Source organism: Enterobacter cloacae complex sp. P12RS (assembly GCF_014895875.1).
GTDB classification, from domain to species: domain Bacteria; phylum Pseudomonadota; class Gammaproteobacteria; order Enterobacterales; family Enterobacteriaceae; genus Enterobacter; species Enterobacter bugandensis.
The window spans coordinates 1-53,225 of sequence record NZ_JADBQO010000018.1 but is presented as its reverse complement, the minus strand read 5'-3'; the positions used below and the strand labels follow the sequence as shown (position 1 = coordinate 53,225).

Sequence of the window (53,225 nt, the reverse complement as noted above, 5' to 3'; positions counted from 1 at the left end):
AGTCCCCCCCCTCGCACCAATTATCTTATCTCCCTTCTGTAATACCTCTTATTTTCCCTGTTATTTCAAACTCATCATTATCACCAGAATTGCGCTGACTAATGCGACGCATGATGGCAGTAACACATAATGGCGTAGGTGCTTATGCCAGATCATGCCTGACGTCATCAGCAGCCCTGACACAATGATGGCCTTCCAGCTTTCGATGGAGAGATCGGCAAACATCAAACCGCCAAGGATTACGCCCGGCAGCAATACTCCCCATGCACTTCCCAGCGCCCTGTTCAACATACATCGCCCTTTCATAACGATAATGATAAACAATATCATATGATAAAAATTATCATTTGTCAGCGCGGTGAAGCAAAAAAAATCGCCCTTTCCCCTTATGTAGAATGACAGAAATTTCCTAAGGTGATAAATTGCTCACCTGTTAACTACACATAAAGTTTTTCTTATAATTACGCTTTGAGTTTTTTGCATAATTAAGTGCGAAACCACACCTATTCATCTGTTTTAATTAAGTTTTAATAAAAACGCACGACTATGACATCACAATCCTGGCGGTCTTTGGTTCAAAGAAAATATCAATTATCGTTACGTTTATTTTTATTTCTGAACGCAACGTCAGCCGTGTTCTCGGTAACAAACCCGCTCTATTCTGTACGCGTGTTTTCTGCCCCTCTGATTGCTATTTTCGCGATCAGTACTGGCCTGTTCATCTGGCACTGGAAAAAGCGCGCGCGGAAGATAAATATTCCTGCCGTTTCAGCAATCTTTGGTATTTTGTGGGCCTGGCAAATAGATTCGAAATTTTCGCTAATTACCCATGACCAGGCGATGTATTTGATAATAGCTTTACTCACGGTGCTTTTTATCGGAACGCTGGCCTTCGCCAGTAATATCAAAGCATTTACGCTGCACTCGCTCCCCGCCTTTATTGTCTGCCTGTGGTTAAGTGACCAGGATATATGGCTAAGAATGTCCTATTCTTTCGCACTTCCTGTGGTGGCTATTGCTATTCATAACATTTTGCAACGGCGCAACGATCGCTTCGCCCAGGAGCTGCTCTCTCGCCTGCTGGAAGAACGGGAAACTCTGACCGATCTCAGTATGATGGACCCGCTAACCGGGCTCTATAATCGTCGCGGCCTGCAGAGCCGTCTGGAGGACCTGCCGGCGGTAGAAAACGGCGAACATTTTGTTCTTTTGATGGATATCGACCACTTCAAAGCCTATAACGACCATTATGGCCACATGATGGGTGACCAGGCGCTGAAGCGCGTCTCTGCGGCAATTCGTGATGCCGTCCGCTCGCGCGATATTGTGGCGCGTTTCGGTGGGGAAGAGTTCATGGTGCTGCTGACGAATATTTCACTTGAACACGCCCGCCATACGGCAGAGCGGATCCGTCAGAAAGTCTATGATTTGAAAATCCCCCATCTGTTCAACGAAAGCGTCGCCACCAATGTCACCATCAGCATCGGTATTGCCATTTTCGAAAACGAGGACGTGGAAAGCGCTCTGGAGAGAGCGGACAGAGCCCTCTATGAAGCAAAGCATTTAGGTCGCAATAACATTCTGCTGAGTGAAGAGCTACAAACCGCTTAAGCGCGTCTTCGGTTAATCAGGACAAAAGTCTTGCCATTGGTATGAGCAATAGTTAGGATTGGCAATCATTATCATTTAGATTTCTATCTCAACTATGGCTACGCATACCGCACACATCGTTGAACCACTCCTCTGGCGAGCGCCCCTCACCAGCGGGAATGCGTCGCTTGCGGATGCCATACGGGACAAGATTGCTAAGACGCGCGCCCACCTGCTGGACTTTATCAGGCTTGATGAAGCGCCCCCGCACCACGCCATGACGCTCGCTGAGTGGCAGCAGCCCTCTACGCTGCAGTCGCTGCTTGCAACCTATTCCGACCATATCTATCGCAATCAGCCGACCCTAACGCGGGAAAATAAACCTCTGCTTTCCCTGTGGGCACAGTGGTATATCGGGCTGATGGTTCCCCCGCTCATGCTGGCGGTATTAACCCAAAAGAGCATGCTGGCGCTCTCCCCGGATCATTTTCACGTCGAGTTCCACGAAACTGGCCGAGCAGCCTGCTTCTGGATTGATCTGCACGAAGATCGCGGCGCAGAGCAGTTCTCTGCTCAGGAACGTCTGGAACAGCTTGTCATCCAGGCCCTGATCCCAGTGGTAGAGGCACTTGAAGCAACGGGCGAGATCAACGGGAAGCTTATCTGGAGTAACACCGGGTATTTAATTCACTGGTATTTAACAGAAATGAAGCCGCTGCTTGGCGATGAGAAAGTGGAGGCCCTGCGCCAGTCCTGCTTCTTTGCCAAACAGCTTTCCGATGGTCGCGATAATCCGTTATTCCGTACCGTTGTGCTCCGTGACGGGCTTCTGGTACGCCGTACCTGCTGCCAGCGCTATCGCCTGCCGGACGTTAAGCAGTGCGGGGATTGCACGCTAAAGTAGTGCAGTGAATTGCCCGGTGACGCTTCGCTTACCGGGCCTACAAAAACCTCGACTCGTAAGCCGGGTAACGCGCAGCCACCACCCGGCACAACGTCTTTAAGCCACCTGCTGATTGTCCTCTTCCCCATTACGCTGTGCTTCTTCCGCTTCCTGCTCCAGCAGTTGCTTCTCGTACACTTTGAAGAACGGGTAGTAGATGATTGCCGACACGCAGGCCAGAACCACAACCAGGATAGCCGCGCGGAAATCCCAGCCCAGGGCCCATGCTGCGCCTATCGGCGCCGGTGCCGTCCAGGGAACCACTGAAATAACACGACCAATCAGATCAAACGTCATCGCCGCCCAGGCCAGCACGGCGTTAACCATCGGGGCTAGCAGGAACGGAATAAAGAACACCGGGTTCATTACAATCGGCGTACCGAAGATAACGGGTTCGTTGATGTTGAAGAAGCTGGGCACCACGCTCAATCGGCCAATAGAGCGTAAATGCGCTGAACGGCTGCGCAGATAGCAAATCACCAGACCCATCGTTGCACCCGACCCGCCAATCACGATGAAGAACGTCCAGAAGGCTTCCATAAAAATATGTGGCAGAGGATGGCCGGCAGCCAGCGCGGTCTGGTTCGCTCCGAGGTTAGTCAGCCAGAACATCTGCAGCATCCCGGAGACAATAGCCGCCCCGTGGATCCCGGCGAACCACAGCAGGTGGCCAATCAACACCGCCAGCAGGATCGCGGGCAGTGAATCCGCCGCGGAAACCAGAGGCTTGAAGATGGACATAATTGCCTGCGGGATCAGCATGTCAAACTGAGACTGAATCACCAGGCTCAGCGGATAAAGCGTTAACACCACCACCAGCACCGGGATCAGCAGGTCAAAGGAGTTTTTGATCATCGGCGGCACCTGGTCCGGCAGGCGAATACCGATGTTATGCGCCTTCAGGAAACGCATCATTTCAACGCAGTAAATCGCCACCAGAATGGCGGTAAAAATACCCGTTCCACCCAGGCTGTCGACGGGAAGCGTGCCTTTGGTTTTCGGGGCGGCAACCAGCAGAAACGCCATCAGCGAAAGCATGGCGCACATGAACGGATCCAGCTGGTGCGTTTTGACATAATGTTTGCCAAGGTTATAGGCGATGGCCGCGCAGATATAAATGGACATAATGCCCATCGTCATATCAAACGGCGTCAGGATCTGGCCTTCAAACTGCTTCGCCATATCCAGCCAGGCGCGTGCGAAACCCCAGGTGGTATCAGGCGAAAACGGCGGGTAAGCAAACACTAATAAAAATGAACCCACAATCATGAACGGCATCGCGGAGATGAACCCATCACGGATAGCCATGACATGACGCTGGGACGAGATCCGCCCGGCAATCGGGCTCACGTAATTTTCAACGAAACGGAATATCAGATTAAACGCAGCATGGTTGGCAGACATGGTTGATCTCCTGTCAGACGTTTATTACAGGCGCGCTCGCGCCGCACGTTGTTCCATAAATCAGCTTCACAACCTTGCTGGCTTGCGTACCAGCGGTACTGCTCAGACGAAATGGTTTCATAATTGGCTCTTATTATTGGATACAGGGGACGTTACATACTCAGTATTAATCTACGCATCACGCTCTGCAACCGGTTACTGTAACCGGTTTCTGTGATTGTGAAGAGGATCCAGAAATCAGCCATCCTGGATATTTGTTACTTAAGAGATATTTACAGAGCATAAATTCTTATGACAGATTACGCAGGATATTTGTCAGGAGGAAACAATGAGTTTGCAGTCCGTACAGCAGTTTTTTGCCGACAACGCGCCGGAAATAGAGGTAATAGAACTTAGCCAGAGTACGGCTACCGTTGCGCTGGCTGCTGCCGCCCACCGTGTAGAGCCGGGACAAATCGCCAAAACCCTATCGTTGAAGGTTAAAAATGAGGTGATTCTGGTGGTGGCGAAGGGTGATGCGCGTCTGGATAACAAAAAACTGAAAGACACGTTTGGCGCGAAAGCACGCATGCTCAGCAGTGATGAAGTGGTTACCGTGACGGGTCATCCCGTTGGTGGCGTCTGCCCGTTTGGGCTTGAAAACCCACTTGCGGTTTACTGCGATATCTCTTTAAAACAATACGCTGAAGTGCTCCCCGCCGCTGGCGCTATCCATAGTGCCGTACGTATTTCTCCGGACAGAATGGCAGAGCTGACTTCAGCAAAGTGGGTTGATGTGTGCATCTGAATGACGCGCCAGAGCACATCTGGCGCGCAAAAGGCACAGGTTACAAAAATGTCGGTTTGCTTAGCCCCACAGTTCGCGGTTCTCTAACCGGAAGATGGGTAAGAATATCCGCTGCATCAAGCAATCCTACGTCAGAATTCACCCCTAGCTTCACCATCGCATTAAACTTATGCGCGCGAATAGTCTTGATATTGCGTTCAAGCTGCGCCGCTATTTCGGGAATGGAATATCCGCATGACATATAACGTAAAATCGCTCTTTCCGTTGGGCTTAACATCCGGTTCTGACTGCAGTACCAGTGGTTAAGCATATTGTCATTAATGCGCAGCGTTTCGCTCAACAATACCACTAACTCCTTCAGCAGGTGTTCAAGGGTCACCGATTTACTGACCACACCGTGAAGACGTGAAGGTGAAAGATGGCTAATCAACCTCGCCTCCATCTCATCCGAGACCAGGATAATGCGCTGAATATGGCTATGCGTAAACGCGAGATCCCGCAGATGCGCCAGGCAGTTACGTCGTTCTTCTCGCGCATCGGAAAGCGAATAGATCAGCGAGAAAAAATTCACGTGTTGCAGTGCTTTCTTAAAGCCATCAAAATCATTAAACAGGTGCAGTTGATATTGGCTGAGTTCAGGCTGCGTAAAAAGATGCTGCAGCCCGACCGCACTCATCGAGCAATTTTCGATGATGGCGATATGTCTTGTTGAATCGGTTTTTTCCATTCCTCGAACTCTCCATAGGCTGACATTAAACTCAGCTCTCTCATTCCCTGTGTACTGTTGATCCAGGCGTACATATCGGCATTACTCCGCAATGAGAGCCTTCGCATCGCACTGTTTTTCTGCGCACTGATCGTTTTATTGCTCTTTTTAAGCAACGTAGCGATTTGGTTAATCCCCCACCCTTTGCCTAACAGGCGAAGCACCTTACGTTCTGAGTGCGTGAGCGCAATAAAGTGTTCGTCGTCATCCTCACTTTCCTCAGGTTCTGGGGTTAATAACGTCTGGCTTATCCGTTCTGCGCGTTCACTCCCTGCCCGGATAGCGTTAACGACACCTTCGATAGGTTCCATATCAGAAAGCAGCGTACTTTCCGGCCGCATAAGCAGCTCAACGGCAATAGGGTAAAACGGCCGGGAGACCAAAAAGATCCAGTGGATTTCCCGGTACTGGTTCAGTAAGCGGTAATACTCTTCGAGCGTACCCCGTGGGTTCCTGTATTCGCCTGAAACGTCGGCGATAATCACATCTGCGCGGCGCAACTGAAGCAGGGTTAACTCCTGCAGTGAGCGGCAGTAGGTCAATTCAAAATCGGGGAAATGACGTGCCATCACGTCCCCTAACCCATTCTGCATGACGGGTATCCGGCTAATGACAACGCCATGCTTACCAGGCAACGACAACATAGACCCTCCGTGTCCATTTTCCTTCGGTGCGTCATGTAAAACGCACCAAAGTATAAATATTTTCTTCCCTGAGTATAAAAAGATTAATACAAGCAGAAGATGAGATATGTTCTTAGTTTAGGAAATGCCTAAAACAGCGCTAATATCTCACAAAGCGCAAATCAATTTAATTGTGCAGACATTAAAATAACAACAAAATAAAATTAGAATTTCTAAATAAAAATATTTTATTATTTCAAATTAATAATTCATCGTATTAATAAATTAATCCTGTAAGTCGTCGTGACGAGGGGGGTAACTGTTTGCATAAACCTTGATCTGACCCACAGCAAGAGCCACTGCACTTTGTGCTAAAAGTAGGCATTACGGGCCAACCGGCAACTATTCACCTTATCTTCGGGATAATACATGCAGGCAGATCGGTCAACGCAGCGTGCTATCACGCGGCTCTGTATTCAGTGCGGTCTTTTTCTGCTCCAGCACGGCGCGGAAAGCGCGCTGGTCGAGGAGCTCTCAACCCGGCTGGGGCTGGCGCTGGGGATGGACAGCGTTGAGAGCGCTATCTCATCCAACGCCATTGTGCTGACCACCATTAAAGACGGGCAGTGTCTTACGTCCACCCGTAAAAATCACGACCGCGGCATTAATATGCACGTTGTAACCGAGGTCCAGCACATCGTCATCCTGGCTGAGCATAAGCTTCTCGATCTCAAGGAGATTGAAAAACGTTTTAACCAAATCAAGCCATTACGTTATCCACGCTGGCTGGTCGTGCTCATGGTGGGGCTGTCATGCGCCTGTTTTTGTAAGCTCAATAAAGGTGGCTGGGACGGCGCGATCGTCACCTTTTTCGCCAGCAGCATCGCCATGTACGTGCGCCAACTGCTGACGCACCGGCAGCTGCACCCGCAAATTAACTTCTGCATTACCGCGTTTGTTGCCACTACGGTGTCTGGCCTGCTGCTGCGCCTGCCGCAGTTTGCCGCTACCCCGACGATTGCGATGGCCGCCAGCGTGCTTCTGCTGGTGCCGGGCTTCCCGCTGATTAACGCCGTTGCCGACATGTTTAAAGGGCACATCAATACCGGGCTGGCACGCTGGGCTATCGCCAGCCTGCTGACGCTGGCGACCTGCATCGGCGTGGTGATGGCGATGACGCTGTGGGGGTTACGAGGATGGGCGTGATAGATTTTCTGCTGGCGCTGGCACAGGACATGGCCCTGGCGGCCATTCCTGCCGTCGGCTTTGCGATGGTATTTAACGTTCCGCAACGCGCTCTGCCGTGGTGTGCGCTGCTGGGCGCAATTGGCCACGGCTCGCGAATGGTGATGATGACGGCGGGCTTTAACATCGAATGGTCGACGTTTATCGCCTCTATGCTGGTCGGCAGCATCGGTATTCAATGGTCGCGCTGGTATCTGGCGCATCCGAAAGTGTTCACCGTCGCCGCCGTTATCCCGATGTTCCCCGGCATATCTGCCTATACGGCGATGATTTCCGCGGTGAAAATCAGCCATTTTGGCTACACCGAGCCGCAGATGATCCTTCTCCTGAGCAACTTTCTTAAGGCGTCCTCCATCGTCGGTGCGCTCTCTATCGGGCTGTCGATACCCGGGCTATGGCTCTACCGCAAACGCCCGCGCGTTTGATATTTGTGTTATTTCGCTGCCGTGGAGATAATCTTTCTGGTCCGTTTGGTAAAAATAAGGAAAGGATGTGGCTAACTCTGGCAGCGAACACCCCGATCACAGTGAAGAATCGAGCCTGAAAGAGAAAATTTTTCAGAGCGCTATCGCGCTGTTTGCCGAATTTGGACTGAACGGCGCCCGCATGGAGCAGATCGCGGAGAAAGCAGGCACCACCAAACGCATGGTCGTTTACCATTTTAAAAACAAAGAAAATCTCTACCTGCTCGTCCTGGAGTACGTTTACACCCAAATTCGCGCCAGTGAAAAGGCGCTTAGCCTGGCGGATATGCCTCCCGTCGAAGCGCTGGTCCATCTGGTTGAAGCCACCTTTGACTATCATGCCGACCACCCGGATTACATCCGCATTATCTGCATGGAAAACATGCAGCGCGGCCGTTTTATGCAGCAGTCAAACTATCTGCGTCAGGTCAACCGCAGCGCGCTCGACCTGCTGGAAGGCATCCTGCGCCGGGGCAAAGAAAAACAGCTTTTCAGCCAGACGGTTGACGCCCGCGACCTTCACCGTCTGATCAGCAGCTTCAGCTTTCACTACGTTGCCAACAGCTACACCTTCACCCTGCTGTTTGAAGAGGGTGCAGACGAGCAGGCCCAGCGCCAGCACTACCGTAAAATGGCCGTTCAGGTGGCGCTGCGTTATACCTGCCCCTAAAATTGCTTGCAATTAAATCGCGCACAATCTATATTCATTTCATGAACGCAAAAACGAACGACACGACCGCTGCGCTCCTGCTGGATAACCAGCTCTGTTTTGCCCTCTATTCGGCAAATCTGGCGCTTAATAAGCTGTACCGGCAACTGCTGGCGCCGCTAAACCTGACTTACCCGCAATATCTGGTGATGCTGGTGCTGTGGGAGCAGGATGACGTGACGGTGTCGGACATCGGTGAACGGCTGTTCCTTGACTCCGCAACGCTAACGCCGCTTCTGAAGCGTCTGGAAAGCGCAGGGCTAATCAACCGCCACCGCTCGCGTAAAGATGAGCGTCAGGTCGCCGTCACGCTGACTGAAGCCGGACGTGAACTTCAGCAGCAGGCACTGGGTATCCCACACGCGGTGGGGTGTGCCGCACAGTGTGATACCGACACCATGCTGGCGCTCAAGCAGCAGCTGAAACTTTTGCGACAACAGATTCAACGTGCGTAAGGCTATACTTTACGCGTTCTTATTTACCCATATACATCGCACGCTATTTAATAGCACATATAAAGTAAGATGAGGAACCTGCCATGTCTTTAGAAAAAGTTGTTTATACCGCCAAAGCAAAAGCAACCGGGGGCCGTGACGGCCGCGCGACCTCTTCCGATGGAGTTCTGGACGTTAAACTGGGCGTGCCCAAAGAGATGGGCGGTATGGGTGGAGAAGTCACGAACCCTGAGCAGCTGTTTGCTGCGGGTTATTCTGCCTGCTTCCTGGGCGCGATGAAGTTTGTGGCGGCTCGCGACAAATTTACCCTGCCAAAAGAGGCGTTTATTGAAGGCGAAGTGGGTATCGGCCCGCTGCCGACCGGTTTTGGTATCGAAGCAAAGCTGAATATCCACGTTGAAGGTATGGATCCTGCGGAAGCCAAAAAGCTGGTCGATGCGGCGCATATCGTTTGCCCGTACTCTAACGCGACCCGCGGCAACATCGACGTGACGCTGAACATCATCGCGTGATAACTGCCTGATGGCGCTGCGCTTTTCAGGCCTACGACTGTAGCCCCGGTAAGCGCAGCGCCACCGGGGAAATCCCCTCCATCCCCTCCCCTCTCTGTGCTACCATAAGCCCATATCACGCCCGTAGTAATCAGTTGAGTAAGCGTTATGTCCTCCAGAATTCTGACCACCAGCATTGCTGGCATTGATGCCTTTATGCGCGACCCACGCGGTGTGTTGACCCACGCCGAAGGCGGCACGGTTGCGGTTTTTGCCGACAACGCGCCGGCGTTTTACGCAATCACGCCGGAACGTCTGGCGCAGCTTCTGGAGATCGAAGCGCAGATGTCACGTCCGGCAAGCGACGTCACGCTGGATAACCAGTTTTTTGAAGAACCGGTTAATACCCCGCTAACCGTTCCGATGGGCAAATTTGTCCTGTACGCGGGCTGGCAGCCTGACGCAGATTTTCAGCGGCAGGCAGCATTGTGGGGCATTGCGTTAACTCAGCCAGCCACCGCTGAAGAGCTCGCCGCGTTTATCGCCTGGTGGCAGGCGGAAGGCAAAGTGTTCACCCACATTCAGTGGCAGCAAAAGCTCGCGCGTCATCTTCAAATTACCCGCGCCAGTAACAATGGCCAGCCTAAGCGCGATATCAACACGTTTTCAGAACCGGATAAACAGATCCCAAGTGGATTCCGAGGTGCGAAATGAAGAACGTCGGCGACCTGATGAAACGTCTGCAAAAGATGATGCCAGCCAACGTGAAGCCCGCCTTCACCACGGGTGAAGAGCTGCTGGCGTGGCAAAAGGAGCAAGGTAAAATTCGTGCCGCCGCGCTCGCCCGCGAAAACCGGGCAATGAAAATGCAGCGCACCTTTAACCGCTCCGGTATTCGTCCCCTGCATCAGAACTGCTCGTTTGATAACTATAAAATTGAGACCAGCGGGCAGATGAACGCGCTCGCCGCCGCGCGTCAGTACGTGGATGAATTTGACGGCAATATCGCCAGCTTCATTTTTAGCGGCAAGCCGGGCACAGGTAAAAACCACCTCGCGGCCGCCATCTGCAATGAACTGCTTCTGCGCGGTAAATCGGTCCTCATCATCACCGTGGCCGATATCATGTCCGCCATGAAAGACACCTTCAGCAACCGTGAAACCAGCGAAGAGCAGCTTCTTAACGATCTGAGCAATGTCGATCTACTGGTCATCGACGAGATTGGCGTTCAGACCGAATCCCGTTATGAAAAGGTCATCATTAACCAGATAGTCGATCGCCGCTCTTCGTCCAAACGTCCCACCGGGATGCTGACGAACCACAACATTGACGAGATGACCCGCTTACTGGGCGAACGCGTCATGGACCGCATGAAGCTGGGTAATAGTCTGTATGTCATTTTCGACTGGGACAGTTACCGCAGCCGCGTCACCGGCAAAGAGTATTAAGACAGTTCCAGGAATCGCCAGCAGGGCGCAGGTATATACTGGAACCCCTTCCGGCCCAAAACGGACCTTTTTGAGAAAGCCATTATGAAAAAACAGATTCTTATCAGCACCTTTTTAGGCGCGCTGCTGGTTACCGGCGCAGCACAAGCGGCTTCGTGGCAGGAGTCCCTGTCAAGCGCCGCGAATGAGCTGACCAAAGAGAGCAGCAGCGCCCAGGGCGGGCTCTCGGCCTCTTCTCTCACCAGCCTGCTGAGCAACAGTTCCCAGAGCCTGAGCGCGGGCACGATGAACAACGCGGCGGGGATTCTGGAATATTGCGCTAAGCAAAAGCTGGCCTCGGTGAGCGACGCGCAAAACGTGAAAAACCAGGTGCTGGGTAAACTGGGTCTCGACACGCAGGAGCAAAAAGCGGATACCAGCTATATGGACGGCATTCAGGGCCTGCTTAACGCGCAAAACGGCCAACAGCTGAATCTGAGCACCCTCGGCAACTCCGCCCTGGCAAAACAGGTGAAAACCAAAGCCTGCGATCTGGTGCTGAAACAAGGCGTTAATTTCATCTCCTGATCCGCCCCATTTTCTGCCACAACACGCCGCGTTTAATGCGATAGGCTTGCATCGCGGCGTTAAACGAGCGTTTTTCCTACCTGCCACCGTCTCAGCGTCCGTTTGTCAGGATGCGACCATCCTCATAAAAACGATTTTATAAACCAAATCCTAACAACAGCACACTTTCGTGACACTAAAATTGCAGCTAAACGACATCGCCATTACATTGTCTTACCAAAAATAAACAGTTAGCCAGCGAAGCACCTGGCGTCATGAGGATATGCTGTTGTCAGAATTCATCTCTCTTATCCTTTTTCTGGCTTCCGTCGGCGTTTATGCCTGGAAAGCCGGCCGTAACACCTGGTGGTTTATCGCCACGCTGGTGGTGCTCGGCATTTTTATCGTTTTAAACATTACCTTATACGCCAGCGATTACTTCACCGGCGACGGCATTAACGATGCCGTGCTCTACACCCTGACGAACAGCCTGACGGGCGCGGGAGTAGGTAAATACATCCTTCCGGGGCTGGGACTGATCGTGGCGCTGGTGACGATTTTCGGCGCGCTCGCCTGGGTGCTGCGCCGCCGTCGCCATCTTCCTCACCATCATGGCTACAGCCTGCTGGCGCTTTTCCTGGCGCTGGCCTCCGTTGACGCCAGCCCCGCGTTTCATCAGATCACCGAGCTTGTAAAATCCCAGTCGCGCGACGGCGATCCGGACTTCGTGGCCTACTATAAAGAGCCGTCGAAAACGATCGCCAACCCGAAGCTCAACCTGGTCTACATCTACGGTGAAAGCCTGGAGCGCACCTACTTTGATAACGATGCGTTTCCGAACCTCACGCCGGAACTGGGCGCGCTGAAAAACGAAGGCCTCGATTTCAGCCACACCATGCAGTTACCCGGCACGGATTACACTATCGCCGGGATGGTGGCCTCCCAGTGCGGTATCCCGCTGTTCGCACCTTTTGAAGGCAACGCCTCCGCCTCGATGTCGACGTTCTTCCCGCAGAATATTTGCCTGGGCGATATCCTGAAAAACTCCGGCTATGAAAACTACTTTATGCAGGGAGCAAACCTGCGCTTTGCCGGAAAAGATGTGTTCCTGAAATCCCACGGTTTTGACCACCTGTATGGCTCAGAAGAGTTAAAAACGATGGTTGCCGATCCCACCTATCGCAACGACTGGGGCTTCTATGACGATACGGTGCTGGACGAAACCTGGAAGAAATTCGAGGAACTTTCCCGCGCCGGGAAGCGTTTTTCTCTCTTTGCGCTGACGGTAGATACGCACCATCCGGACGGGTTCGTCTCGCGCACCTGTAAGCGAAAAAGCTATGACGTGGACGGCAAAAACAACAAGTCTTTCAGCGCAGTGACCTGTAGCCAGGAGCACATCGCCGCGCTGGTCGAGAAAATCAAAGCCTCGCCCTGGTTTAAAAACACCGTCATCGTCGTATCGTCTGACCATCTGGCAATGAAAAACAGCGCGTGGGACCAGCTCAGCAAGCAGGATCGCAGCAATCTTTTCTTCGTGCTGCGCGGCGACCAGCCGCAGCAGGAGTTAATCGCCACCAAACGCAACTCCATGGATAACGGCGCAACCGTGCTGGACATTCTGGGGGGCGACAACTTTATTGGCCTCGGGCGCAGCACGCTGTCGGGGCAATCCCTGTCGGAAGTGTTCCTCAACATGAAGGAAAAAATTCTCGCCTGGAAGCCCGACATCATCCGCCTGTGGAATTTCCCGAAAGAGATGAAAGACTTCACCGTCGATCGGGATAAAAACACCGTTGCCTTCTCCGGCAGCAATTTCCGCCTGCCGCTGCTGGTGCGCGTGTCGGATAGTCGCGTCGAACCGCTGCCGGAAAGCGAGTATTCCGCGCCGCTGCGCTTCCAGCTGGCCGATTTCGCCCCTCGCGATAACTTCGTCTGGATTGACCGGTGTTACAAAATGGGTCAGCTCTGGTCGCAGCCGCTGGCGCTCTCTACGGACTGGTGCGTCTCTCAGGGCCAGCTTGGCGGGGAGCAAACCGTGCAGCATGTCGACAAAGCCCAGTGGAAAGGCAAAACCGCCTTTAAAGATACGGTGATTGATACGGCTCGCTATCAGCACAACATCGACATACTGAAAATCGTCGACAACGACATCCGCTATAAAGCGGACAGCTTTATCTTTAACGTGGCCGGCGCGCCCGAAGAGGTGAAGCAGTTTAGCGGCATCTCCCGTCCGGAGTCGTGGGGACGCTGGTCAAACGCGCAGCTGGGCAACGAGGTGAAAATCGAGTACACCCATCCGCTGCCGGAACAGTTCGACCTGGTGATCACCGCCAGGGCTTATGGACCCAATGCCAACAAGCCCGTCCCCGTTCGCGTGGGAGATCGGGAGCAGACGTTAACGCTTGGAAACGACGTGAGCACGCACACGCTGCACTTTGAGAATCCTTCGCGCAGCAATACCCTGGTGATCGTACCGCCGGACCCGCAGTCCACCAATGAAGGAAATATTCTCGGCCATTCACCGCGCCAGCTCGGGATCGGCATGGTCGAAATCAAAATCGTCAGCAAAGCGGGTTAAGACGCGTCGCGCCCGGCGTTCTGCCGGGCGCTTATGAAAATAAATAATCCTATAATATTCTTATAAATTAGATTAAAACACTTTATATAAGCCATTTTTATCTATAAATATCCCGCCAAAATCCAGATCCGTAAAATTCCAAGCTCCTGAAATCACCACGGAGCGTTACGCACGTTTATCATGCTAACCGGCTATAAGTTCGAATCCATCCGGGCACTGCGCAGTGAAAATGTGATTGCCTGGGAGGTATTGTCCACGGCAAAGCCCAACGTCAATCTTGAAGATTACTTTGGCTCGCTGTCGGCGACGCAGCGTAAAGCGCACTTCTTTGCGCAGCTTCGTCACGCCATGTTTTGCAAGGATGGCGACAAGTATTACCTCAATGCAACATCGGATTTACTGCTGGAAACGGACTTCCTCGACAGGCTAAAAGAAGAAACCCCGTGCCCGGAGAAACTTGCTATCGAGATCACCGATCTCCATACGATGGTCCAACTCGACGATACGCAAAGCCAGGCGCTGAGGAAATGCATCGCGACGCTCCATCAGTGGGGGATAGAAGTGTGGGCAGACGATGTCTGCGAAGACCTACTTCCCGACCTGCTGACCAGCCAGATCCGCTTCTGCGGCATCAAAATTGACAAACATACCTTCTGGAACGGACGGACCGAGCAGGCGAAGTTTCTGCATCTCACCCGCGAGTGCAAGCGCGTCGCCAGCAAGGTGCTGATCGAAGGCATCGAAACCGCGGGTGATTTCGCGCTGGCCTGCGCGAGCGCGGCCGATTACGGCCAGGGCTATCTGTGGGGGAGAAAATGGCCCCTTTCATTTTGAATGCTGGCGATCGGGTCATCGTTCTGCGCGGCAACGCCTGCTTATGGCCTTGCCCCACCTTTTGCTGCCATACCCTGGCAGAATGCCATCAAAAACGCTGCCTGCTGGACGCTCAGTCATTCGCTTTGTAATTGCACTGTTACTCACGTCAGGAAATAAGATCATGAAAATTATTCCCACCGCTGTATGTTGTTCCGCTCTCCTGCTTCCTGCTGCTGCGATCGCCGCAGACAGTACCGCAAGCGCGACGATGCATGTATCACTTGAGGTCGTGAAGTCGTGCACCCTCAAAGCCAACGACCTCAACTTCTCGCGTCACGGCTCCGATGAGTCGAGCGAAATCCTGGCCAAAACGCAGGTCGATATCGTCTGTACCAACGGCACGCCGTTCACCCTCACCGCCACCAGCCCCGACGGCGAAAGCGGCACCTTCTGGCTGAAGCCGGAAAACGGCGAAACCGGGGCGCAGAAGATTGCGTGGAAACTCTTTGCTGACGAAGGCAAACAGAAGCAAATCAACGAGACGACTGGTCTGGACGATACCGGCAACGGTGCGGAACAGGAAGAAACGCTGTATGGCGTCATTGACGCCGGGGCGCTGACAACCGCCCAGGCAGGGAACTACAGCGACGATATCACGTTAAAACTGGAGTACTGATCGTGCGTCGCTACCTTCCCTGCTTCATTTTGTGGCTCATGATGCTGGCGCTGCTGTCGCGCTACGCGCTGGCCGCCACGCTTCAGGTGGCCCCGGTAACGCTCGATCTGCAGAGCGACCAGCGGGCAGCGGCGGTCTATCTCACAAACAGTGGGAAAGCGGTCATCAATGCGCAGATTCGGGTATACGAATGGACGCAAAAAAACGGTAAAGATGTGCTGGTGTCCACCGGGGAGGTGGTCACCAGCCCGGCGATGACTTCACTGGCGCCGGGCCAGCAGCAGCTGGTGCGCATTATCGTTATGCAGCCCGGCATCCGTGCGCAGGAGCAAAGTTACCGGCTGGTTATTGACGAACTGCCGGACGCCGCGTCCCGTGCCGCCAACCCCTCCGCGGTACACTTCCTGCTGCGCTACTCGATTCCGGTGTTTATTGCCGGGAGCCAGAGCGCGCCCGTCAGCCACGATGCCCTGAGCTGTGAGCAGGCAGACATACCGGCCACTCTCCGCTGCTTTAACGCCGGAAACCGCCACATCCGCCTGAGCCACCTTGAGGCCCTGACGGCCGATGGGAAGGTTGTCGGGTCGATTAAAGGCCTGGCGGGCTATGTGCTCCCGGGACAAACCGCCCTTTTATCGCTCAAGCAGCCCACACGTCACGCGCTCAGCTCGCTGCGCGTCTATCTTAATGATGACCATCATGCCAGCCAGATACCCCTGCGCCCGCTCGCTTCTCGCGCTCCTGTTTTGGCTACCGCTCATGCTGTCAGCCCGGACTGAGCCCGCCGACACCGTGCAATGGCTGGCCATTACCGTGAACCACGCCCCGCGAGGCGAGCTATGGGCCTGCCGGGTGGTGGATAATGCGCTATGGATAAGCCGCAGCGACATGAAAAAGCTGGGGCTTCACGCCCCGGACGATCGCGCAGAGTGGGTTGAGCTGACCTCCCTGCCGGGCCTGAACGTCAATCTCGACGTGCTGTCCCAGCAGGTGTCGATTACCGCAGAGGCAGACGCGCTCGAGGGCCAGCAGCATCTGACCGTCTCAAGGCCCACGCCGATGTACCGCTATCCTGATGCGCAGCCCGTCAACGCCTATACGCTCGGATATGCGCTCTACGCCAGCGACGTGCAAGGGAAGCGCCAGCTTAACGCCCAGACCATGCTGACCGCGTCCGGTGGGCTACCTGGAACGTTCAGCAGCAGTTTTTCAAGCCATGTCGGGGAGGAAAACAGCGCCGGTCGACCGACCCATACGCGTCTCGAAACCCGCTGGCAGTGGGACAACACCGACTCGCTGACCACGCTGGCGCTGGGCGACAGCGTCACCACCGGCACCGGCTGGAGCCGACAGGTACGCTTTGGCGGGCTGCACTGGGCACGTAACTTTGAGCTCAATCCCCAGCTCAATACCGAACCGCGCAGCCGCTACAGCGACACGGCCGTGCTGCCTTCCACGGTCGATTTGTATATCGACGGCCTTAAGCAGAGCAGCCAGCGCGTCACGCCGGGAGACTTTCTACTGGATACCCTGCCCTCCTTCACCGGAAGCGGACAGGCGGAGGTGGTCATTACCGATATCAACGGCCAGCGTCGCACCGTACAGCTCGATCTCTACGGCGCGCCGGGCATGCTGGCGGAAGGGTTCAGCAGCGGTTCGCTGGACATCGGCTGGATGCGCGAAAACTACGCCCTGCGCTCCGACGACTATGCCGCCTCGCCGCTGCTGGACGCGGGCTGGCGCTATGGGGTGAATAATAGCCTGACGCTGGCGCTGCATACGGAACAGCAGCGCAGGCTGCGCAACGTGGGTATGGGCACTGACTGGCTGGTCTCTCCCGCCGTGGGGGTGGTCAGCAAGCACGTTGCCGTGAGCGACAGCCCTTACGGTCAGGGCGTTCAGTGGGGCCTTGGCTGGCAGTGGAACGGCAGGGGAACGAGCATTTCTGCCAGCACCGTCCGTACCGAGGCGGATTTCGCCGACAACGCCCGCATGAGCGGTGCCGCGCCCGTCAGACGCAGCGACAGCGTTTGGGTAAGCCAGTCCATCCCCCACTTCGGTACCGTGGGCGCGGGCTGGGTACAGCAGAACATTCAGGGCAGCACAGAGCGTTACCTCAACGCCTCCTGGTCGGTATCGCTGCCGGCACACATCTCCACCACGCTGAGCTACACCCGCTCGTTTACGGACGCGTCGAGCCACGTTCAGCTGCTGCTTTCCGTCCCATTGGGTCGCGAGGACACGCTCTCCGCTCAGGTCAGCCGGGATACGCCGCGCATGGATTACCGCCACCAGCCGGACGATGAGGCCGGCGGCTGGTCATGGGAGCTGGGCCAGGGCTTCGGCGAACGACGTGAAAGATATGCGGACCTCGGCTACCTGGGCCGAGCGGGCGAATGGCACGTTGGGCTGCAGCAAGGTGCCAACCAGGGCAACCAGTACGCCTCCGCCGAAGGCAGCCTGACGCTGCTGGACGGCAGCCTGTACCCGCTGCGCTACATCCAGCAGGGCATGGCGCTGGTGTCCACCCACGGCATTGGGCACGTACCGGTAATGCTGGAAAACCGCCCGGCCGGTGAAACGGATGAAGACGGTTATCTCCTGCTGACCGACCTGCCGCGCTACCACAACAGCAAAGTCAGCATTAACCCGCTCGATCTGCCCGCCGATGTGATCGCCCCTGTTACCGACATGCATGCCAGACCGGGCAACAGCAGCGCGGTGAAAGTCGAGTTTAACGTCCATCACGCCGTCACGGTTCAGGCCCGGCTGGTCGACAGCCGCCGCAGGCCGCTCCCGCTGGGCAGCATCGTGTCAACGCCGCAGGGTGCCACCATCGTGGGACGCGACGGCTTTATCTGGCTTGAAGATCCGCCCCTGCCGGGCGAACTGGTGGTTAAGACCGGTGAGGGAGAGTGCCGGGTCACGCTTCCGGCGCCCCGTACCGCGTCATCTATACAGAATATCGGAGAACAACTGTGTCATTAAGAGCGCCGTTATTATTGCTGCTCGTCCTGTCCGTGAAGGCGATGGCGGCAGCCTGCTGGATAACCTCCATGCCCGCCATTAACTTTGGCAACGTCGTGGCGGGCAATACCACCTCCGTCAACACCGAGGTCAAATTTAGCTGCCAGGCCGACAACGAGGGCAGGACGGAATATATTAACGTCTGCCTGAGCAGCGTAGACGCCCCGCCCTTTGAGATGATCTCCCAGGGAGATCAGGAGGGGAAACAGTATACCCTCCTCTTCCGCCTGCTTAACGGCGCAGCGCGCTCTCAGGAGCTGGGGCCTGCCAGCAACGGGAACCTGATTCAGCAGACCCTCGCCGCGGAAAGCAATGCCAACGTCAGCGGTACCTTTCCGCTTATCGCTACCATTCCGCCAGGGCAAAGCCAGCTTCCGGCCTACCACTATTACAACTACAACATGAATCTGCGCATCGCCTGGCACAGCGCCCTGCGCCAGGACGCGCTGCAAAACTGCTCGGACGGTTCCGCAGAGGGGCAGCAGGTGCAGGGCGGCACCAGCGCGCAGGCCGAAATCAGCCAGGGGTGCTACATCGAGCGCGTGACGCCGCTTAACTTCGGCACGCTGACCAGCACCGCTACCCTGAGCCCGACGCGATCCTCCGCCACCCTCACCACGCGCTGTCCGGCCGGAACCGCGTTCACCCTTGCCATGGGAAAAGGCAACCATGCCAGCGGTAACCAGCGGCAGCTCTGCAACAGCGAGGGTCATTGCCTGCGCTACGGTCTCTGGCAGGATGAGGCGGCCACGCAAAGCTGGGGAGATCAAAACAGCGGCGATGCGCTGCAGGTCACCAACCCTGCAGGCGGCACCCAGAACTACACCGTTTACGGCGAGGTCCCGGCACAGCCGCTAATCGGTACCGGGGAGTTTATTGATGACGTGATTATCACGCTGACTTATTAAATCACCCAAAAACCTGTCTGGATCAATGTTATCGGTAACAGTGGCGTTAAAATAGCCAGCAATGCAGCCTTGAGGGCGTAAGCCTTTTTTCATTCATTATCTCTGTTTTTATTACAACAACTTATGAAATACCTGCTTGCTGACGCCATCGTCTATAACGACGAGGACGGCTCTGTTTCTCTTATCAATGCGCCGGATGAGGATGCGCAGCTCCTCACCTGCACAGCCAATACCATCATGAGGCTGCTGGTTCAGCATCATGGGAACGTGGTCGAACGGGAAACCTTTCTCCAGGAAGTCTGGGATCGGCGAGGGCTCCAGGGATCTAACAACTCCTTAAACCAGTACATCAGCATTCTGCGCAAGATGCTGGCGACCCTGCTTCCCGACGCGCTGTTTATCGTTACCGTACCGAAAACGGGCTTTATGCTCAGCGCAGACGTCACCGTCACTCCGCTGGAGGAGGCCCCCCCGATCGCCAAAACGGTGAAACCTGCATGGCGCGTTCGCCCGGAATGGCTGTTCTGCGGCGCGCTCACGCTGGTCGTCGTTGCGCTAAGCATCTGGATCGTGCTCATCAAGCCAGACGCCCCGCAGCGGGAGATCCATCTGCTGACGCATATCGGCACCTGTCCGGTTTACACCTTTACGCCGCTGGCGGACGTGTTTCACGGGAAGGCGATTACGCTCGCGCAAACGCTTCAAAAGGACGGTCACCTTCCGTGTCTGAAAAATTCGATTTTCTACATGCACATTCAGAGAACGCTTTTCTACGGCCACGAAGGGCGGCTGGTGCTCTCCCAATGCTCCCTCACGCGGGGTAAAGCCAGCGCCTGTCGTACGCTTTACTATTACGAGTGGTGATATGAGACAGAAAAAAGTTTGGCTAATCCTGATCCTCAACCTGCTGCTGCTGGGCACCGCGCTGGCGTGGTATTTTCACACGCCTCCGCTGTCGGTAACCTGCGACGGAAACCTGACGTTTACCGACGAGCGCGACAGCCACAATTTCACCTTTGACGGTGAGGTCATTATGCGCTTTCACCCCGACAAAACGGGGTACATCACGGTTAACGGCAACGTGGTGAATGCCCCGCGCAGCTGGGAGGTTTCTCGCCAGGAGATGTTTAAATGGCGTCACGTGGAGGACGAACTGTATGAGATCGTCATTCAAAAAGTGGAGCGCTTTAGCCATGACGCGATGCCGCCCGGGGTCTTTGAAAAATACGTTGCCGGCCTGACGCTGGGCAATAAAAGGCTTCTGACGATAGAGCGCACGCCGGAAGACGCGCTGGTGATCAGCAATTTTTATTCGCCGGTGCTGATCTGCTCGGAATAATGTCGACGGGTCAGGCTATACTTGCCGCCATGACTATTCGCATTCGCCCCACCACCCTCAGCGACGTTGCCGCCCTGTCCGCCATTGAACGCGCGGCGGCCGGGCGATTCCGCGACATCCCGGAACTCGCCTGGCTTGCCGACGGCGAGGTCATTCCCGCTGAGCAACACCTCAACTATGCCGAACGCGGGCTCAGTTGGCTGGCGCTGGCAAACGACCAGCCCGTCGGGTTTGTCCTTGCCGAAGCCCACCCGTCATCACTGTTTATTGTCGAACTCTCGGTTGATCTGGACTGGCAGCGAAAAGGGATTGGCAGACAGCTCATCGCCTGCGTGGCAGATTGCGCCCGTAAAAGGGGTCTGACCGCGCTGACGCTGACGACGTTCAGGGACGTACCGTGGAATGCGCCGTTCTATGCGCGGCTGGGGTTTGAAATGATGACGAGGCTGACGCCTGAATTGCGTCAGAAAAGGGAAGAAGAGACGGCGAACGGTTTAGCGTATGAAACGCGCTGCGCCATGCGCCTGCCTCTGTAATATCGCCCGGTGGCGCTGCGCTTACCGGGTCTACAAAACACTGAACAGTGGGCCGGGTAAGGCGCAGCCGCCACCCGGCACAACGCACGGCGTTAGAACGTTTCCCAGTTATCACCTGCATCGGCAGTAGCGGTTTTACGCGTCATTACCGGTGCGGCAACGGCTTTCGCCGAAGCGAATTCACGCGCCTTCATCTGCTCCTGCTGAATGCGGAACACCGCCACGGCCTGGGTCAGACGGCTTGCCTGCTCTTCCAGTGCGGCAGCCGCTGCGGCAGACTCTTCCACCAGCGAGGCGTTCTGCTGGGTCACGCGGTCCATCTCTGCCACCGCCAGGCCCACCTGGTCGATACCGCGGCTCTGCTCGTCGGACGCAGAGGCAATCTCGCCCATGATATCGGTCACGCGGGTCACCGCGTTCACGATCTCACCCATGGTTTCACCGGCGCTTTCCACCAACGTTGAACCCACTTCCACGCGTCCCACGGAGTCTTCAATCAGGCTCTTGATCTCACGTGCTGCCTGAGCGCTGCGCTGGGCCAGGTTACGCACTTCCCCTGCCACCACCGCAAATCCACGGCCCTGTTCGCCCGCACGCGCCGCTTCTACCGCCGCATTCAGCGCCAGGATGTTGGTCTGGAAGGCAATGCCGTCGATCACGCTGATGATATCGGCAATTTTCTGCGAACTGCCCGCGATGTCGCGCATGGTTTGCACCACGTTGTCCACCACCTTGCCACCCTTCTGCGCGGTTTCAGACGCGCTTAGCGCCAGGTGGCTCGCCTGACGGGCGTTCTCGGCGTTCTGCTTAACGGTCGCCGTCAGCTGCTCCATGCTGGCAGCGGTCTCTTCCAGTGAAGCGGCCTGCTGTTCAGTACGGGAAGAGAGGTCGTTATTGCCCATCGCGATTTCGCTCGCGCCGCTATAGATAGCGTTCGCGCCGTTACGCACGTCGCCCACGGTACGCACCAGCTCGCCCTGCATATGACGCAGCGAGTCGGCCAGTTCGCCCATCTCGTTAGAGCCTTCCACGTCGATGCGCTTCACCAGGTCGCCGCTGGCGATGTGGCGAATATTGTCAATGAGACGCGTCAGCGGAGAGATCAGCGCCTGCTTGATACCCAGCCAGACGGCCACAATCACCACCAGCACGGCAACCAGCACGCTGATCAGCACCCAGATAGCCTGAGTGTAAGAGCTGTTGCTGTCTTCAACCGCCATCTGGTACAGCTTGTCGTTCTGCTGCAGGTAGCTCACGTACTGCTTCTCGAATCCATCCTGGTAGCTCTGGGTCGGCTGGTCGAAGAAGGCGTTGATTTTGCCCGCCCCCAGCAGCTGAATTAGCTCAGCCAGCGCACCGTGGTAGATATCGTAGTTACGTTTAATTTCCAGCGCAGCGGCGTCGCTCTGACGCGGGTCGCGCGGCAGGGCTTCATAGTCAGCCCAGTTTTTTTCCGCCTGTTTCAGCGAGGCAGACGCAATCTGCATCAGATCGTTAACGGTCGCGCCGCTGCCGATATTGTTCTGATCCATCATGTAGCGGATGCCCGCGCGGTTCAGGGTATTACGGGTTTGCAGCAGCGCAACCCAGCTCCCGTTAAGGGTGGATTGTTGCTGACGAATGGTTTGCAGGACGGTGAAATTCTCTTTGTCATTCTTCAGAGCATTAAAGAAAAGACCACCGGATGTGAGTTGTAAAAGGCCAAATATCGCTAAAACCAGCATTAAGCTGGTGACAATCTTGATACGGTTTAACATGTTTTCTCTTTCCTCAGACAGATACAGAATTTTCGGCCTGGAAAGGGAAAACTTTACGAAAATCATCCTGGAATTTGTGGTTTTTACTCTTCTTCCCGCGCTGCGTTATGCCGGTTCCCGAGTTCAATAAACTCTTCCAGCAGCGCCGTCAGCTGCTTCATCTTCTCCGGGGTGTATTCCGCCTCAATCTGCTGATACGCCTCCTCCACCTGCGCCTGGGCGTGCGCATACAGCGCATTTCCCTCTTTGGTCAGCGACACGTACAGCTTGCGCTGGTCGTTCACCGGCTTTAAGCGCAGCACCAGGCCGTCGCGCTCCATGCGCGTCAGGATGCCGGTCAGGCTGGGGCGCAGAATACAGGTGCGAAACGCCAGATCGTGAAAATCCATCGACGGATGTTCAGCCAGCACGCGCACGATGCGCCACTGCTGCTCGGTGAGGTTATGCCGCTTCACAATCGGACGGAAGTACGACATCGCCGCTTCCCGCGCCTGCAAAAGCGCGATGGTTAATGAATCATGCATAGCCTCTCCCCTTCACATCATTAACAAGTAAACAATTCATAAAAGATGTTTTTATAAACAACACGTTTCCTGCCAGAAAGTCTAACAGAAACCATTCTGTTTTATTAAGCAACTGATTTACATAGGATTAAAATGCATAATGTAAATTTATTGTTATTCATATCACAAATTCTTCACTTCTGATTGCGAAATAAACAGCAAAAGCATAAAAACAGATCATTAACATATTAATGAAATCATAACCCGGACCGTCGGGGTGAGGAGTAGGTGAATGAAAGGTACCGTATTTGCCGTCGCGCTGAACCACCAGAGTCAGCAAGAAGCCTGGGCTGAGGCGTTTGAAAAAGCCCCTTACAACACGCCGCCAAAAACGCCGGTGTGGTTTATCAAACCGCACAACACGGTGATTCGCGCGGGCGAGCCCATTCCTTTCCCGCAGGGGGAAACGGTGTTAAGCGGCGCGACGGTGGCGCTGGTTGTGGGTAAAACCGCCAGCAGGGTGCGCGTAGAGGACGCCGCAGCCTACATCGCCGGGTACGCGCTGGCCAACGAAGTGAGCCTGCCGGAAGAGAGCTTCTACCGTCCGGCCATTAAGGCCAAATGCCGGGACGGCTTTTGCCCGCTTGGCGAGCTGGCCGCCGTTGATAACGTCGACAACCTGACCATCATCACCGAGATCAACGGCCGCGAAGCGGACCACTGGAACACCGCCGATCTGCAGCGCAGCGCCGCCGAACTGCTGAGCGCCCTGAGCGAATTCGCCACCCTCAATCCCGGCGATGCGATCCTGCTCGGCACGCCGCAAAGCCGCGTGGAGATCCGCCCGGGCGATCGGGTACGCATTCTTGCAGAAGGTTTCCCGCCGCTGGAAAACCCGGTGGTGAACGAGCGCGACGTCGCCCTTTCCCACCGCACGCCTGAACACGCCACGCTGTTCGCCCTCGGTCTTAACTACGCCGATCATGCCAGCGAGCTGGACTTCAAGCCGCCCACCGAGCCGCTGGTGTTTATCAAAGCGCCGAACACCTTCAATGGCGACAACCAGACCTCGGTGCGCCCGAACAATATCGAATACATGCACTACGAGGCGGAGTTGGTGGTGGTCATCGGTAAAACCGCGCGTAAGGTGAGCGAAGCCGAGGCGATGGAGTATGTCGCGGGCTACACGGTCTGCAACGACTACGCCATCCGCGACTACCTGGAAAATTACTACCGCCCGAACCTGCGGGTCAAAAGCCGCGACGGATTAACCCCCATCAGCCCGAACATCGTGCCGAAAGAAGCCATTCCTGATCCGCATAACTTAACCCTGCGCACCTACGTCAACGGCGAACTGCGTCAGGAAGGCACCACCGCCGATCTCATTTTCAGCATTCCTTACCTGATTGCGTATCTGAGCGATTTTATGACCCTACAGCCGGGCGACATGATCGCCACCGGCACGCCGAAGGGGCTGTCCGACGTGGTGCCGGGCGATGAAGTGGTGGTGGAAGTGGAAGGCGTGGGCCGCCTGGTGAACCGGATTGTCAGCGAGGAGACTGCAAAATGAAAAAGATTAACCACTGGATCAACGGTAAAAACGTCGCCGGAAGCGAGTACTTCCATACCACTAACCCGGCCTCCGGCGAGGTATTAGCGGAAGTCGCCTCCGGCGGTGAAGCGGAAATTCATCAGGCCGTTGCCGCCGCTAAAGAGGCGTTCCCGAAATGGGCCAACCTGCCGATGAAGGAGCGCGCGCGCCTGATGCGTCGCCTGGGGGATCTGATCGACCAGAACGTGCCCGAGATCGCCGCCATGGAAACCGCCGACACCGGCCTGCCGATCCACCAGACCAAAAATGTGCTGATCCCGCGCGCCTCGCACAACTTCGAGTTCTTCGCCGAGGTGTGCCAGCAGATGAACGGCAAAACCTACCCGGTCGACGACAAAATGCTCAACTACACGCTGGTGCAGCCGGTGGGCGTCTGCGCGCTGGTGTCGCCGTGGAACGTGCCGTTTATGACCGCCACCTGGAAGGTCGCGCCGTGCCTGGCGCTGGGCAACACCGCGGTACTGAAGATGTCTGAACTCTCGCCGCTGACCGCCGACCGTCTGGGCGAGCTGGCGCTGGAGGCGGGCATTCCGGCGGGCGTGCTGAACGTGGTGCAGGGCTACGGGGCGACGGCAGGCGACGCGCTGGTGCGCCACCACGACGTGCGCGCTGTCTCCTTCACCGGCGGCACCGCCACCGGGCGCAACATCATGAAAAACGCCGGGCTGAAGAAATATTCCATGGAGCTGGGCGGCAAATCCCCGGTGCTGATTTTTGAAGATGCGGACATCGAGCGCGCGCTGGACGCCGCGCTGTTCACCATCTTCTCCATCAACGGCGAGCGCTGCACAGCGGGCTCGCGCATCTTCATCCAGCAGAGCATTTACCCGGAGTTCGTCAAGCGCTTCGCCGAACGCGCCAATCGCCTGCGCGTGGGCGATCCGACCGATCCGAACACCCAGATTGGCGCGCTCATCAGCCAGCAGCACTGGGAGAAAGTCTCCGGCTATATCCGCCTCGGCATCGAGGAAGGCGCCACCCTGCTGGCGGGCGGCCCGGACAAACCGACCGATCTGCCTGCACACCTGAAAGGCGGCAACTTCCTGCGCCCGACGGTGCTGGCGGACGTCGACAACCGCATGCGCGTTGCGCAGGAGGAGATCTTCGGGCCGGTGGCCTGCCTGCTGCCGTTTAAGGACGAGGCGGAAGGCCTGCGCCTGGCGAACGACGTGGAGTACGGCCTGGCGTCATACATCTGGACCCAGGACGTCAGCAAGGTGCTGCGCCTGGCGCGCAGCATTGAAGCGGGCATGGTGTTCGTGAACACCCAGAACGTGCGCGACCTGCGCCAGCCGTTTGGCGGCGTGAAGGCCTCTGGCACCGGCCGCGAGGGCGGCGAGTACAGCTTTGAAGTGTTCGCGGAGATGAAGAACGTCTGCATCTCCATGGGCGACCATCCGATTCCAAAATGGGGGATCTGACAATGGGCAAGCTAGCGTTAGCGGCAAAAATCACCCACGTGCCGTCGATGTATCTTTCCGAGCTGCCGGGGAAAAACCACGGCTGCCGCCAGTCGGCCATCGACGGGCATAAAGAGATCAGCAAGCGCTGCCGCGAGCTGGGCGTAGACACCATCATCGTGTTCGACACCCACTGGCTGGTAAACAGCGCATACCACATCAACTGTGCGGATCATTTTTCAGGCGTCTATACCAGTAACGAGCTGCCGCACTTTATCCGCGACATGACCTACGACTACGACGGCAACCCGGAGCTCGGGCAGCTGATCGCCGACGAAGCGGTGAAGCTCGGCGTGCGCGCCAAGGCGCACAACATCCCGAGCCTCAAGCTGGAGTACGGCACGCTGGTGCCGATGCGCTACATGAACGCGGATAAGCACTTCAAAGTGATCTCCATCTCCGCGTTCTGCACGGTTCACGATTTCGCCGACAGCCGCAGGCTGGGCGAGGCCATCGTCAGCGCCATCGAAAAGTACGACGGCACCGTGGCGGTGCTCGCCAGCGGCTCGCTCTCGCACCGCTTTATCGACGACCAGCGTGCGGAAGAAGGGATGAACAGCTACACCCGCGAGTTCGACCGTCAGATGGACGAGCGGGTGGTCAAGCTGTGGCGCGAAGGCCAGTTTAAAGAGTTTTGCAGCATGCTGCCGGAGTACGCCGACTACTGCTACGGCGAGGGGAACATGCACGACACGGTGATGCTGCTGGGGATGCTGGGCTGGGATAAATACGACGGCAAGGTGGAGTTCCTCACTGAGCTGTTCGCCAGCTCCGGCACCGGCCAGGTCAACGCCGTTTTCCCGCTGCCCGCATAAGGAGTCGTTATGCCGCACTTTATTGCTGAATGTACCGACAACATCCGCGGGCAGGCCGACCTGCCGGGTCTGTTCGCCAAAGTGAACGAGGCGCTGGCCGCCACGGGCATCTTCCCGCTCGGCGGCATCCGCAGCCGCGCCCACTGGCTGGACACCTGGCAGATGGCGGACGGTAAGCATGATTACGCCTTTGTGCATATGACGCTGAAGATCGGCGCCGGGCGCAGCCTGGAGAGCCGGGAAGCCGTGGGGGAGATGCTGTTTGCGCTGATCAAAACCCACTTCGCGGGGCTGATGGCGGAGCGCTATCTGGCGCTGTCGTTTGAGCTGGACGAGCTGCATCCGACGCTCAATTACAAACAAAACAACGTGCACGCGCTCTTTCGCTGAGGTCTTTTATGCTGGACAAACACACCCATACCCTGATCGCCCAGCGCCTGCATCAGGCGGAACAGTCCCGGGAGCAGATCCGCGCGATCTCGCTGGAGTACCCGGAGATCACCATCGAAGACGCCTACGCCGTACAGCGCGAATGGGTGAGCCTGAAAATTGCCGAAGGCCGCGTGCTGAAAGGCCACAAGATTGGCCTCACCTCGAAAGCGATGCAGGCCAGCTCGCAGATTAGCGAGCCGGACTACGGCACGCTGCTGGACGACATGTTCTTCCTCGACGGCAGCGACATTCCCGTCGATCGCTTTATCGTCCCGCGTATCGAAGTGGAGCTGGCCTTCGTGCTGGCAAAACCGCTGCGCGGCCCGAACTGCACGATCTTCGACGTCTACAACGCCACGGATTACGTCATTCCCGCCCTGGAGCTGATCGACGCCCGCTGCCACAACGTTGATCCGGAGACCCAGCGCCCGCGCAAGGTGTTCGACACCATCTCCGACAACGCCGCCAACGCCGGGGTGATCCTCGGCGGTCGTCCGATTAAGCCCGACGCGCTGGATCTGCGCTGGATCTCCGCCCTGCTCTACCGCAACGGCGTGATCGAAGAGACCGGCGTCGCCGCTGGCGTGCTTAACCACCCGGCGAACGGCGTGGCGTGGCTGGCGAACAAGCTCGCGCCGTACGACGTGCAGCTTGAGCCCGGACAAATCATCCTCGGCGGCTCGTTTACCCGTCCGGTTGCCGCCAGCAGGGGCGACACCTTCCATGTTGACTACGGCAACATGGGCTCCATCAGCTGTCGCTTTGTGTAAGGAGGCGACCATGCAAAACGCATTCAAAGCGGCGCTGAAGGCGGGCCTCCCGCAAATCGGTTTATGGCTGGGGTTGACCAGCAGCTACAGCGCAGAGCTGCTGGCCGGGGCCGGTTTTGACTGGCTGCTGATCGACGGCGAGCACGCGCCGAACAGCGTGCAGACCGTCCTGACCCAGCTCCAGGCCATCGCCCCTTATCCCAGCCAGCCGGTGGTGCGCCCGTCGTGGAACGATCCGGTGCAGATCAAGCAGCTGCTGGACGTGGGGGCGCAAACCCTGCTGGTGCCGATGGTGCAAAACGCTGACGAGGCGCGGCTGGCGGTAAGCGCCACCCGCTACCCGCCTGCGGGCATTCGCGGCGTCGGCAGCGCCCTGGCGCGCGCGTCGCGCTGGAATCGCATCCCGGATTACCTGCATCAGGCTAACGACGCCATGTGCGTGCTGGTGCAGATCGAAACCCGCGAGGCGCTGAAAAACCTGCCGCAGATCCTGGACGTGGAAGGCGTCGACGGCGTGTTTATCGGCCCGGCGGATCTGAGCGCCGACATGGGCTTTGCCGGCAATCCGCAGCATCCGGAGGTGCAGGCCGCCATCGAGCAGGCGATCGCGCAGATCCTCCGCGCGGGCAAAGCGCCCGGCATCCTGATGGCGAATGAACAGCTGGCGAAACGCTATCTCGGCCTCGGCGCATTGTTTGTGGCGGTCGGTGTGGATACCACCCTGCTCGCCCGCAGCGCCGAAGCGCTGGCGGCCCGCTTTACCGACGTCACCACAGCAGTTGATAACAATAAATCCGTCTACTAAACGTACGATGTGGAGCGCAACATGACGACCTCAACCCTGCATAATAAAGATGTAGAACATCGCGCAATGAATAAGCTGTTCCGTCGTTTGATCGTGTTTCTCTTTATCCTGTTTGTTTTCTCGTTTCTCGATCGCATTAACATCGGCTTTGCCGGGTTGACGATGGGCAAAGATCTGGGCCTCACGTCGACCATGTTTGGCCTGGCCGCGACCCTGTTTTACGTCACCTACGTGCTGTGCGGGATCCCCAGCAATATCATGCTGGCGAAGGTCGGCGCACGCCGCTGGATCGCCGGGATCATGGTGGTGTGGGGCATTGCCTCCACCTGCACCATGTTCGCTACCAGCCCCGAAACGCTTTACGTCCTGCGCATGCTGGTGGGCATTGCGGAAGCCGGTTTCCTGCCGGGGATTTTGGTCTATCTCACCTGGTGGTTCCCGGCCTATCACCGCGCCCGCGCCAACGCGCTGTTTATGATCGCCATGCCGGTGACCATGATGCTCGGCTCGATCCTCTCCGGGTATATTCTGGCGATGGACGGGCTGTGGAACCTGAAGGGCTGGCAGTGGCTGTTTCTGCTGGAGGGGCTGCCGTCGGTGATGCTCGGCGTGGTGACCTGGTTTTACCTCAACGACACGCCGGACCAGGCCACCTGGCTGGATGAGGACGAAAAGCAGGCGCTGAAAACGATGATCGCCCGCGAGCAGGAGATCGCCATCGCCCAATCCGTCACGCCGCGCTCGACGCTGCGCGAGGTGCTTACGCCCGCCGTGCTGCTCTACACGCTGGCCTACTTCTGTCTGACCAATACGCTCAGCGCAATCAACATCTGGACGCCGCAGATCCTGCAAAGCTTCAACACCGGCAGCAGCAATATCGTGATTGGCCTGCTGGCGGCGATCCCGCAGTTTTGTACCATCCTCGGGATGATCTGGTGGAGCCGCCGCTCCGACAGGCTGAAAGAGCGAAAAAAGCACACCATCCTGCCGTACCTGTTTGCAGCGGCGGGATGGATGCTGGCCTCCGCGACCGATCACAGCCTGATCCAGCTGCTTGGCATCATCATGGCCTCAACCGGATCGTTTACCGCCATGGCGATATTCTGGACCACGCCGGACCAGGTTATTAGCCTGCAATCCCGCGCGGTGGCGCTGGCGGTGATCAACGCCATCGGTAACGTCGGATCCGCCGTCAGCCCGCTGCTGATTGGGATCCTGCGCGACGCGACCGGCAGCTTCAGCTCCGGGCTGTGGTTCGTGGCGGGTCTGCTGGTGGTCGGCGCGCTGGTGCTGACGCGCATCCCGATGACGCAGCGGGTTCAACAGAGGAACGATCATGTGCCAGAGCCCTATCGCCAACATTGATATCAGCAAGGAGTACGACGAAAGCCTGGGCACCGACGACGTGCACTATCAGTCGTTCGCCCGCATGGCGGCCTTTTTTGGCCGCGACATGCAGGCGCACCGTCACGATCAGTATTTTCAGATGCACTTTCTCGACACCGGGCAGATTGAGCTCCAGCTCGACGACCACCGCTATTCGGTGCAGGCGCCGCTGTTTGTGCTGACGCCACCGTCGGTGCCGCACGCGTTTATCACCGAATCCGACAGCGACGGGCACGTGCTGACGGTGCGCGAGGATCTCATCTGGCCGCTGCTGGAGGTGCTCTACCCCGGCACGCGGGAAGCGTTCGGCCTGCCGGGGATCTGTCTGTCGCTTGCCGACAAGCCTGACGAGCTGACGGCGCTGAAGCACTACTGGCAGCTCATTGCCCGGGAATCCACGGCACAGCTGCCGGGCCGTGAGCATACGCTGGTCCTGCTGGCACAGGCGGTATTTACCCTGCTGCTGCGCAACGCGAAGCTCGACGACCACGCGTCAGGCGGCATGCGCGGCGAGCTGAAGCTTTTCCAGCGCTTTACCCAGCTGATCGACACCCACTATCACCAGCACTGGACGGTACCGGAATACGCCAGCGAACTGCACCTGACCGAATCCCGCCTGACGGACATCTGCCGCCGCTTCGCCAACCGCTCGCCGAAACGGCTGATCTTCGACCGGCAGCTGCGCGAGGCCAGGCGCCTGCTGCTGTTTTCCGACAGCGCGGTCAGCGAGATTGCCTGGCAGCTGGGATTTAAAGATCCGGCCTATTTCGCCCGGTTTTTCAATCGCCTGACGGGTTGCTCGCCCAGCGCGTATCGGGCGCAGAAAGTACCGGTTTCCTGAACGCATCACGGTATGTAGGGCGGGTAAGCGCAGCGCCACCCGCCAAAAACCCGCACAGATCACAAATCCCAATCCCGCCCGAAAAGTACCCGCCGTTGTCCCAAACGTCCCTTCACGTTCCGCCCCTCTCACGCTTCAATTAAACAACAAAAACAAAACATAAATTTAACAATCATCTTCCGATACGAGGTCCCTATGAAGCCTGAAGATTTCCGCGCTGATGCCAAACGTCCGTTAACCGGCGAAGAGTATTTAAAAAGCCTGCAGGATGGACGCGAGATTTATATCTACGGCGAGCGCGTTAAGGACGTCACCACCCACCCGGCGTTTCGCAATGCGGCGGCGTCCATCGCCCAGATGTACGACGCCCTGCACAAGCCGGACATGCAGGACACGCTGTGCTGGGGCACCGACACCGGCAGCGGCGGCTACACCCACAAATTTTTCCGCGTGGCGAAAAGCGCCGACGACCTGCGCCAGCAGCGCGACGCCATCGCCGAGTGGTCGCGCCTGAGCTACGGCTGGATGGGCCGCACGCCGGACTACAAAGCGGCGTTCGGCTGCGCGCTCGGTGCTAACCCGGCTTTCTACGGCCAGTTCGAGCAGAACGCCCGGAACTGGTACACCCGCATTCAGGAAACCGGCCTGTACTTCAACCACGCCATCGTCAACCCGCCGATCGACCGCCACAAGCCGGCGGACGAGGTGAAGGACGTCTACATCAAGCTGGAGAAAGAGACCGATGCCGGGATTATCGTCAGCGGTGCGAAAGTCGTCGCAACCAACTCGGCGTTGACCCACTACAACATGATCGGTTTTGGCTCCGCGCAGGTGATGGGCGAAAACCCGGACTTCGCGCTGATGTTCGTCGCGCCGATGGATGCCGAAGGCGTGAAGCTGATCTCCCGCGCCTCGTATGAGATGGTGGCAGGCGCAACCGGCTCCCCGTACGACTACCCGCTCTCCAGCCGCTTCGACGAGAACGACGCGATCCTGGTGATGGATAACGTGCTGATCCCGTGGGAAAACGTGCTGATCTACCGCGATTTCGACCGCTGCCGTCGCTGGACGATGGAGGGCGGCTTCGCCCGCATGTACCCGCTGCAGGCCTGCGTGCGTCTGGCGGTGAAGCTCGACTTCATCACCGCCCTGCTGAAGAAATCCCTGGAGTGCACCGGTACCCTTGAGTTCCGCGGCGTGCAGGCGGATCTCGGTGAAGTAGTGGCCTGGCGCAATATGTTCTGGGCGCTGAGCGACTCCATGTGCTCCGAAGCCACGCCGTGGGTGAACGGCGCGTACCTGCCGGACCACGCGGCGCTGCAAACCTACCGCGTGATGGCCCCGATGGCCTACGCGAAGATCAAGAACATCATCGAACGTAACGTGACCTCCGGGCTGATTTATCTGCCGTCCAGCGCGCGGGACCTGAACAACCCGCAGATCGACCAGTATCTGGCGAAGTACGTGCGCGGCTCCAACGGAATGGATCACGTCGAACGCATCAAGATTTTGAAACTGATGTGGGACGCCATCGGCAGCGAGTTTGGGGGGCGTCACGAGTTGTACGAAATCAACTACTCCGGCAGCCAGGATGAGATCCGCCTGCAGTGTCTGCGTCAGGCGCAAAGCTCCGGGAATATGGACAAGATGATGGCAATGGTCGACCGCTGCATGTCCGAGTACGACCAGCACGGCTGGACCGTGCCGCACCTGCACAACAATAGCGATATCAACATGCTCGACAAGCTGCTGAAATAGCGCAGCGGGAGGTTACAATGCATTCAGATGAACAACGCCTGCGTTTTCGCGACGCAATGAGCAGCCTGTCGGCGGCGGTCAATGTGGTCACCACCGAGGGCGACGCCGGACGCTGCGGCATTACCGCCACCGCCGTCTGCTCGGTGACGGATACCCCGCCGTCGGTCATGGTCTGCATTAACGCCAACAGCGCCATGAACCCGGTCTTTCAGGGCAACGGCAGGCTGTGCGTCAACGTGCTGAACCACGAGCAGGAGATCATGGCCCGCCACTTCGCCGGGATGACCGGGATGGCAATGGAGGAGCGCTTTGCCCTCTCCTGCTGGCAGAAAGGCCCGCTGGGGCAGCCGGTGCTGAAAGGCGCGCTGGCGAGCCTGGAAGGCGAGATTACCCAGGTGCAAACCATCGGCACGCATCTGGTTTATCTTGTCGAAGTGAAAAACATCATCCTGAGTGACGCGGGACACGGCCTGATCTACTTTAAGCGCCGTTTCCACCCGGTGATGATGGAGATGGAAGCCGTCGTGTGATCCCCCTCGCGCTGGCCTTTTTTCGGGCCAGCGCCGCTTTCTACAAAAATTCCTAAGGTTTCCGCTAAATCACGCCGTTATATATCCATAAGAGAAATTTTCTGTGCCTGAATACTGACATCTCCGGTCAGTGCTTTTGCATTGTTCAGCGCATACCCAATATACAGGAAGACCTTATGGCTAAAACGACGCGGAGCCGCTCGGCTGAACGTCTGGTCGATATTCTCCTTGAGCTACATTTACACGGCGTAGTAAACCGCAGTGCGCTAATGGAGAAATTTAAAATTACCGAGCGTACCGTCTACCGGGATTTAAATGCGCTCTCGCCCATTGTTGAACATACCGGTAACGGGCTATATCGACTGATCCACTCCGCCCAATCTCCCGGCGGGCAGGGATTACATCATGCTCTGGCTAACTTCCTGAATGCCGATAACTTTTTCCCTGAAAGAAATACGGACTTCTGGCAAAAGCTGGAGGCGCGCGTCGACGAAAACCATATTCTTATCCTCGGTAATGACGCAGAGCACACGGTGCAGCGTGATATCCGCCGCCATTTAGCGAAAATCGAGAAATCGATTAAGAACCATAATGTCTGTCAGATCGTTTATAAGGGTAAAACCCGTCTGATTAATCCCTATAAACTCATTAACAAAAAAAATATATGGTATTTACAAGCTACCGAAAATAGCCGGTTGAAATCCTTTTCATTAAGCCAGATTAGCTGGTTTGATGTTCAAAAAACCTTTTTTACTCCTGATGAAAATGTTCGGGAACTGCTGGAAAAAAGCCTCGACCCGTGGGTGTCCGAAACTACTTTCACCGTGAAAATATTCATTAAGGATAATATTTCACATTACTTCCTGCGCCGCGATCTCCTGCCGGAACAGGAGCTGCTGGAGGAGCGGCGCGGCGGCGTCACGCTGCGCTGCCAGGCGGCACACGAAAACCAGATCCTGCCGCTGCTGTTCTACTGGCTGCCGAATATTCAGATCCTGGAGCCAAGCTGGCTGAAGGAGAAACTCATCAAGACGCTGGAAAGCTACCTGTCGATGGAGCGCAGCCCGGAAAACCACTTGATCTCAATCACATAATTTCCCCGACCAGCGGCGAGCCTGAACCACTCGCCGCGTCCTTTGACCGCTCACCCATCACTTTCAACCACTCACTCATTTACCGTCCTTTACGCGCGCGCGGATCTGGCACGATCGCTCCAGCATTAATCAATACCTCCTCACAACGAACCCTGACCCTTTTTTCTTTACATAAAAAACCAGGTCTTACTATGGATACTAAAAAACTACTTAAGCACGTGCCCTGGGCCTTACTCGGGATCCTCGGCGCTTTCTGTCTGGCGGTTGTCGCATTACGCCGGGGCGAACACGTCAGCGCCCTGTGGATCGTGGTCGCGTCGGTCTCCGTCTACCTTGTGGCCTATCGCTACTACAGCTTATACATCGCGCAAAAGGTCATGAAGCTCGACCCAACGCGCGCCACCCCGGCAGTCATTAACAACGACGGCCTGAACTACGTGCCAACCAACCGCTACGTGCTGTTTGGTCACCACTTTGCCGCCATTGCAGGCGCTGGCCCGCTGGTCGGCCCGGTGCTGGCCGCCCAGATGGGCTACCTGCCGGGTACGCTCTGGCTGCTGGCGGGCGTGGTGCTGGCGGGTGCGGTGCAGGACTTTATGGTGCTGTTTATCTCCTCGCGCCGTAACGGTTCGTCGCTGGGCGAGATGATCAAAGAAGAGATGGGCCGCGTGCCGGGCACTATCGCCCTCTTCGGCTGCTTCCTGATCATGATCATCATCCTCGCGGTGCTGGCGCTGATCGTGGTGAAAGCGCTGGCCGAAAGTCCGTGGGGCGTCTTCACCGTCTGCTCTACCGTACCGATTGCGCTGTTCATGGGCATCTATATGCGCTTCCTGCGCCCTGGCCGCGTGGGTGAAGTGTCGGTCATTGGTATCGTGCTGCTGGTCGCCTCCATCTACTTCGGCGGCGTGATTGCGCACGACCCGTACTGGGGCCCGGCGCTGACCTTTAAAGACACCACCATCACCTTCGCGCTGATCGGTTACGCGTTCGTTTCCGCCCTGCTGCCGGTGTGGCTGATTCTGGCTCCGCGCGACTACCTGGCGACCTTCCTGAAAATCGGTGTCATCGTCGGGCTGGCGATCGGGATTGTCATCATCAACCCTGAGCTGAAAATGCCGGCGGTGACTCAGTACATTGACGGCACCGGTCCGCTGTGGAAAGGCGCCCTGTTCCCGTTCCTGTTTATTACCATCGCCTGCGGCGCCGTGTCTGGCTTCCACGCGCTGATCGCCTCCGGCACCACGCCGAAGCTGATGGCTAACGAAACCGACGCGCGCTTTATCGGTTACGGCGCGATGCTGATGGAGTCCTTCGTGGCGATCATGGCGCTGGTTGCGGCGTCGATTATCGAGCCAGGCCTGTACTTCGCGATGAACACCCCGCCGGCGGGTCTGGGCATCACCATGCCAAACCTGCATGAGATGGGCGGGGAAAATACCGCGCTGATCATGGCGCAGCTGAAAGAGGCCAGCGCACACGCGGCGGCGACCGTCAGCTCCTGGGGCTTCGTGATCTCGCCTGAGCAGATCATGCAGACCGCGAAGGACATTGGCGAACCGTCCGTGCTGAACCGCGCAGGTGGCGCGCCGACGCTGGCCGTGGGTATCGCACACGTGTTCCACAAAGTGCTGCCGTGGGCGGACATGGGCTTCTGGTACCACTTCGGTATTCTGTTCGAAGCGCTGTTCATCCTCACCGCGCTGGATGCCGGTACCCGTGCGGGCCGCTTCATGCTGCAGGATCTGCTGGGCAACTTCGTGCCGTTCCTGAAGAAAACCGACTCTCTGGTAGCGGGTGTTCTGGGTACTGCCGGGTGCGTAGGCCTGTGGGGCTACCTGCTGTATCAGGGCGTTGTCGACCCGCTCGGCGGCGTGAAGAGCCTGTGGCCGCTGTTCGGTATCTCTAACCAGATGCTGGCAGCCGTTGCCCTGGTGCTCGGTACCGTCGTCCTCGTGAAGATGAAACGCACCAAATACATCTGGGTGACCGTGGTTCCTGCGCTGTGGCTGCTGCTCTGCACCACCTGGGCGCTGGGCCTGAAGCTGTTCAGCACCAACCCGCAGCTGGAAGGCTTCTTCTTCATGGCTAACCAGTACAAAGAGAAGATTGCCGCAGGCGGCGCGGATCTTACCGCGCAGCAGATTGCCAACATGAACCATATCGTGGTGAACAACTACACCAACGCGGGTCTGAGCATTCTGTTCCTGGTGGTGGTGTATAGCATTATCTTCTACGGCATCAAAACCTGGATGAAAGTGCGCAACACCGAAGGCCGTACGGATAAAGAGACCCCGTACGTGCCGGTGCCGGAAGGCGGCGTGAAGACCTCTTCACACCATTAATCTGGTTGTATTCAGCCCCGCTCCGGCGGGGCTTTGTTCTTATCAGGATGGACTATGTTTGGTAACTTAGGCGAAGCAAAAAAATACCTCGGTCAGGCGGCGAAGATGCTGATTGGCATTCCGGACTATGACAACTACGTTGAGCATATGAAGACCAACCATCCGGATAAGCCGTACATGACCTACACCGAATTCTTCCGCGAGCGTCAGGAAGCGCGCTACGGCGGAAGTGGAGAAGGCGGCGTCCGCTGCTGCTAAAGGAGAGACCATGACCCCGATTGCCGTTACCCTGCTGACCGGTTTCCTCGGCGCCGGTAAAACCACCCTGCTGCGCCACATCCTGAACGAGCAGCACGGCTTCAAAATCGCCGTCATCGAAAACGAATTTGGCGAAGTCTCCGTTGACGATCAATTAATCGGAGACCGCGCCACGCAAATCAAAACCCTGACCAACGGCTGCATCTGCTGCACCCGCTCTAACGAGCTGGAAGACGCCCTGCTGGACCTGCTCGACAGCCGCGATCGCGGTGACATCGGCTTCGATCGCCTGGTGATCGAGTGCACCGGCATGGCCGACCCCGGCCCGATTATTCAGACCTTTTTCTCGCACGATATTCTTTGCCAGCGCTACCTGCTGGACGGGGTGATTGCCCTGGTAGACGCGGTCCACGCCGACGAGCAGATGAACCAGTTCACCATTGCCCAGTCTCAGATAGGCTACGCCGACCGCATTCTGCTGACCAAAACCGACGTGGCAGGCGACAGCGAAAGACTCCGCGAGCGCCTGACGCGCATCAACTCGCGCGCGCCGATTTATACGGTGACGCATGGCGATATCGATCTATCCCAGCTGTTTAACACCAACGGCTTTATGCTGGAGGAGAACATCACCGCAAAACCGCGCTTCCACTTTATGGCAGACAAGCAAAACGACGTGGCGTCGATTGTGGTGGAGCTGGACTATCCGGTGGATATCAGCGAAGTCTCCCGCGTGATGGAAAACCTGCTGCTTTCGTTTGCCGACAGGCTGCTGCGCTACAAGGGGATGCTGTGGATTGACGGCGAGCCCAACCGTCTGCTGTTCCAGGGCGTGCAGCGCCTGTACAGCGCCGACTGGGACCGCCCGTGGGGCGATGAAGCGCCGCACAGCGTGATGGTGTTTATTGGTATCCAGCTGCCGGAGGAGGAGATTCGGGCAGCATTTGCAGGTCTGAAGAAATAACCGCCTTGCTTCCCCTCTCCCCTGTGGGGAGAGGGTTAGGATGAGGGGTAAAATTATTTCAACGCCTCCGGCAGCGTCACAATCCACAGCTCGCTCTCTGACTCCGGCTTCTTCAGCGGCTTCACGCTGAGCGTGGTTTCCACCGGTTTATCGTCCAGCGTCAGCTTGCCTTCCTCGTTCACCCGATAGTCCTTGAGCTTTTTGCCCTCGACCGGATGCTGCATCGCCACCTTCACGCCAAAGTCGTTATCGTTCGCCACCGCAAGCCGTTTGCCGTCGATCAGCGCCAGCCCTTCGGCCTTCTCCTGTTTCCAGCCCAGCGCGCGCAGATCGACGACCTGCGTTTTTGCTGCAAGGGTAATGCCGCGCTGCGCCAGGGTTTTCTCATCATCAAACTCCGGGTACTCGCCCGGCTTGTCGAAAGCGGTCAGGTCGCTCGCCTTGCTGAGATCCACCTTGTAGATAAGGTTACGCATCGCGTCATTTTTATCCTCACCCTGTTCAATCAGCAGGATGTGCTGGTCGTCCAGCGCCACGATGTCGCCGATTTTGGCGTCGCTGTTTTTGCTGTAGGCCGCGCTGTCGATGGGGTAGCCGTACATCGCCGTTTTCCCGGTCGCCGGGTCGAAGCTGACCAGACGCGTAAACAGCGCCTGCTTTTTGCTCTTACCGTCGATATCCAGCGTGCTTTGCACGGCGGCGATAATACGCCCGTCCGGCATCCGGGTCAGGCCTTCAAAGCCCCGGTTCGGCTGGCGCCATTTGATAACGTTTGGCAGACCGCCCGCGATGGATTTTTCCCCTTCCGCCGCCTGCGGCCCGTGGATCGCCAGAATTTTTCCTTTGCTGTCGACGTTAATCAGGAACGGGCCATACTCGTCGCACAGCCAGAAGCCGCCCTTGCCGTCCGGGGTGATGCCTTCCGTGTCCAGCCCGCGGTTGTCACCCTTCAGAATTTTAAGGGTATCGCTGAACGCCACCTCATTGGTAGATCCGATCACGCCGCTTTGCAGCGGCAGGCCGTTAATCTCGCCTTTATCATCATGCAGCGGGCGGGCATCCGTTGCCTCCGCTTTGCCGTTCTGAACGCGAATTGTCATCAGCAGCGGCGCGAAATCCGGCGTGACAAAAATTTTGGCTTCGTTTTTACCCATTTTGGGCGCATCGGCGTTAGGACCGCGATCGGTCACGGTCGCGAAGGTCAGAGCATCGCCCTGCTTGCCCGTAAACAGCAGGCCGGAGCCAATCCCTACCGGGAGTCCATTCGGAAACGCACCGGCAAACGCGCCGCTGTATTTCACGTGTGAGCCGTCAGGGAAGCTGACAACATAGCGCTCAGCCGTGGGCTGCGCCGCCAGGCCAGAGAAAGATAGCGTACAGCCGATAAGCACAGGAATGATTTTTCTTTTCATATTGTTAGCATCCGGAAAGTGAAGCCCACAACGTAATGAACAAACGTGTCAGAAAAATGACATGGAAAGGAAACGTGGCCGGACATCTGAACGAATAATGACCATAAAAATGTAAAAATTTGTTTTTTTATGTGATTTTAGGAATGGAATTGGAAATTATTAGAAGCGCAATTAATGCATATCAAATCACTATCCCTGCCTCGTTCAGATTTCGTTTAGTCAAAAAATTAAACTGTTCCTCAACATCTGAAATTTGCGCGTTGACACACCGACAACCCAACTTAAGCGTTACAAATAAAGATAAAAGAATTAACAATTACAGCATGAAAAGTCGATTTGCATCACATTTGCAGTCATAAACATCGCTTGTTAAGGTGCCTCCAGATTAATTTGATGATGAGGCACGAAACATGAAAAAACTGAACATTCTTCTTCTTTCTGCACTGACCGCCATCTCGGGTTCCGCACTGGCAATGGGCGGCAGCATTGAGCAGGGTAAAAACTTTACCAACCTCAACCTGGAAATGGGCAAATCCTCATCCGGTGTTTATCTCGAAAGTAACTGGCTGAAAAACACCGACGACGGTACCCAGACCGGTGGCGTGGGCGCAGGTTACAACCTGGAAGTGGGCCCGGTGATGCTGAATGCGGGCGCAAAAGCCATCTACATCGGTCCGAAAAAAGGCGATAACGGCGTGGCCTTCCCGATTGGCGGCGGCGTAAACGTTGCGCTGACCGACAGCATCCACGTCTATGGCGAAGGCTATGCGGCACCAGAAGGCCTGAACAACAGCGTGAAAAACTACGTTGAAGCTAACGGCGGCGTAAGCTGGACCCCAATCAAACCGGTTACGCTGAAAGTGGGCTACCGCCACGTGAGCGTTGACGGTAAAGATGGTCGTCCAAACCACACCCTGATTGATGGCGCATATGTCGGCGGTGGAGTTAGCTTCTGATGAAACACCGCATTACCGCGCTTTGCGTTCTGAGCCTCACGCTGATGCTCACCGGCTGCGTCCAGTACAAATGGGTAAAACCGGGCGTGAGCGACGCTGAGATGAATAAAAAGCTCACGGAATGCGAAGCGCAGGCCCTGATCGATCTGCCTCCGGATAACGTGGTGACCGGTTCGAGCTCGGAAAAAACGGACAAAAAGAACAAGAAAAAGGATATTTCCACGAGCTACACGGTTGAAGACGCGAATGAATATCGCCGGGATACGTTAGTCGACAGCTGCATGTTCAAAAGCGGCTGGGACAAGATCGAAGTACAGTAATCAACTGAAAAAACCTGCCAACCGGCAGGTTTTTTTATTACCTCTTACTTACGCACCACCACCAGCTTCTGGTTCACAAACTCTTTGATCCCCAGATCCGACAGCTCGCGTCCGTAGCCGGAACGCTTCACGCCGCCGAACGGCAGCTCTGCTGCGGTATCGGTGAGCCAGTTGATGTACACCATCCCTGTCTCGATCCGCGACGCCATTTTCTTCGCGCGCTCGATGTCCTGGCTGAACACCGCCCCGCCCAGGCCGTAGTGGGAGTCGTTCGCCAGCGCGACCGCCTCGTCGTCGTTTTTCACCACGTACATCTGCGCAACCGGGCCGAAAAACTCTTCGAAGTACGCCGGGTTATCGCGGGAGATATTCGTCAGGATCGTCGGTTCGAAGAAGCTCCCGTCGCGCTGCACCGGCTTGCCGCCAAAGTGCAGCGTGGCACCGTTTTTCACCGCCTCGTTAACCTGTTTAGTCAGCGTTTCCAGCGCATCTTTGGAAGAGAGCGGCCCCAGCGTGGTGCTCTCGTCCAGCGGATCGCCAATCTTCACCTGCTTAAACGCCTCGGTAAATTTGCTGAGGAAGGCATCCGCAATCTTTTCATGCAGGATAAAGCGCTTCGCCGCGGTACAAACCTGCCCTGCGTTGTTGAGCCGCGCATTCACGCCAATCTTAACCGCTTTATCCAGGTCCGCGTCGTCCAGCACCACAAAGACGTCGTTACCGCCCAGTTCGAGGGTCGATTTCTTAATGTGCTTCGCCGCCTGCGCGGCCACCACGCTGCCCGCCTTTTCGGAGCCGGTTAGCGCTGCGCCCTGCACGCGATCGTCTGCGATGATATTCGCCACCTGTTCGGACGAGATAAACAGGTTCGTCCACGCCCCTTCCGGCGCACCCGCCTCGCGCACCAGATGCGCAAAGGTCTCGGCGCAGTGCGGCACGATGCTGGCATGCTTGGCGATAACGGGGTTACCCGCCGCCAGGTTTGGTGCCAGGACGCGCATCAGCTGGTAGTACGGGAAGTTCCACGGCTCGACGGCCATCAGCACGCCGATGGGGTGATGCTCCACCCACGCTTCCCCAAGTTCAGAGTCGTACTTCACCGGGGCGAGGAACTGCTTCGCGTTGTCGGCGTAGTAGCGGGCGATCTGAGCGCACAGCTTCACCTCGCCGCGGCTCTGTTCGATGAGCTTACCCATCTCCTGGCTGGCGATTTTGGCCAGATCCTCCACGCGCTCGTCGATCAGGTCGGCAAGCTTATGCAGCACCGGCAGGCGCTGGCTGATGTCGCCTTTCGCCCATTCCGAATGGTAAAGCGCATCGGCCGCCTTCAGCGCCGCTTCGATATCCGCGTCGGTATGTGAGGGGTATTCTTTGATGAGCTGGTTAGTGGCAGGATTTACTGTCTGATAAGCCATATCGAATCTCCATGTTTTACCGCTTAGGGTATTAAGGGTAGTCAACATGACTGGCTGTGGACGTAAAGTTGGGTATATCCGGAAGGTTCTGAGTTAAGCAGTGCCGGACGGTTCGCTGACGTGGTATAAAAAACGTCCAGAAGGAGTTTCCATGACCGATACCCGATACGTTCGCCAGACTTTTCACCGCGCCAGGGGCCTTGAGCTGCGCAGCACCTGGCAAAGCACGCAGGCGTACAAACGCCACTGTCACCCTCAACTCTCCATCGGCGCGATTGTTGAGGGCCAGACCTGCTGCGTGTGTCATGACCAAGAGTACATTCTTCATCCCGGGGACCTCATTGCGATCCCGGCTTATGTGCCGCACAGCTGCAACCCCGTCGACGGGCAGCCGCGCAGCTACCATATGCTCTATATCGACACCGATTTTCCTCTGGCGCTACAGGTGATTCGTAACCCTGCCCTGTTTGCCCATTACCTGGACGTCGTTAAGACAATGTCTCCAGCGTCCGTGGAGGCGCTGCTTTCTGCTCTTCCCCGCTGTGCGGATAACGCAGACGCGCTTCGCCCAACCAGCCAGCAGGTTCAGGAGGCGTTTCTTTCCAATCTCACCAGCCCGCCCTCTCTCGACGAACTTGCCCAACGCTTCTCGCTGCGCAAGGAGACGCTGATCCGCTCCTTCCGGCAGGACACCGGCCTGACGCCGGGCAGCTTCCTCAACATCTCCCGCGTGGAGTTCGCCAAAGCGCGGCTACGTGCCGGGGACGACATCGCCGACGTCGGCTACCAGAGCGGCTTTGCCGACCAGAGCCATTTTCATAAGACCTTCGTCAGCTATACCGCCGCCACGCCGCGCCAGTACGCCACAGGCCGATCAATATCAGACAATAAATAGTTTCTGCAGCGCCGTAGCCTGTCCTCAGATGGTTAACTGAGGTCTCTATGGAACTGTTCTTCCCTTCCGCTTTTCTCGCTCTGGCGCTGGCGCATTTTGTTGCGCTGTTGAGCCCGGGTCCGGATTTTTTCCTGCTTGTGGGCTACGCGGCGCGCTATCGGCTGCGCGGCAGCGCCGGGCTGTGCGTCGGCATCGCCGCGGGTAACGCGCTCTATATTGTTCTGGTGATTATCGGCTGGAGCGCGCTGCGCCAGTTTACGTGGCTGTTTACGCTTATCGAGGTATGCGGGGCGCTGTACCTGCTGTGGATCGGCTCGCATCTGGTGCGCAGCCAACCGCAGGCACTGGCGCTTGCAGAAACCCGACAGCGGTGCCCTTCTCTGATCAAGCAGATCCTGCTGGGGCTGGGATCGGCGCTGTTAAATCCGAAAAATGCGCTGTTCTACCTGGCGCTGATGACGGCGTTACTCGGGCCGGACGTCACGCTGCTTCAGCAGGCGACCTGCGGCGTCTGGATGGTGATGGTGGTGCTGGCGTGGGATCTGGCGCTGGTGTCGATGATGGGGCTATCGGCGGTGCAACAGAAGCTTAGCCGTTCGCTGTGGTGGATTGAGCGCACGGCGGGCGTGGTGCTGATGGGGTTTGGCGGGTGGGTGCTGTGGCGGCTGCTGGCAAATAGTGTGTTGTCCCTATAGAAAGCAACGCCTTAATTACCTTACAAAATAAGTGACTTAGCTATTAGTATTTCTTCCCTGACGTGGCAAGCTAACGCCACAGCAATCGTTAAGGGAACAACGTGAAAAATTACAAAGTCATTACGCCACTTTTTCCAACCTATGCGCAGGTTCAGGCAATGATGAAAGCCGTCTCCGGCTATTCAGTGAATTCTGTACGTAACATGATCAGTGCGATTCAGGAACAAACCGGCACGCCGCAAAACCCGGTCGACTGGTCCGAACCTGATATGTGGATCAACGAACGCCTGAAAGGCGAAGACGCTGAGATCGCGCTGCGAATATGGAATCAGGATAGCCACATCCTCAATCCGCGCCATAGCTACGGTAGCTATTTGTTTCTTAACTCTTCTGTCTTCGAGCTGATGGAAACGACGCAGAAAGATACCTGGGTCCCTACCCAGCGCGGGCAGCAATTCCTGAATAACGACGATGCCACGTTACGCGCGCTCGACGATAAAGAAGGGTTACTGCAACTCCTTGAACTGCTTGCAGGACGTGAAATGTCCCGTCGTGCTGACTTACTCCCGGAATGGCAGGCTTTTTTACACCAGCATTCAAAGTTCGCTTCTACCAGTTCTATCAAAAGCACGCTCTACTCGCGCCTCTACAACCTGATCGATCGCGATATGGTCGCCCGTGAAGGGATGAGTTACTACATCACCGATAAAGGCCGGGCATGGTTAGCGAATGCGTTACCGGCCCGAAAAGCCGATCCGCGAAAAGAACTTCTGGACGCGGTGAAGCGCTACAACCAGCAGCAAAAAGAGCAGCTTCGCGAACAAATCAGCACCATGAATCCCTACAAGTTTGAGCATTTGATTGGTCAACTTCTGGAAGCGATGGGTTATGAACAGGTGGAAGTGACCAAAGCGTCGGGCGATAAGGGCGTCGACGTTGTCGGCAGAGTTCAGGTGGGCATTACCACCATTACGGAAGTGGTACAGGTTAAGCGTATGCAGAGCAATATTACCCGTCCTGTTATCGACCAGTTACGCGGTGCGTTGCCTTATCACAGCGCGATCCGGGGCACGCTCATCACCACCGGGCGTTTTGCCGGGAACTGTGAAAAAGCGGCTCTGCATCCCGGTGCGGCTCCTATTACCTTGATAGATGGTGACCGGCTGCTTGAACTGCTGATTGAGAATAATGTTGGCATTCGACGCAGCAACGCGGTCGAGCTGCTGGATGTGGATTTACAGGTTTTTGATGAGCTGGAAGAGGGATTAAAAGGCGAAATTTAACGTCTTAATCGCTACAATAGACGCCAAATTTTTCCTGATTGAGTTCATCATGGCCAAAGCACCAACGAAAAAAGCCAAAGCAAAGAAAGGCTTTGAAGACACATTATGGGATACCGCGAACCAGCTTCGCGGTAGCGTTGAATCCTCCGAGTACAAGCACGTGGTGCTGAGCCTCGTGTTCCTGAAATTTATCAGCGATAAGTTCGAGGCCCGTCGTCAAAAAATGAAGGACGAAGGCCAGGAAGACTTCCTGGAAATGGAGGTCTTCTATCAGCAGGACAATATCTTCTACCTGCCGGAAAAGGCGCGCTGGTCGTTCATCAAACAGAACGCCAAACAGGATAATCTCGCCGTCCTGATTGATGATGCCCTTTCTACTATTGAGAAGCGCAACCCGACGCTGAAAGGCGCGCTGCCGGATAACTACTTCAGCCGTCAGGATCTGGAGACTAAGAAGCTGGCATCGCTGATCGACACTATCGACAACATCGAAACGCTGGCGCACGAAACCGACGTTGAAGCGCTGTCGAAAGAAGACCTGGTCGGCCGCGTGTACGAATACTTCCTCGGCAAGTTTGCCGCCACCGAAGGCAAAGGCGGCGGTGAATTCTATACGCCAAAATGCGTGGTGACGCTGCTGACCGAAATGCTCGAACCGTTCCAGGGCAAAATTTATGACCCATGCTGCGGCTCAGCGGGGATGTTTGTGCAGTCTGTGAAGTTTGTTGAAAGCCATCAGGGGAAAAGCCGCGATATCGCCCTGTACGGTCAGGAACTGACAGCCACCACCTATAAGCTGGCGAAGATGAACCTCGCGATTCGCGGTCTTTCCGCCAACCTTGGCGAGCGCCCGGCGGACACCTTCTTCAGCGACCAACACCCGGATTTAAAAGCCGACTACATTCTGGCAAACCCGCCGTTTAACCTGAAAGACTGGCGTAACGACGCCGAGCTGACCAACGATCCGCGCTTTGCAGGCTACCGTACTCCGCCAACCGGCAACGCCAACTACGGCTGGATTTTGCATATGCTCTCCAAGCTGTCGGCCAACGGTACCGCCGGTTTTGTGCTGGCGAACGGTTCGATGAGTTCAAATACCAGCGGCGAAGGCGAGATCCGCGCGCAGATGATCGAAAACGATCTGATCGACTGCATGATCGCCCTGCCCGGCCAGCTGTTCTATACCACCCAGATCCCGGTCTGCCTGTGGTTTATGACCAAATCGAAGGCTGCCGATCCGGCTAAAGGCTACCGCAACCGTCAGGGCGAAACGCTGTTTATCGATGCGCGTAAACTCGGCACCATGATGAACCGCACCACCAAAGAGCTGACGGCGGACGATATCGCCACCATCGCAGATACTTACCATGCGTGGCGCAGCACGCCGGAAGAGCTGGCCGAGCGCGTTAAGCGCGGCGACAGCAGGCTGGCGCAGTACGAAAACCAGGCCGGGTTCTGCAAGGTTGCCAACATTGAAGAGATCAAGGCTAATGACTATGTGCTGACACCGGGCCGCTATGTCGGTGCTGCTGAGCAGGAAGATGACGGCGTGGCGTTTGAAACCAAAATGCGTGAATTGTCGAAGACGTTGTTTGAGCAGATGAAACAGGCGGAAGAACTGGATAAAGCGATTCGTCAGAACCTGGAGGCGCTGGGTTATGGGGAATGAATACTTCAAACTACCGCCTGGATGGCATTGTAGAAGCCTTGTTGATTGCACAAAAGGTGGAAATATTTCTTATGGCATTGTTCAACCTGGCCAACATCAAGACGATGGCATTAGAATAATTCGTGTAAATAATATACAAAATGGAAAAATTTCCGTTGCCGATGTATTAAAAGTTTCTCACGATGTTGAAAGTAAATTTTCTAAGACGCGATTAGAAGGTGGGGAAGTACTTTTAACATTAGTTGGTTCGACCGGCTTAAGTGCTATTACAACTAAAGACTTACATGGATGGAATGTAGCTCGTGCTATCGCGGTGATTAAGCCATCTGATGAAATAAGCGCAGAATGGATACATATTTGTCTTCAATCTCCTTATACAAAATATTTCTTAGATTCCAGAGCTAATACAACCGTTCAAAAAACTCTTAATTTAAAAGACGTAAAGGAAATTCCATTACCTATACCGCCTATCGAAGAGAGAATGAATCTTGAAAAAATTTATTTTGATTTAGAGAGTAAAATTAATCTGAATTTAGAAATCAACCAAACCTTGGAACAAATGTCCCAAACCCTGTTCAAATCCTGGTTTGTGGATTTCGACCCGGTGATTGATAACGCGCTGGATGCGGGAAACCCAATCCCGGAAGCGCTGCAATCTCGCGCCGAACTGCGTCAAAAAGACCGCAATAGTGCAGATTTCAAACCACTTCCGGCGGATATTCGTGTGCTGTTCCCGGCTGAATTTGAAGAAACAGAGTTAGGTTGGGTGCCTAAAGGTTGGATAACAACATCTTTTAACGATTTGATAGAACTAATTGGTGGTGGCACACCTAAAACCTCTGTAGAAGAGTATTGGAATGGAGATATTCCGTGGTTCTCTGTCGTCGACGCACCTAATGAATCCGACGTATATGTATTAACTACAGAGAAAAACATTACCACTGAAGGGCTCAACAATTCCTCCGCAAAGTTATTAAGAAAAGGAACAACAATAATCAGCGCCAGAGGAACTGTAGGGAAATGCGCTATGGTTGCTGTACCAATGGCAATGAACCAGTCATGCTATGGAGTTATTGGTAAAAATAATATTTCTGATGAATATATTTATTTCCAATTAAAAAATGCGGTCCAGACTCTTCAACAAATGGGGCACGGTTCAGTCTTCAACACAATAACAAGAGATACATTCAAAAATATTAAAGTTCCTTTTTGCAATGAGGAGTTAACAAATAGTTATTCTTTACTTGTCAAAAATTACTTTTCAAAAATACTAAATAATAATTATCAAAATATTGCTTTAAGCAACCTCCGCGACACCCTGCTCCCCAAACTCATCTCCGGTGAGCTGTCCCTGGAGGGTCTCCCCGACCTCATCAAACAAACAGAAGCCGCATAACGCATTTTTGCCCCTGTAAAATCAGGGGCTTTCTGGTAAAGTTTTCTCTTATTACAGGAACCCCTACCAGAAAACCAGCCAGGGCCGGAGCGGGATATGCATCTCTCATTCAGTGAAGCGAAGTTAGAACAGGCAATAATTGAACTGCTACAGGAGCAGGGTTACCAGCACCTGACAGGCGACAATGTGCCGCGTTCCAGCCTCGATCAGGTGATTATTGAAGACGATCTTCGCCACTATCTCGCTGCTCGCTATCAGGCTGACGGTATTACGGAAAACGAAATCCAGCGGCTGATTAAACAGTTCACTACCCTTCCCGCTTCCGATCTCTACGAAAGCAATAAGATCTTTTGCACCTGGCTGGCAAATGGCTTCCGGTTTAAACGCGACGACCGTCAGCAGAAAGATCTCTATATCGAACTGCTCGATACCCGGTACCTGCCCGCCGCGCTGCGTGAGCTATTCGATAACGAAGAGGAACCACTGCAACAGGCTGCTGAAACGCCTGCAAGCTATCTTATCCAGCCGTTGAACCGCATTAAGATCGTTAATCAGCTGACCATCACCGGCAAAGAAAACCAGCCGCGCATTCCGGATGCCATCCTGTATATCAACGGCCTACCGTTAGTGGTGTTTGAATTTAAAAGCGCGGTGCGAGAGCAGGAAGCCAATATTGGTGATGCGTATAAACAGCTCAGCACCCGCTATCGTCGCGATATTCCGCAGCTGTTTGTTTATAACGCGCTGTGCATCATCAGCGACGGCGTCAATAACCGCATGGGTAACCTTTTTGCGCCTTATGAGTATTTCTACTCCTGGCGTAAAGTCACTGGTAACGAAAACCGAGAGCAGGATGGCATTCCTTCCCTGCACTCAATGATTCAGGGACTATTTCACCCGGTACGCCTGCTGGATGTGATTAAGAACTTTATCTGCTTCCCGGATAAAGCCAAACACGAAGTGAAAATCTGCTGCCGCTATCCGCAGTACTATGCCGCGCGCAAGCTCTACTACAGCATTGAGCGAGCGCGTAAACCTTACGGCAACGGTAAAGGCGGCACCTACTTTGGCGCCACGGGCTGCGGTAAGAGCTACACCATGCAGTTCTTAACCCGCCTGCTGATGAAAAGCGTCGAGTTTTCCAGCCCGACCATAGTGCTAATCACTGACCGTACCGATCTGGACGATCAGCTCTCCACGCAGATGTGTAATGCCAAAAATTATATCGGTGACGATACCGTGGAGCCCGTCACCAGCCGCTGCGATCTGCGGGAAAAGCTGGCCGGTCGTAACAGCGGCGGCGTCTTCCTGACCACCATCCATAAATTTACTGAAGACACCGAATTGCTCTCCGAGCGAAGCAACGTTATTTGTATCTCTGATGAAGCGCACCGCAGCCAGGTCAATCTGGATCAGAAAGTGATCGTCGATAAAGAGAGCGGCAAGGTACGCAAGACCTGGGGGTTCGCCAAATATCTGCACGACTCGCTGCCAGCGGCCACCTATGTCGGTTTCACCGGGACGCCTGTAGACGCTACGCTGGATGTCTTCGGCGCGGTAGTGGACAGCTACACCATGACCGAATCCGTTCAGGATGAAATTACGGTACGCATCGTCTATGAAGGCCGTGCTGCAAAAGTGATCCTGGATGCCAGCAAGCTGGAAGAGGTAGAGAAATATTACGAAGAGTGCGCTAACGCGGGCACCAATGAGTGGCAAATCGATGAAAGTAAAAAAGCCAGCGCTACCATGAATGCGATCCTCGGTGATGAGGATCGCCTAAAGGCGCTGGCGGAAGATTTTGCCAAACATTATGAAAAGCGCGTCGCTGAAGGCTCGACGGTGAAAGGTAAGGCAATGTTTGTCTGCGCCAGCCGGGAAATTGCCTGGGATTTGTATCGTCAGTTGAAATACTGTCGTCCGGCGTGGTTTGAGGTCAAACAGGCCCCTGAAGGGGTTGTGCTTACCGAGCAGGAGCAGAAAGAGCTGCCACCGTCCGAAATGGTCAAGATGGTGATGACGCGAGGTAAAGACGATGATGCCAAACTGTACGACCTGCTGGGCAGCAAAGAGTATCGTAAAGAACTGGATAAACAGTTCAAAAATGCAAAGTCGAATTTCAAAATCGCTATTGTGGTCGATATGTGGCTCACCGGTTTCGACGTCCCGGAACTGGACACTATCTATATCGATAAGCCGCTGCAAAAACATAACCTTATCCAGACCATATCCCGTGTTAACCGCAAGCTGGAAGGAAAAAGCAAAGGCCTGGTGGTGGACTATATCGGCATCAAGCGCCAGATGAACCAGGCACTCGCGATGTATTCCCGCATTGATGCCACCAACTTTGAGGACATTCAGCAGTCGGTCATTGAGGTGAAGAATCATCTCGACCTGCTGTCGCAGGTGTTCCATGATTTCGACAGCCGCGCTTACTTTACGGGAGAGCCTCAGGCTCATCTGGCATGTCTGAATCAGGCGGCAGAATTTGTCTTGCGTACACAGAAAATAGAACGTCGCTTTATGGGGCTGGTGAAGCGTCTGAAGGCGGCCTACGATGTCTGCTGCGGCAGCGAGGCGTTATCTCAGGCAGAGCGAGATCGTATCCATTTCTATCTTGCCGTGCGCTCCATCGTCTTTAAGCTGACTAAAGGCGATGCTCCTGACGTTACCCAGATGAACGCCCGCGTTCGAGAGATGATTTCTGACGCATTAAAGGCAGATGGCGTGGAAGAACTATTTTTCCTGGGCGATAAGAAAGCGGAATCGATCGATATTTTCGACGAGGATTATCTGGCGCGTATTAATAAGATCAAGCTGCCCGCAACAAAGATCCAGCTTCTCCAGAAACTGCTTGAGAAAGCCATCAGTGACTTTAAAAAAATTAACCAGCTTCAGGGGATCAACTTCACCCGTCGCTTCCAGCACATCATGGATAAATATAATGAGCGCCGGGAAGACGACGTGCTGAATGGTGAAGAGTTTGATCATTTCAGTCAGGAAATGACCGACATTATCTATGATATTAAAACCGAAATGGGCACTTATGCAGATTTGGGAATTGATATCGAAGAGAAAGCGTTTTATGACATCCTGGCACATATGCGTGACAAGTATCAGTTCAACTATGAAGACGACAAGATGCTGGCGCTTGCAAAAGAGATGAAAGCAGTAGTTGATAACACGTCGAAGTATCCTGACTGGAGTAAACGTGATGACATCAAAGCCAAACTTAAAGTTGAGCTAATTCTTTTACTGCATAAACATAAGTTCCCTCCGGTTGCAAATGATGATGTATATATGGGGGTACTTGCTCAAGCCGAAAATTTCAAAAGCAACATTCTTTAGGAAACTAATTTTTCAATAAAGCCATCTCAATCATATAAGAGATGGCTAAAAAAACTCATCTAAATGTGTTTACCCATTTAATTTTCCTACTTAATCCATCTAAACCCGGATATACGGCACCTTCATGGATACCGTAATGGTACAACTGTTCTTTTAATTTACGCCTTAATCCTGCAGGGATAATAACCTTATAGATTTTTTCAGGATAAAATGGCTTTGTAGGAGTAGAATGTACGGTAAAAAGCCCATTCTGGGCAATAATCCTTTTATTCAGATGAGCAGGCTCAAAAATTATAGCATCGCGATCAGCGGGTATTTTCAATGGATCAGATTCAAATATTTCAGTTTGGTCGCCCAAAGACTCTATTTCTATAGGACTAGCATCATCAATGTATAACCATACTACCGAGTCATTTGTGCTTGCATCATCTTCTACAGAAAAATATAAAGCAATCAATGGATTAGTTGTCCAGTCAAGTAATCTTGTCGGTAATCCATGATGTTGAGCCAAGGCTAACCATTCCCATTCATTTCTGGGTGTAAAATCAAGGTAGGGCAATGCTTGCTGCTTGAATTGTTCAAAAATAAGCCTCTCTGTACCTTCCCTGCTAGAATCCTCAATATCGAGTCGACCAATGGAAGGTTTCAACTCCCATTTGGAATTTGTCATACCTCTATATACGATATTTTTATTAGTAAACTTTTTCCTAAAGCCAGAAATAACATCATGATATCTTGTGAAAGAATCACCAGTAAGACTTAATATACGCTCATTAAATTCTTCAATATAATTAGAAAAACGCAGATCATAATCGCAATCTTTTACTTCACTAACATCTGATAACTTGCTAAAAAACTTCACATTACGGGGAATTTCAAATATATCCAAAATAGCTGAAACATGTTCTTCATTTATAATGTTTTTATTCTTTACTCTTGAAAATTTATTACTCGCATCAATGAACGTTATAGGATCAGATTTTTTCCTTTCTTTCCTGATAACAAGCAAACAAGTAGGTATATTTGTCCCAAAAAATAAATTTGCAGGCAAACCTATAACGGTATCAATACAATTATATTCATCAATCAATATTTTACGCAGATCCTTGTCCCTACCACCACGATGTAATGCTCCATGAGTTAACGAAATAA

Annotated in this window: 51 protein-coding genes; 42 read left to right on the top strand and 9 right to left on the bottom strand. The window is 55.2% G+C overall.

Annotated features, from left to right (window positions below; translation table 11 throughout):
* Window positions 1-60: 60 nt before the first annotated feature.
* Entirely contained in the window at window positions 61-330 is a 270-nt protein-coding gene (locus IM284_RS12485) for a DUF1435 domain-containing protein (RefSeq protein ID WP_032644970.1), read from the bottom strand.
* A 216-nt stretch (window positions 331-546) separates the two neighbouring features.
* On the opposite strand from IM284_RS12485, the gene IM284_RS12480 reads away from it, so the two are divergent.
* Both IM284_RS12480 and fhuF read left to right on the top strand, forming a co-directional pair.
* Window positions 547-1,611, top strand: coding sequence for a GGDEF domain-containing protein (locus tag IM284_RS12480; protein ID WP_047367285.1), 1,065 nt, complete (start codon window positions 547-549; stop codon window positions 1,609-1,611).
* Window positions 1,612-1,705: 94 nt separating this feature from the next.
* Window positions 1,706-2,494 (top strand): siderophore-iron reductase FhuF, encoded by a 789-nt coding sequence (gene fhuF / locus IM284_RS12475; protein WP_028015426.1) that lies wholly within the window; start codon window positions 1,706-1,708, stop codon window positions 2,492-2,494.
* A gap of 96 nt (window positions 2,495-2,590) precedes the next feature.
* Here fhuF and IM284_RS12470 read toward each other — a convergent pair whose 3' ends face one another.
* A complete protein-coding gene (locus IM284_RS12470; RefSeq protein ID WP_028015425.1) occupies window positions 2,591-3,937 on the bottom strand; it encodes a PTS sugar transporter subunit IIC in 1,347 nt (448 codons plus the stop codon).
* A 328-nt stretch (window positions 3,938-4,265) separates the two neighbouring features.
* On the opposite strand from IM284_RS12470, the gene IM284_RS12465 reads away from it, so the two are divergent.
* Window positions 4,266-4,724: a YbaK/EbsC family protein gene (locus IM284_RS12465; protein ID WP_023331967.1), complete on the top strand. Its 459-nt coding sequence runs from the start codon at window positions 4,266-4,268 to the stop codon at window positions 4,722-4,724.
* Between the two features lie 40 nt (window positions 4,725-4,764).
* Here the strand turns inward: IM284_RS12465 and bglJ are convergent, their stop codons facing one another.
* Window positions 4,765-5,400, bottom strand: coding sequence for a DNA-binding transcriptional activator BglJ (bglJ, locus tag IM284_RS12460; protein ID WP_041911299.1), 636 nt, complete (start codon window positions 5,398-5,400; stop codon window positions 4,765-4,767).
* A complete protein-coding gene (locus IM284_RS12455) occupies window positions 5,397-6,134 on the bottom strand; it encodes a LuxR C-terminal-related transcriptional regulator (RefSeq protein WP_041911300.1) in 738 nt (245 codons plus the stop codon). The genes bglJ and IM284_RS12455 overlap by 4 nt, the downstream gene beginning before the upstream one ends.
* 408 nt (window positions 6,135-6,542) lie before the next feature.
* Here IM284_RS12455 and IM284_RS12450 point away from each other — a divergent pair, with 408 nt between their 5' ends.
* The 17 genes from IM284_RS12450 (at window position 6,543) to IM284_RS12370 (ending at window position 21,354) form a co-directional block, all read left to right on the top strand.
* A complete protein-coding gene (locus IM284_RS12450) occupies window positions 6,543-7,319 on the top strand; it encodes a threonine/serine exporter ThrE family protein (RefSeq protein ID WP_028015422.1) in 777 nt (258 codons plus the stop codon).
* Complete coding sequence (locus tag IM284_RS12445; RefSeq protein ID WP_041911301.1) at window positions 7,310-7,783, top strand: threonine/serine exporter; 474 nt, start codon at window positions 7,310-7,312, stop codon at window positions 7,781-7,783. The genes IM284_RS12450 and IM284_RS12445 overlap by 10 nt, the downstream gene beginning before the upstream one ends.
* Before the next feature lie 67 nt (window positions 7,784-7,850).
* A complete protein-coding gene (locus IM284_RS12440) occupies window positions 7,851-8,492 on the top strand; it encodes a TetR family transcriptional regulator (protein WP_028015420.1) in 642 nt (213 codons plus the stop codon).
* Window positions 8,493-8,533: 41 nt separating this feature from the next.
* A complete protein-coding gene (locus IM284_RS12435) occupies window positions 8,534-8,986 on the top strand; it encodes a MarR family winged helix-turn-helix transcriptional regulator (protein ID WP_047367369.1) in 453 nt (150 codons plus the stop codon).
* Window positions 8,987-9,069: 83 nt separating this feature from the next.
* Window positions 9,070-9,498, top strand: a complete 429-nt coding sequence (locus IM284_RS12430; RefSeq protein WP_013095463.1) for an organic hydroperoxide resistance protein — start codon at window positions 9,070-9,072, stop codon at window positions 9,496-9,498.
* A gap of 147 nt (window positions 9,499-9,645) precedes the next feature.
* Entirely contained in the window at window positions 9,646-10,191 is a 546-nt protein-coding gene (dnaT, locus tag IM284_RS12425; protein ID WP_028015418.1) for a primosomal protein DnaT, read from the top strand.
* Complete coding sequence (gene dnaC, locus IM284_RS12420; RefSeq protein ID WP_028015417.1) at window positions 10,188-10,925, top strand: DNA replication protein DnaC; 738 nt, start codon at window positions 10,188-10,190, stop codon at window positions 10,923-10,925. Before dnaT ends, dnaC begins: the two co-directional genes overlap by 4 nt.
* 84 nt (window positions 10,926-11,009) lie before the next feature.
* Window positions 11,010-11,492, top strand: coding sequence for a DUF2501 domain-containing protein (locus IM284_RS12415; RefSeq protein WP_193055822.1), 483 nt, complete (start codon window positions 11,010-11,012; stop codon window positions 11,490-11,492).
* Between the two features lie 268 nt (window positions 11,493-11,760).
* Window positions 11,761-14,052: a phosphatidylglycerol--membrane-oligosaccharide glycerophosphotransferase gene (opgB, locus tag IM284_RS12410; protein ID WP_047367368.1), complete on the top strand. Its 2,292-nt coding sequence runs from the start codon at window positions 11,761-11,763 to the stop codon at window positions 14,050-14,052.
* A gap of 180 nt (window positions 14,053-14,232) precedes the next feature.
* Entirely contained in the window at window positions 14,233-14,886 is a 654-nt protein-coding gene (locus IM284_RS12405; protein WP_193055821.1) for an EAL domain-containing protein, read from the top strand.
* A gap of 163 nt (window positions 14,887-15,049) precedes the next feature.
* Window positions 15,050-15,544 (top strand): spore coat protein U domain-containing protein, encoded by a 495-nt coding sequence (locus IM284_RS12400; RefSeq protein WP_028015413.1) that lies wholly within the window; start codon window positions 15,050-15,052, stop codon window positions 15,542-15,544.
* Between the two features lie 2 nt (window positions 15,545-15,546).
* The gene (locus IM284_RS12395; RefSeq protein ID WP_047367283.1) at window positions 15,547-16,323 is read left to right on the top strand and encodes a molecular chaperone; all 777 of its coding nucleotides are present in this window, start codon (window positions 15,547-15,549) and stop codon (window positions 16,321-16,323) included.
* Window positions 16,304-18,532, top strand: coding sequence for a fimbria/pilus outer membrane usher protein (locus tag IM284_RS12390; protein ID WP_028015411.1), 2,229 nt, complete (start codon window positions 16,304-16,306; stop codon window positions 18,530-18,532). Before IM284_RS12395 ends, IM284_RS12390 begins: the two co-directional genes overlap by 20 nt.
* The gene (locus tag IM284_RS12385; protein ID WP_047367282.1) at window positions 18,523-19,479 is read left to right on the top strand and encodes a spore coat U domain-containing protein; all 957 of its coding nucleotides are present in this window, start codon (window positions 18,523-18,525) and stop codon (window positions 19,477-19,479) included. The genes IM284_RS12390 and IM284_RS12385 overlap by 10 nt, the downstream gene beginning before the upstream one ends.
* 123 nt (window positions 19,480-19,602) lie before the next feature.
* Window positions 19,603-20,343 (top strand): winged helix-turn-helix domain-containing protein, encoded by a 741-nt coding sequence (locus IM284_RS12380; protein WP_041911307.1) that lies wholly within the window; start codon window positions 19,603-19,605, stop codon window positions 20,341-20,343.
* A 1-nt stretch (window position 20,344) separates the two neighbouring features.
* Window positions 20,345-20,818: a hypothetical protein gene (locus IM284_RS12375; protein ID WP_041911308.1), complete on the top strand. Its 474-nt coding sequence runs from the start codon at window positions 20,345-20,347 to the stop codon at window positions 20,816-20,818.
* Between the two features lie 29 nt (window positions 20,819-20,847).
* On the top strand, window positions 20,848-21,354 hold the full coding sequence (locus IM284_RS12370) for a GNAT family N-acetyltransferase (RefSeq protein ID WP_193055820.1): 507 nt from the start codon (window positions 20,848-20,850) through the stop codon (window positions 21,352-21,354).
* Window positions 21,355-21,446: 92 nt separating this feature from the next.
* Here IM284_RS12370 and tsr read toward each other — a convergent pair whose 3' ends face one another.
* Window positions 21,447-23,111, bottom strand: a complete 1,665-nt coding sequence (tsr, locus tag IM284_RS12365; RefSeq protein WP_045259638.1) for a methyl-accepting chemotaxis protein — start codon at window positions 23,109-23,111, stop codon at window positions 21,447-21,449.
* 83 nt (window positions 23,112-23,194) lie between these two features.
* Window positions 23,195-23,635, bottom strand: coding sequence for a homoprotocatechuate degradation operon regulator HpaR (gene hpaR / locus IM284_RS12360; RefSeq protein ID WP_047367281.1), 441 nt, complete (start codon window positions 23,633-23,635; stop codon window positions 23,195-23,197).
* 271 nt (window positions 23,636-23,906) lie between these two features.
* Between hpaR and hpaG the strand changes: the two genes are divergently transcribed.
* The 14 genes from hpaG (at window position 23,907) to yjiA (ending at window position 38,684) form a co-directional block, all read left to right on the top strand.
* Window positions 23,907-25,184 (top strand): 4-hydroxyphenylacetate degradation bifunctional isomerase/decarboxylase, encoded by a 1,278-nt coding sequence (gene hpaG, locus IM284_RS12355; RefSeq protein ID WP_047367280.1) that lies wholly within the window; start codon window positions 23,907-23,909, stop codon window positions 25,182-25,184.
* A complete protein-coding gene (gene hpaE / locus IM284_RS12350) occupies window positions 25,181-26,647 on the top strand; it encodes a 5-carboxymethyl-2-hydroxymuconate semialdehyde dehydrogenase (protein ID WP_047367279.1) in 1,467 nt (488 codons plus the stop codon). The genes hpaG and hpaE overlap by 4 nt, the downstream gene beginning before the upstream one ends.
* Before the next feature lie 2 nt (window positions 26,648-26,649).
* Window positions 26,650-27,501, top strand: a complete 852-nt coding sequence (gene hpaD, locus IM284_RS12345; RefSeq protein WP_041911312.1) for a 3,4-dihydroxyphenylacetate 2,3-dioxygenase — start codon at window positions 26,650-26,652, stop codon at window positions 27,499-27,501.
* A gap of 9 nt (window positions 27,502-27,510) precedes the next feature.
* A complete protein-coding gene (locus tag IM284_RS12340; protein WP_047367278.1) occupies window positions 27,511-27,891 on the top strand; it encodes a 5-carboxymethyl-2-hydroxymuconate Delta-isomerase in 381 nt (126 codons plus the stop codon).
* Window positions 27,892-27,899: 8 nt separating this feature from the next.
* Window positions 27,900-28,703: a 2-oxo-hept-4-ene-1,7-dioate hydratase gene (gene hpaH, locus IM284_RS12335; protein ID WP_047367277.1), complete on the top strand. Its 804-nt coding sequence runs from the start codon at window positions 27,900-27,902 to the stop codon at window positions 28,701-28,703.
* Window positions 28,704-28,713: 10 nt separating this feature from the next.
* Window positions 28,714-29,508: a 4-hydroxy-2-oxoheptanedioate aldolase gene (gene hpaI, locus IM284_RS12330; protein WP_047367276.1), complete on the top strand. Its 795-nt coding sequence runs from the start codon at window positions 28,714-28,716 to the stop codon at window positions 29,506-29,508.
* 21 nt (window positions 29,509-29,529) lie between these two features.
* Window positions 29,530-30,873 (top strand): 4-hydroxyphenylacetate permease, encoded by a 1,344-nt coding sequence (hpaX, locus tag IM284_RS12325; protein WP_047367275.1) that lies wholly within the window; start codon window positions 29,530-29,532, stop codon window positions 30,871-30,873.
* Entirely contained in the window at window positions 30,845-31,735 is an 891-nt protein-coding gene (hpaA, locus tag IM284_RS12320; RefSeq protein WP_047367274.1) for a 4-hydroxyphenylacetate catabolism regulatory protein HpaA, read from the top strand. The genes hpaX and hpaA overlap by 29 nt, the downstream gene beginning before the upstream one ends.
* A 195-nt stretch (window positions 31,736-31,930) precedes the next feature.
* Complete coding sequence (hpaB, locus tag IM284_RS12315; RefSeq protein ID WP_028015397.1) at window positions 31,931-33,493, top strand: 4-hydroxyphenylacetate 3-monooxygenase, oxygenase component; 1,563 nt, start codon at window positions 31,931-31,933, stop codon at window positions 33,491-33,493.
* Between the two features lie 17 nt (window positions 33,494-33,510).
* Complete coding sequence (locus IM284_RS12310) at window positions 33,511-34,023, top strand: 4-hydroxyphenylacetate 3-monooxygenase reductase subunit (RefSeq protein WP_041911318.1); 513 nt, start codon at window positions 33,511-33,513, stop codon at window positions 34,021-34,023.
* A 176-nt stretch (window positions 34,024-34,199) separates the two neighbouring features.
* The gene (locus tag IM284_RS12305) at window positions 34,200-35,117 is read left to right on the top strand and encodes a YafY family protein (protein ID WP_047367273.1); all 918 of its coding nucleotides are present in this window, start codon (window positions 34,200-34,202) and stop codon (window positions 35,115-35,117) included.
* A 191-nt stretch (window positions 35,118-35,308) separates the two neighbouring features.
* Window positions 35,309-37,462: a carbon starvation CstA family protein gene (locus IM284_RS12300; RefSeq protein WP_028015394.1), complete on the top strand. Its 2,154-nt coding sequence runs from the start codon at window positions 35,309-35,311 to the stop codon at window positions 37,460-37,462.
* 54 nt (window positions 37,463-37,516) lie between these two features.
* The gene (locus tag IM284_RS12295; protein ID WP_003856610.1) at window positions 37,517-37,720 is read left to right on the top strand and encodes a YbdD/YjiX family protein; all 204 of its coding nucleotides are present in this window, start codon (window positions 37,517-37,519) and stop codon (window positions 37,718-37,720) included.
* A gap of 10 nt (window positions 37,721-37,730) precedes the next feature.
* Window positions 37,731-38,684, top strand: a complete 954-nt coding sequence (gene yjiA, locus IM284_RS12290; protein WP_047367272.1) for a GTPase — start codon at window positions 37,731-37,733, stop codon at window positions 38,682-38,684.
* A 53-nt stretch (window positions 38,685-38,737) separates the two neighbouring features.
* Here yjiA and IM284_RS12285 read toward each other — a convergent pair whose 3' ends face one another.
* On the bottom strand, window positions 38,738-40,096 hold the full coding sequence (locus tag IM284_RS12285; RefSeq protein ID WP_047367271.1) for an esterase-like activity of phytase family protein: 1,359 nt from the start codon (window positions 40,094-40,096) through the stop codon (window positions 38,738-38,740).
* A 410-nt stretch (window positions 40,097-40,506) separates the two neighbouring features.
* Between IM284_RS12285 and IM284_RS12280 the strand changes: the two genes are divergently transcribed.
* Both IM284_RS12280 and IM284_RS12275 read left to right on the top strand, forming a co-directional pair.
* Window positions 40,507-41,052, top strand: a complete 546-nt coding sequence (locus tag IM284_RS12280) for a YfaZ family outer membrane protein (protein ID WP_028015391.1) — start codon at window positions 40,507-40,509, stop codon at window positions 41,050-41,052.
* Window positions 41,052-41,372 (top strand): hypothetical protein, encoded by a 321-nt coding sequence (locus IM284_RS12275; RefSeq protein WP_028015390.1) that lies wholly within the window; start codon window positions 41,052-41,054, stop codon window positions 41,370-41,372. The genes IM284_RS12280 and IM284_RS12275 overlap by 1 nt, the downstream gene beginning before the upstream one ends.
* A gap of 44 nt (window positions 41,373-41,416) precedes the next feature.
* On the opposite strand, the gene IM284_RS12270 is transcribed toward IM284_RS12275, so the two are convergent.
* Window positions 41,417-42,787 (bottom strand): NAD-dependent succinate-semialdehyde dehydrogenase, encoded by a 1,371-nt coding sequence (locus IM284_RS12270; protein ID WP_047363849.1) that lies wholly within the window; start codon window positions 42,785-42,787, stop codon window positions 41,417-41,419.
* 151 nt (window positions 42,788-42,938) lie between these two features.
* Here IM284_RS12270 and IM284_RS12265 point away from each other — a divergent pair, with 151 nt between their 5' ends.
* From IM284_RS12265 to IM284_RS12240, 6 genes are all read left to right on the top strand, one after another.
* Complete coding sequence (locus IM284_RS12265; RefSeq protein ID WP_047367270.1) at window positions 42,939-43,682, top strand: AraC family transcriptional regulator; 744 nt, start codon at window positions 42,939-42,941, stop codon at window positions 43,680-43,682.
* Between the two features lie 47 nt (window positions 43,683-43,729).
* A complete protein-coding gene (locus IM284_RS12260; RefSeq protein WP_047367269.1) occupies window positions 43,730-44,377 on the top strand; it encodes a LysE family translocator in 648 nt (215 codons plus the stop codon).
* A gap of 101 nt (window positions 44,378-44,478) precedes the next feature.
* Window positions 44,479-45,660 carry a restriction endonuclease gene (locus tag IM284_RS12255; protein ID WP_047367268.1) on the top strand — a complete coding sequence of 394 codons (1,182 nt, stop codon included), beginning with the start codon at window positions 44,479-44,481 and terminating at the stop codon, window positions 45,658-45,660.
* Between the two features lie 49 nt (window positions 45,661-45,709).
* A complete protein-coding gene (locus IM284_RS12250) occupies window positions 45,710-47,329 on the top strand; it encodes a class I SAM-dependent DNA methyltransferase (protein WP_047367267.1) in 1,620 nt (539 codons plus the stop codon).
* On the top strand, window positions 47,319-48,725 hold the full coding sequence (locus IM284_RS12245) for a restriction endonuclease subunit S (protein WP_072058723.1): 1,407 nt from the start codon (window positions 47,319-47,321) through the stop codon (window positions 48,723-48,725). The genes IM284_RS12250 and IM284_RS12245 overlap by 11 nt, the downstream gene beginning before the upstream one ends.
* A gap of 96 nt (window positions 48,726-48,821) precedes the next feature.
* Window positions 48,822-52,073 (top strand): type I restriction endonuclease subunit R, encoded by a 3,252-nt coding sequence (locus IM284_RS12240; RefSeq protein ID WP_047367266.1) that lies wholly within the window; start codon window positions 48,822-48,824, stop codon window positions 52,071-52,073.
* Between the two features lie 55 nt (window positions 52,074-52,128).
* On the opposite strand, the gene IM284_RS12235 is transcribed toward IM284_RS12240, so the two are convergent.
* A partial coding sequence (locus IM284_RS12235; RefSeq protein ID WP_193055819.1) for an FRG domain-containing protein occupies window positions 52,129-53,225 on the bottom strand: 1,097 nt, incomplete at its 5' end.

Coding starts and splice junctions, on each gene's coding strand:
- IM284_RS12485 (WP_032644970.1), bottom strand. CDS start 330: ATGATATTGTTTATCATTATCGTTATGAAAGGGCGATGTATGTTGAAC.
- IM284_RS12480 (WP_047367285.1), top strand. CDS start 547: ATGACATCACAATCCTGGCGGTCTTTGGTTCAAAGAAAATATCAATTA.
- fhuF (WP_028015426.1), top strand. CDS start 1,706: ATGGCTACGCATACCGCACACATCGTTGAACCACTCCTCTGGCGAGCG.
- IM284_RS12470 (WP_028015425.1), bottom strand. CDS start 3,937: ATGTCTGCCAACCATGCTGCGTTTAATCTGATATTCCGTTTCGTTGAA.
- IM284_RS12465 (WP_023331967.1), top strand. CDS start 4,266: ATGAGTTTGCAGTCCGTACAGCAGTTTTTTGCCGACAACGCGCCGGAA.
- bglJ (WP_041911299.1), bottom strand. CDS start 5,400: ATGAGTGCGGTCGGGCTGCAGCATCTTTTTACGCAGCCTGAACTCAGC.
- IM284_RS12455 (WP_041911300.1), bottom strand. CDS start 6,134: ATGTTGTCGTTGCCTGGTAAGCATGGCGTTGTCATTAGCCGGATACCC.
- IM284_RS12450 (WP_028015422.1), top strand. CDS start 6,543: ATGCAGGCAGATCGGTCAACGCAGCGTGCTATCACGCGGCTCTGTATT.
- IM284_RS12445 (WP_041911301.1), top strand. CDS start 7,310: ATGGGCGTGATAGATTTTCTGCTGGCGCTGGCACAGGACATGGCCCTG.
- IM284_RS12435 (WP_047367369.1), top strand. CDS start 8,534: ATGAACGCAAAAACGAACGACACGACCGCTGCGCTCCTGCTGGATAAC.
- IM284_RS12430 (WP_013095463.1), top strand. CDS start 9,070: ATGTCTTTAGAAAAAGTTGTTTATACCGCCAAAGCAAAAGCAACCGGG.
- dnaT (WP_028015418.1), top strand. CDS start 9,646: ATGTCCTCCAGAATTCTGACCACCAGCATTGCTGGCATTGATGCCTTT.
- dnaC (WP_028015417.1), top strand. CDS start 10,188: ATGAAGAACGTCGGCGACCTGATGAAACGTCTGCAAAAGATGATGCCA.
- IM284_RS12415 (WP_193055822.1), top strand. CDS start 11,010: ATGAAAAAACAGATTCTTATCAGCACCTTTTTAGGCGCGCTGCTGGTT.
- IM284_RS12405 (WP_193055821.1), top strand. CDS start 14,233: ATGCTAACCGGCTATAAGTTCGAATCCATCCGGGCACTGCGCAGTGAA.
- IM284_RS12400 (WP_028015413.1), top strand. CDS start 15,050: ATGAAAATTATTCCCACCGCTGTATGTTGTTCCGCTCTCCTGCTTCCT.
- IM284_RS12390 (WP_028015411.1), top strand. CDS start 16,304: ATGCTGTCAGCCCGGACTGAGCCCGCCGACACCGTGCAATGGCTGGCC.
- IM284_RS12380 (WP_041911307.1), top strand. CDS start 19,603: ATGAAATACCTGCTTGCTGACGCCATCGTCTATAACGACGAGGACGGC.
- IM284_RS12375 (WP_041911308.1), top strand. CDS start 20,345: ATGAGACAGAAAAAAGTTTGGCTAATCCTGATCCTCAACCTGCTGCTG.
- IM284_RS12370 (WP_193055820.1), top strand. CDS start 20,848: ATGACTATTCGCATTCGCCCCACCACCCTCAGCGACGTTGCCGCCCTG.
- tsr (WP_045259638.1), bottom strand. CDS start 23,111: ATGTTAAACCGTATCAAGATTGTCACCAGCTTAATGCTGGTTTTAGCG.
- hpaR (WP_047367281.1), bottom strand. CDS start 23,635: ATGCATGATTCATTAACCATCGCGCTTTTGCAGGCGCGGGAAGCGGCG.
- hpaG (WP_047367280.1), top strand. CDS start 23,907: ATGAAAGGTACCGTATTTGCCGTCGCGCTGAACCACCAGAGTCAGCAA.
- hpaE (WP_047367279.1), top strand. CDS start 25,181: ATGAAAAAGATTAACCACTGGATCAACGGTAAAAACGTCGCCGGAAGC.
- hpaD (WP_041911312.1), top strand. CDS start 26,650: ATGGGCAAGCTAGCGTTAGCGGCAAAAATCACCCACGTGCCGTCGATG.
- IM284_RS12340 (WP_047367278.1), top strand. CDS start 27,511: ATGCCGCACTTTATTGCTGAATGTACCGACAACATCCGCGGGCAGGCC.
- hpaH (WP_047367277.1), top strand. CDS start 27,900: ATGCTGGACAAACACACCCATACCCTGATCGCCCAGCGCCTGCATCAG.
- hpaI (WP_047367276.1), top strand. CDS start 28,714: ATGCAAAACGCATTCAAAGCGGCGCTGAAGGCGGGCCTCCCGCAAATC.
- hpaX (WP_047367275.1), top strand. CDS start 29,530: ATGACGACCTCAACCCTGCATAATAAAGATGTAGAACATCGCGCAATG.
- hpaA (WP_047367274.1), top strand. CDS start 30,845: ATGTGCCAGAGCCCTATCGCCAACATTGATATCAGCAAGGAGTACGAC.
- hpaB (WP_028015397.1), top strand. CDS start 31,931: ATGAAGCCTGAAGATTTCCGCGCTGATGCCAAACGTCCGTTAACCGGC.
- IM284_RS12310 (WP_041911318.1), top strand. CDS start 33,511: ATGCATTCAGATGAACAACGCCTGCGTTTTCGCGACGCAATGAGCAGC.
- IM284_RS12305 (WP_047367273.1), top strand. CDS start 34,200: ATGGCTAAAACGACGCGGAGCCGCTCGGCTGAACGTCTGGTCGATATT.
- IM284_RS12300 (WP_028015394.1), top strand. CDS start 35,309: ATGGATACTAAAAAACTACTTAAGCACGTGCCCTGGGCCTTACTCGGG.
- IM284_RS12295 (WP_003856610.1), top strand. CDS start 37,517: ATGTTTGGTAACTTAGGCGAAGCAAAAAAATACCTCGGTCAGGCGGCG.
- yjiA (WP_047367272.1), top strand. CDS start 37,731: ATGACCCCGATTGCCGTTACCCTGCTGACCGGTTTCCTCGGCGCCGGT.
- IM284_RS12285 (WP_047367271.1), bottom strand. CDS start 40,096: ATGAAAAGAAAAATCATTCCTGTGCTTATCGGCTGTACGCTATCTTTC.
- IM284_RS12280 (WP_028015391.1), top strand. CDS start 40,507: ATGAAAAAACTGAACATTCTTCTTCTTTCTGCACTGACCGCCATCTCG.
- IM284_RS12275 (WP_028015390.1), top strand. CDS start 41,052: ATGAAACACCGCATTACCGCGCTTTGCGTTCTGAGCCTCACGCTGATG.
- IM284_RS12270 (WP_047363849.1), bottom strand. CDS start 42,787: ATGGCTTATCAGACAGTAAATCCTGCCACTAACCAGCTCATCAAAGAA.
- IM284_RS12265 (WP_047367270.1), top strand. CDS start 42,939: ATGACCGATACCCGATACGTTCGCCAGACTTTTCACCGCGCCAGGGGC.
- IM284_RS12260 (WP_047367269.1), top strand. CDS start 43,730: ATGGAACTGTTCTTCCCTTCCGCTTTTCTCGCTCTGGCGCTGGCGCAT.
- IM284_RS12250 (WP_047367267.1), top strand. CDS start 45,710: ATGGCCAAAGCACCAACGAAAAAAGCCAAAGCAAAGAAAGGCTTTGAA.
- IM284_RS12245 (WP_072058723.1), top strand. CDS start 47,319: ATGGGGAATGAATACTTCAAACTACCGCCTGGATGGCATTGTAGAAGC.
- IM284_RS12240 (WP_047367266.1), top strand. CDS start 48,822: ATGCATCTCTCATTCAGTGAAGCGAAGTTAGAACAGGCAATAATTGAA.